Genomic DNA, 57,671 nt, shown 5'->3' on the forward strand with positions numbered 1-57,671 from the left:
GTAATAGAACCCTTTTCTACTGTTATATTATTTAAAGAAGGATCATATTGAAACGTAAATAACCAGCTTCCTTCTTGATCTTCTTTACTTATACACGTAGCTACTTGATCGACGTGCCCCTGTACTATATGACCATCAAAGCGACCATTTGCTTGTGTACATCGTTCTAGATTGACTATATCACCAACTGCTAAGTCCTTAAGATTGGTCTTTAACAGGGTCTCGTCTATAGCAGTGACTTTATGTATATTATTCTCTATCGCGACAACGGTTAAGCATATCCCATTATGCGCTACAGATTGATCTATTTTTAATTCAGAAGCGAAATCAGACGCTATATAATAATGAATATTTGATTGTTCTATCTCAATTTTATCAACACGTCCTAAAGTTTCAATAATCCCTGTAAACATAATATGATTGTTTTTTCAAAGATACAGATTCGTGCGTTAAATTATTTTGATTTTTTTTAAAAAAAAATTTGCCAAAGTGTTAAAAGTACACTATCTTTGTGTCATCATAATTTAGGTTTATAATTGGTTATAAAAGGTTTTCATTCTCCCCGTTTGAAAACCTTTTTTTGTTATATAATTTCACTGCCAATGAATTAAATTAAATTAATTGTTAATTTTTTTATTAAAAAATTTGGAAGTAAAGATAATAAAGTATTACCTTTGTTTAGGTTTAGGTTGATTGCCTCGCAAGAGGTTTAGTTTAAAGCCTGAGAAATCACCCGATTTACTCAGGCTTTTTCTTTTTAATCCTTTTTATTTACTATCTCATAGTATTTAAATTATGTTTCTTATAAATAATAAATTTTTATTATTTACTTGACTGTACTTAATTTAATTTTTATTATTTTTACTGGTACAGTAGCTGTAATGATCCTAATCATTATACTAAACTAGCAGCATTACCTATGATTTTGATTGTCGACGATAAGACTGAAAATATATTTTCTTTAACACATCTATTAGAATCTAAAGGATTTTTAGTTGATTCTGCTTTAGGAGGAGAAGAAGCGCTGAAAAAGGTGTTAAAGCAAAATTATGCCTTGATTATTCTTGATGTGCAAATGCCTTTGATGAATGGCTTTGAGGTTGCTGAGTCATTACGCGGTTTTAGTAAAACAAAGGATATACCTATTATTTTTCTCTCCGCTATTAATGTAGATAAAAATTATATTACTAAGGGGTATGCTTCAGGTGCTGTCGATTATTTAACTAAGCCTGTTGATCCAGATATTTTGATACTTAAAGTCAAGGTTTTCTATCGTTTATACGAGCAAAATTTACAGCTTATACAAACTGAATTAAGGCTAAAGAAAGAAATTGAAAGTCGCAAGCAAGCGCAAATAGAGCTTAAGGATCGTGTGAAAGATCTCCATACTATTTTAGAAAGCTTACCTCAAATAGCCTTTAAAGCGACTAGTAATGGTGTTATCACCTTTGTAAATAACCATTGGTACAAATACTCACAGGCAGCACACGATTTTCCACAACAATATCCGGGTTATATCCCAATTAGTGAAAAGTTTAATGAATGTATTAAAAGTCAAACTATTCTTGAATATGAGGTTAAAATTAAGAATTTAGCAACTGGCCTATATAGATTTCATCTTCTTAGAATAATCCCTGTCTTTGATAATAATATTTTGAAGAAATGGGTAGGTACTTTTACTGATATTGAAGACCAGAAACAAATCGAACAAAAGAAAGATGAATTTATGACTATAGCGAGTCATGAATTGAAGACACCATTGACCAGTATTAAAGGATATATACAGTTACTAGATAGGATATCTGAAACAATTGAGAATAAGAAAGTAGGTACATTTATAGATAAAACACAAGATCAAGTTCGCAAATTAGAAAGTTTAATATCAGATTTATTAGATATTTCAAGAATAAATAATGGCAAACTTCAAATTAACAAAAATTATTTTAATCTCGAAGAAGTCATAAATAATGTCATTTATACTATTGAGCAAACCCATACCGACAATAAAATAAATATAGTACGTGTTGGGGATATTTTTGAAGAAAATATTTATGGTGATGCCATTCGTATTGAGCAAGTATTAATTAATTTTTTGACAAATGCTATTAAATATTCACCCGGTAGTGATTTGATTTATGTAAAAACTAAGCTTGATTTGGATTGTGTTATTGTAGAAGTTGAAGATTTTGGTATTGGTATTTCTGAAGAAAACCAAAATTATGTTTTTAATAAATTTTATCGCGTTAAGGAATCTGCATTGAATTTTCAAGGTCTTGGAATCGGACTTTATATATGTTCTGAGATTATCCAAGAGCATAGAGGTAGTTATGGGGTCAAAAGTAAATTAGGTAAGGGTACCCAAATGTATTTTACACTACCCTTAAAATAGTATTTTATGGAAAAAGCAGCTACCAGGAAGATAAATCAAGGTATAACCATTTTATTGTTTGCCTTTATTTTAATATCTATAGGTTCCTATTGGAGTATTACAAATCAAGTAAATGCCCGTAAAAATGTAATTAATTCTCAATCCTTAATTTCTGCTGTAGAACATATATTACTTGATCTTCAGAACGCGGAATTAGGTCAAAGGGGATTTGACTTGACCAATAGTGATACGTATTTGACACCATTTGAATTGAGTGTTAAGTCTATTCCTTTGAACATTAAATCTGTGAGAGCCAATCTGGATTCTGCAAGTATTCAAATGGAACGCATAGATAGTATTGAACGAATCGCTAATATGAGGATTGCGGTGTTGCAAAAATTGGTGGAATCCACGCAAAAAATACAACCTTTAAATACACAACAAATTCAAGATGGCAATTTGTATATGGCTACTTGTAGAGGTATAATTGAAAGATTTGTAGCCTTTGAAAAGAATAAATTAGCGGAGGAATTGAATAATTTAGATGCCTCTTCTAGTCAAAGTTCTACTATAATCTTGTTTACGGGGCTGATATCCTTGTTGATAGCTTCAGGATTCTATATTTATATGCGTAAAGATATGCTTAATAGGGTGGAGCTAGAAATGGAGCTAAAGCATAAAGATCATATTATTACCAAAAGAATACAGGCTACTCAAGAAATCGCTAGTAAAATTGCCAATGGTGATTTGGCTGCCCGAATTACGGATGATAAATCTGACGAGCTTGGTAGTCTTACGATATCATTAAATGAAATGGCTTCTTCTTTAGAGAATGCATTTAATAAGGTTACTGAAAACGAATGGAAGCAATCTGGAATAGCATTGTTAAATGAGTCATTAAGTGGAAATAAATTACCTGAAGCTGTCTCTTCTGCAGCATTAAGCTCTTTGATTGAATATTGCGGCTGTACAAACGGTGCTTTTTATATCTATGATTCTGCTGTATTAAAAATGCATGCTTGTCATGGCTTCGAATTCTATATGGATCATAGTTATGAAATAGGGGAAGGGATTATTGGTCAAGCATATGTAGATCATAAGACGCGTGTATTTCAGGATTCTAAGTATGTCGCGAATTGTGCAAATGGACCTATTCGTATCAATCATGTGTTCATATTACCATTGATTAACGATAATGAATGTATTGGTGTTATAGAGTTAGGTTCATTTAATGGATTTAGTGAATTACATAAAATATTTTTAGAGGAATCAGGTTTTATTATTGCTTTGGAGTTAACATCTGCATTAAGTAGAATGAAAGTACAAGCTATCTTAGAAGAGATGCAAGCCCAATCTGAAGAGTTGCAAAGTCAACATTCTGAGTTGGAAAATCTAAATGCTATGTTAGAAGCTCATACGCAACAATTACAAGTTTCTGAAGAAGAATTGAGAATACAACAAGAGGAACTACTGCAAATAAATCAAGAATTAGAGGAACGTTCCAAGCAGTTGGAAGAAAAAAATGAAATAGTAGCATTTCGAAATATAGAAATACAGAAAAAAGCACAAGAATTAGAAACTACTACACGATATAAGTCTGAATTTATGGCCAATATGTCTCATGAGTTGAGGACTCCTTTGAACTCTATTCTTATATTGTCACGATTGTTGGTTGAAAATTTAGAGGGTAATTTAACGAATGAACAAATAGATTCCGCAAGAGTAATTGAAAGATCAGGAAGTAGTTTGTTGCATCTAATAGATGAAATATTAGACCTTTCAAAAATAGAGGCCGGTAAGATGAAGCTCGATTATCATTATGTAAGTCTTGATATTATTTTATCGAGCCTCTATGGGATGTTTAGACCCATAGTTGTGGAAAGTGGACTAAAATTATCGATTGAAGTAGATGAAAATGTACCTAAGTTTATTGAAATTGATCAGCTAAGATTAGAGCAGATATTGAGGAATTTTTTATCCAATGCCGTCAAATTTACTTCAGCAGGAGATATTAAGCTTAAAGTTAATTTAGATCATGAAAATCCTCATTTAATACATTTTGTGGTTGAAGATACTGGAATTGGTATTGAGAACAAAAATCTGAAATTGATTTTTGAATCTTTTCAACAAGCTGATGGTTCTACTAGCCGCAAATTTGGTGGTACAGGGTTAGGGTTGTCTATTAGCAGTGAAATTGCACGTCTTTTTGGTGGGGAGATAAAAGTAAAAAGTGAATTAAATGTAGGTAGTACATTTACATTAATTATTCCTGTCAATTATTCTAATAAGAGTGACGTAGTGAAAGTCTTAAAAGACGACAATTTGTTTCATGAAGAATTGGATCATTTACCGACACTTTTAATGCACAATATTCCTGACGAGATAAATGATGATAGGGATAATATTTCGGATAATGATAAAGTAATTCTGATTGTCGAAGATGATACTAACTTCGCTAAAGGGCTATTGAAGTTCGCGCATCAATTTGGCTATAAGGGAGTTGTCGTTGTAAGTGGCGACCTCTCTGTAATGGCTGCAGAGAAATATCATCCTTTAGTAATTTTGTTAGATATTAAATTGCCCAAAATGGATGGATGGCAGGTGATGGATGAACTTAAAGGGAATGAAAAAACACGCTATATTCCTGTACATATTATGTCAGCACATGATTTAAAAGCGGATCGCTTTCAAAATGTGCCTATAGATTTTATAAATAAATCTAAAGTATTAAAGCAGGTAGGTGTAATATTTGATAGAATCAATCAATCACTGAATGAAGGTCCTAGAAAGGTCTTGATAGTAGAAGAGAGCTGGAAACATGCATTGGCTCTATCATTTTTCTTAAGTAAGAATAATATTAATTGTGTGATAAAGCATAACGTCGATGACGGTGTTGATGCTTTGTTAAATTTAGATGTGGAGTGTGTTATTTTGGAGACAGATGCTATTACGGCAGCTAATTGTGATGTTTTTGAGTTTATTAAAAGCAACAAAGGCTTAGAGAGTTTATCTATTATTGTTTTTGCGGGTACTAATATATCTACTGAAGATGAATTGATACTAAAGCAATATGTAGATGCTGTTTTTATTAAGACGACGCATTCTTTTCAACGGGTGTTGGATGAAGTAGCTATGTTTTTACATTTAGTAGAGGAGAATAGAGGAGAAAATAGGCGTGAGATTAGAAAATTGGGCAGGTTAGAAGAGGTTCTTGACGGTAAAGTAGTTTTAATTGCTGATGATGATGTTCGAAATATTTTTTTTATTACGAACCTGCTTGAATCTTATAATATGACTGTTGTCTCCGCAATGGATGGTAAAGAGGCATTACAACAGTTACGAATCAATCCAAATATTTCTATTGTGCTGATGGATATGATGATGCCTGAGATGGATGGTTATGATAGTATTCGTGAGATTAGGAAAGATATTCTGTATTCTCGTTTACCAATCATTGCTGTAACTGCTAAGACTACTTCTGGTGATGCTAAAAAATGTATCGCAGCAGGAGCATCAGATTATATATCCAAGCCAGTTGATAAAGATCAATTGTTGTCATTATTACGTGTGTGGTTATATGAATAATAGAAAAGGCTATGTGTCAATGTCGTTGAATTCCTTTTAAAATCTCTCGGATAGAAATTTATTCAGCTGCCTGGATGTATAGTCTGGATTAGGTCTGCAAATCTTTTAATTGCGCTTGTTTATAGGTATACCATGATCCCCGAAATGCATAGTGATAATAGGATAACCGTAATAAGCTTCTTAAAGGATCTGTACTCAGGTACCAATAATACCAGTTCAATGCCTGGTCATTGGATTAAATGTTAACCAGTTGGAGCTAAAGGCTTTGAAATTAAAACTATAGAAATAAATTAATGGAAATGATAAATCTTTGGAGGTAGATGATAGATCTTGGTATAGTGAAGTCTGAAGAAGTAGAGTTGTTGATTAATGACATAATGCGTATATATGGCTATGATTTTTCTAATTATAATCGTGCTTCTCTTACGCGACGTATAAATAGATTGTGTTCAATAGATAGCTTTTCAAGCTTTGCTGTATTGCGCTATAGAATCAATAACGACAAGAATTATTTGCAACGGTTTATAGAAGAGATTATGGTGAATGTAACAGAGATGTTTCGTGACCCTCTATTCTATAAGACGTTGCGTACGGAGATATTACCTAAGTTGGCAAGCTATCCATTTATTAGAATATGGGTTGCGGGTTGTTCTACAGGAGAAGAACCCATCTCTCTGGCGATATTACTAAAAGAAGCTAATTTGTACGACAAATCATTGATATATGCTACAGATATTAATTCTTCTGTATTAGAAAAAGCATCTTCAGGAATTGTAGCTACAAGAAATATGCGTCAATATGCAGAAAACTATATAGCGAGCAGTGGGGTAGAAGATTTTTCGAAGTATTATAGAGTATTCTATGAAAAAGTTCAATTTGATAGGTCATTGTTGGAACGGATTATTTTCTCTACGCATAATCTAATTTCTGATGCTTCATTTAACGAATTTCAATTAATACTGTGTAGAAATGTACTTATATATTTTAATAAATCTTTACAAGATCGAGTTTTCACATTATTCGACCAAAGCCTTCAAACTTCAGGATATTTGTGCCTTGGTAGTAAAGAGAATATACGTTTTTCGGTTATTGAGAAGAGGTTTAAGCAAGTTGGGAGAGATAAGATATGGCAGAAATTATAAGTTGTTATTAAGACTTATTTTTTAGAACTCTGCATAATTGATATATAATATTTAGATTTGGATCTACTAAAGATCTTAACCTTTTTAACTTTCACGTTATGCTAAGGGATAAAATGATATTTTAAATTTATTGGAAAAAAAATTCTCAAGAAAACTATTAATTGCTGTTTTTTAATCTACATGTTGTATATTTAAGGTGTAAAAATTAACTATTCTTTTATTTTTATTGGGGGTGTAATCGTAGAATAGAATTTTTTTATCTATTAAAAAAGTAGAATGCTAAATTGAAGATTCGTTTTCTACAAAAGCTGATTTAATATGCTGTATAAGAAAAGTTTTTAAAGATGGGGTATTAAGACTAAAGCAAATTATTAATCAATTATTATAACAATAGTGAATATGTATAAAACAGTTCTCATTTTAGATGACGATAAAGCTATCTTAGATATTTTTACGTTAGTACTTGAGGCGTCTGGATATCTAGTGCATGTGTCGGAAACGTCTCATGATATTATTAATAAAGTCGAACTTACCAATCCTGATGTTATAATTATGGACAATTGGATTCCTGATATTGGAGGAATAGAAGCGACTAATCTGCTCAAGAAACACAAAAACTTTAAGCATATTCCTGTTATATATTGTTCGGCTAATAGTGATATCGCATATTTAGCTGAAAAGGCAGGAGCGCAGGCTTATTTATCAAAACCATTCGATTTGAATGATCTTGAAAATTTGGTTGCTAAAATGCTTGAGCCAATTAATGCTGTATGATTAAGCCAATTGAAATAATTAAAAATCGTTCCGATATAGGTGCTGGAACAAGAGGGGCAGATTTAGGAATAGATGCAATAGAAATTGCCGCAATAAATAAAGGAAGTGATTTTTTTATTCGCTATTCGCACAAGAATGTGAAAACACGCAATAATAGCGTATATAATCCTTTGGAACATCGCTTTGCAAAGCTAATTCCGCATATTTATATGCAGTGTAAGGAGGTAGCTAGTGTTGTCGAACATTGCCTAAATAATAATAGTTTCCCATTAGTTTTTTCGGGGGATCACTCTTCTGCAATTGGTACTATTACAGGCGTAAATGAAGCCTATAAAGATAGCAAATTAGGCGTCATTTGGATTGATGCACATGCAGATATACACTCTCCCTATACAACACCTTCAGGCAATATGCATGGCATGCCCTTGGCTGCGCTTATGCAATTAGATCATCTTCAATTTAGCATTAATGAGATAGATGATGAAACCAAAAAATATTGGCGTAAGTTGAAAACTTTAGGAGGAGATTATCAAAAGGTGCTCCCCGAACATTTAATATATTTTGGTGTTCGTGATACGGAAAAGGAAGAAGTTTCTATACTTGATGATTTAAGTATCAAGAATTATTCTGTAGAAGAATCAAGAGCATTGGGGATCTCAAATGTTGTAGCAGATGCGCTAGCGAAACTTCATGATTGTGATATTATTTATATATCTTTTGATGTAGACAGCATGGATAGTGAGCTTATTTCCAAAGGCACGGGTACTCCTGTACCTAAAGGTTTTTACCCTACTGAAATAAAACAACTCTTGGAAAAGTTTTTTGAATCTTCAAAAGTTGTTTGTTTAGAAATTGTCGAAGTTAATCCGTTGCTGGATAATAAAGGAAATAAAATGGCAGAAGTCACCTTTGATATTTTAGATGAAGTGATCAAAGGGATGTAGCTAATCTTTTGGCATGATCTTGTAAGTAGGATCTGTATCTATGTTAACTTCGATTACGCCTTTTGCATTTCCTAATAAATTCCTACAATCAGGGCTTAAATGTCTTAGTGTGATGGTTTTGTTATGTTGCGCATACCGTTCTGTTAGTTTGTGTAAGGTCTCGATAGCAGACATGTCCACGACACGGCTTTCATCAAAATCTATTACTACTTGTGCAGGGTCATTTTCAATATCAAATTTGTCCATAAAATTGCTCGTAGACCCAAAAAATAATGGACCATATATTTGGTAATGTTTGATGCCTTCATCATCAACAAACTTGCGGGCACGTATTCTTTTGGCATTGTCCCATGCAAATACTAAGGCTGATATAACAACACCTACCAATACTGCTAAGGCGAGGTTATGTAATAGTACTGTGATTGCAGCAACTAAAAAACCTACAATAATATCTGATTTAGGAAATTTGTTGATCGTACGAATACTAGCCCATTGAAAAGTTTTGATTGCTACAATCATCATTACCCCAACTAATGCAGCCATCGGTATTTGCTCGATAAATGGTGATGCGACCAAGATAACGAACAAGATTACGATTGATCCAATAAAAGCAGATAACTTCGTCTTTGCACCAGCATTCAAATTAACAAGGGTTTGGGCAACCATTGCACATCCGCCCATACCACCAAAAAAACCATTGCTAATATTTGCTACGCCTTGGGCTATTGATTCTTTATTCGAGCTACCTTTTGTGTTGGTGATTTCATCAACCATATTTAAGGTTAGCAGGGATTCTATCAATCCTACACCAGCCATAACTAGGGCATAAGGGAATATGATTTTTAACGTTTCTAAGGTAAAGGGAATTTCAGGAATGTGAAATGCTGGAAAACTCCCTTTTACCGATGCTATATCTTCCACTTTTTTGGTGTCTATATTGAAAAAATAGGCTACAGCAAATACGGCAATTATAGCAATTAAGGAAGAGGGGATAGCTTTACTTACTTTGGGAAATACCAATACAATCGCTATGGTTAACATTACTAATCCCGCCATAATATATAGTTCAGGACCTGACATCCACGTCGTAATTCCTGCTGTAGTAATCTTAAACTGCTCGACTTGAGCCATAAAAATGATGATCGCTAAGCCGTTCAGAAAACCATACATCACCGGTTGAGGAATCAATCGTACAAACTTCCCAAATTTAAAAATACCAACCATCAATTGGAGTATGCCGGCCACTATAACGGTTGCAAACAAATATTGAACACCATGTGATGCGATCAAGGCCATCAAAACTACAATAGTAGCCCCCGCACCGCCGGATACCATACCAGGTCGTCCTCCTAGTATAGAAGTTACTATACCCATGATAAAGGCAGCATATAATCCTGTAAGCGGGCTTAATCCAGCTAATATCGCAAAGGATAATGATTCAGGAATCATCGTCATTGCGACGGTAAGACCTGCAAGTATTTCATTTTTGTAATTTATATTTCTCCATGATTGGAGCGATGGTGACGACAGCATATGTATATTTAAACTAGGTCTGCAAAAGTAGATGTTTAAATAGATAAATTAAAATCTAAACTTGATCTACTTTTATTGAGGCAATTTAGATCTTTTAATGAGCAATTGTAAGAGTAATAATGCACTTAACGCAAATAGAATCCAAGATATAATAGAGATACCCCAAAATTGTGTTTGATTAATATTAGCTAGTAAACAAGCTCCAATAAAAGTCGTACAGATGATGGTTAAAAATCTATTTAAACTATTATTGCGCAGTTGATCTAGGCGAAATTGGTTGAAAGCCTTACTTTCTGCTTGAATCTGAAATTCCCCATCGCTCAAGCGATCACCAATTTTTGAAAGTGTTTGAGGACCTGTCTTAATAAAGCGTCTTATTTCCCACAATGTACTCAAACCATGCTCCCATAGTTTATCTATGGAGATTTGTTTCGCTGTTATTTTTTTGATATAAGGTTTTACTTTTTCAACCACATTGATCTGCGGGTTCAACTCTCTACCGATGCCTTCCATTAATACAATACCTTTTACTAAGAGGTAAACATGATCGGGCATGATGATGTTATTTTGGTTTAGAATATGTGAAAATCGCGTAAATAAAGCCTTGATGTCAATATCTTCGAGGTTTTGATTATCAATTATATGCATGAGTTCATCTATAGCTCTTTCTAAGACTTTCTCGTTTTCGATATCTATTTGTATCGCCATCTTTTTGATGGTCGATACTAATCTATTGGAATCTTTATGAATAAAATAAATAATAAAGTCTTCTAATCGCTCACGATCTTTTGGTAATACTTTGGCCATTGCTCCCATATCAATAAAAGATATTTTCCCTTGTGGAGTTACTAAAATATTACCTGGATGTGGATCTGCATGAAAAAAACCGTGTTCTAGTATCTGCTTTAAGAATAAGTTTAGGAGTTGATCTAGCGTTTTTTCGATATCTAAATTGTAGCGCTTCAATCCTTCAATATCATTGATCTTGACACCTTCAATAAAGGATATACAGATAATATTGTTGTTGGATAGCTGACGATAAGGCTTCATGAGTTGGACGGTGTGGTCCTCCGCAAAATTGCGCCTGAAGTGTTCTATATTGTTTAATTCATTGTTGAATGATAGTTCTTCTTGAAGGCTTACGGCAAAAGCTTCAAATACATAGATTAGATTAATCTCTTTGACAAGGTTATAATAATTTGTCAATAGGGTGATAAGGTCCCTTAACAACTCTAGGTCGGCATATACAATTTCTTGAATGTTAGACCGTTTTATTTTTAAGATTACATTGTTCCCATTGACGAGCTTCGCTTTGTAAACCTGCGCTATGGAAGCTGAAGCCATCGGAATTGGATCTATATCCAAGAAATATGCGGATGGTTCAATTCCTAATTCCTCTATCAAAACCTTGTTTATATCCAGTGGTTCTGGAGCGACATCATCTTGAAGTTTTTTAAATTCAGTGATTAACTCTTTTGGAAATAGATCCTCACGAGTAGATAGTGTTTGCCCAAATTTGATAAATGTTGGACCTGCTTCTTCTAAAGCACGACGTATACGCTGATAAAAGTCTTGATTGGGTGTAGGTGCATCTTGATTCTTACTTCTTTTAGTAGAGGAAAGTACTTTAGCTTGTAGATCTTCAAATCCATACTTGCTCAGTATGGATGTCAATTTACTAGCTCTTTTAAGCTTAGCGGTCTGTTTACCAAATGGATTTTGCATAATACCCGTCGACGTTATAAGTTAAAAATAAATATTTTAAAGTAATTAAACTTTATTTCTTCAGTTTTTATTTAGGTTTTTATAGTTCATATGCGTAGCCTAAATCATATTTTACAATTCTAGTTTAAATACATTGCCGTTTGATCCAGTAAGATATACCGTTTTATTATCAGTACTCTTTCCTAAAGTGTTAAAGCTTTCTTTAGAAATATTAGTCCAATTTTTACCCCCATCGTAGGAGATATCAGTGCCCGAAGTTCCAGTTGCAAATAATTTGTTTTTCGTAAGGTACATGACGTCTGAGCGATAGCCTAAAACAGGCGTTTCTGGTTTGGACCAATTTTTACCACCGTCATAGGTTAAGAGTACATTGTTTCGGTTATCTTGATCCAGCATGTAATTCCCGCCAACCGCTATTCCTGTTTTATCGTCTAGAAAATCTATAGCGAATATACCCGAACTATTATTCCCATACCAAATAGGACATTCATATTTGTCGATTTTTAACTTTTTCGGACTATAATAGAAAAATCCTGAAAATGCTCCTCCAGTACCTATTAGCACAAAATCTTTGAATGCTTGAATGTTGGATCCTGAGGCGGCAAAAGCTGCTTCACCTTCTTCTGCGTATAGCATAAAGTCGTTACTGACGTCGATCCATGATTTTCCTTTATCTGTAGATTTGAGCAATTGAAAGGAACCATCAATAGGATCTCCAACTATATATCCTGTATTGCCGTAGAAATCCATCGCGTCCAAAAATATCGATGAACGCTCATCTTTATATACTTCTTTCCATGTCTTGCCAGCATCTGTTGTGCGCAATATAACAGCTGGGCTTCCAGAACTCATTATAACAGCATCTTTTTTCGAAAAAATAGCTATATCTCTAAAATCGAATTTTTCATATCCTACCGGATTTACCCATGTCCAATCTATGCCTGCATTTGTACTATATCCTACGGTACCATTGCTACCTGATACCCATACCACATCGTTTTTGTAGGTGTCTAACCCCCTGAAGCTAGCCGGTATATTTGTAGTTAAAGGTATGAATGTTTGTGCTGGCGCAATAAGTGATGTGAATGCGAGTACTATTGTTGTAGCAAAATATTTAACCATCATAACTATGTCAATTCAGCTATTAATCTATCAAATTCTGATCTTAATAGTGCTAATTCTGTCTCTAATGTTTGTACACGTTCTTCTAGTACTGAAACTTGCGAAGTTGAATTTGAAGAGCCCTGTTCAACCTGATTTGCGTCATAAAGCTCTTCGTCAAAGGTGGAGAATAAATGAATATAACGTCCTTCTTTTTGGCCTGCTTTTTTTGGTAACAATTTAACGTAAGCCGGTTCTTCTGAAGCTAATTTATGCAATACCTCGTTGACTTCCTCGAGCGTCTCAAATTCATATAATCGTCCTGAATTGGAGTTTATTTCGCCACTTGTTAATGGTCCTCTTAAGAATAATAAACATAAAACTGCCAATTCAGCGGGGACTAATGGATATTTTATAGCAATATTGTGCTTATATTTGGCTACACGAGAACCTCCACCTACCACAGTAGATATTAATCCTTTTTTCTTCAGGCTATCTAATGTTTCTACAAGGATGGATTCGTCATAGTTTACCACAGGTTTTCTTGAAGATTTTTGATTACTTGCAGCTTGTAGGCTGTTAATTGTCATTGGGTAATATTCGGGTGTTGTTTTTGATTTCTCTAATAGAGCACCCAAAACGCGTATTTCTGTGGCCGACAATTGTGGCAAGCTTGTGTTTTCTTCCATTTTAACAGTTGTTATTCAATTTCTAAGTTAACAATTATTTAGTTCGTTGTATTTTTGTATTTCCTAAAATATATTATTTTGCTAAAAATTGCTTTTCATCCTGCGTATATATATCCGGTTCCTGAAAACCATCGTTTTCCGATGCTAAAATATGAATTGATACCCTCACAATTGCTATATGAGGGTATAATTACAAAAAACAGTCTTTTTGAGCCTAAAAAAGTAGATTTTCAAACTGCTTGTTTAGCACATGACACCGATTATGTACGCCATCTTTTTGACGCAACCATTAATCCTAAGATGCAGCGCCGAATTGGCTTCCCTTGGTCTCAGCAGCTAGTAGATCGGGAGCGATATTTGGTAGATGGGACTATTCAGTCTGCTTTATTTGCTAGGCAATATGGTATTTCATTTAATGTGGCTGGAGGTACGCATCATGCGGGATATGATTATGGGGAGGGTTTTTGTATGCTCAATGATCAAGCAATAGCTGCTACTTATCTTTTGGATCAAGGATTGGCAAAACGGATATTGATTATTGATCTTGATGTACATCAAGGTAATGGTACGGCTCATATCTTTCAAAATTCCAGAGCAGTTTTTACATTTTCAATGCATGGCGCGAAGAATTTTCCTTTTATCAAAGAAAAATCTCACGTTGATATTGAATTGGAAGATGGCTTGACAGATGATATTTATTTAAGCTTATTGGAATCCAATTTAAAAAACTTATTTGATACAGTAGATCCAGATTTTGTCTTTTATCAAGCTGGAGTTGATATCTTGGAAACCGACAAATTGGGCAAATTGAAGGTAACTCCACAGGGCTGTAAGGCGCGGGATTACCTCGTATTATCATCCTGCAGGCACTATAATATTCCTGTTCAAGTAAGTATGGGAGGGGGGTATTCTGTTCATATCAAGGATATTGTCAATGCGCATGTCGAAACGTATAAAGCGGCAGTAGATATTTATGAATTTTAAATTTTCCTGCCCTCAGCAATAATCTTTACTTTTGACTATTAAATTTATACTATGTTTTTTCATCAAGACGCTATTTTCGAAAATCTTTCTATTCATCATGTAGGTAATAAATCTAATGATGAGTTTTATATATTATCCGAACAACCTATTGAACTTCATAATGACGAGATCCTGCCAGATCTGTTGATGCAATATTTTATGAAGCCATTTGCCAAATTGACTGAAGTCAATCGTTTCTTTCATCCCAATGAAGAGCTTCAATTGAATGAGGTTTATCATTTTACTAAGAAATTTTTTGATGGTGATATCCCTTTTCACGAATATTCGCAACAAGTCGCTAAGCATCTATACGAAGTATCGGAGCATCCCAAGATCAAATCTGGTGAGCTGTATGTTGTTTCTTTAAAAAACGTGCAGATGGAAGGTGAAGACCATAATGCTGTAGGGATTTTTAAGTCAGAGAATAAAGAAGCCTACCTAAAAGTATATCCCCAACAAGGGGGCTTTGAGCTCAATTATGAGCAGGAAGCTATAAATATTAACAAGCTTGATAAAGGTGTTGTTATTGTAAATACGGAAGCTGAGGAAGGATTCAAGGTGCTTGTAGTTGATCAAACTAATCAGTCTGATGCCGTCTATTGGAAAGATAATTTTCTTCAATTAAAGTCTAGAAATGATAATTTTCAGCAGACAGGTAATTTGATGAAAGTATATAAAAATTTCGTTAACGAGAAGTTGGATGATATTTTTGAATTAGAAAAAGCCGATAAAATTGAGTTGCTCAATCGATCGATGAATTACTTTAAAACTAAGGAAACATTTGATAATACGGAATTTGAAGAAGAGGTGATAGGTAACCCCAAAGCAGCGAGTCTTTTTAATGAATTTAAAGATCAATTTGCCGAAGAATTTGATATGCCTTTTCAAGCAAATTTTGATATTGCTACACCTGCAGTAAAGAAAATGCAGTCTGCTTACAAATCCGTCATTAAGTTGGACAAGAATTTTCATATCTATATACACGGCAAGCGTGAGTACCTAGAGCAGGGATATGATGACGATAAGGGAATGAATTATTATAAGTTGTTTTATAAAAATGAAAGCGAGTAGAAATACACGTTTGTCGAGGATAAAATATTATTGGATAATCAGTGTTTGTCTGATTATCCAATTCCTTATCTTCCTTGTCAAGGATAACACCATTTGGGTCGAATATTACTATTCTAGAGCCGCCTATCCAATTATTGCTTACCTCAATAAGTTTTTGTTTTCTTGGATACCCTTTAGCATAGGGGATATTTTTTATGGCTTGATGGTACTGCTTTTTACTGTGTCGATCAGAAAGATAATAGGCTGTAGCTTTCGTCGAAAATGGAATTTAGTAGCACAACATATCCTGCATTTAGTTACCGTTATTCTATTGCTGTATACTTTCTTCTATGTAAATTGGGGATTGAATTATTATAGACAACCGATCGCGACTTCAATAGGCTTGGATTTAAAGAATACCACTAAGGAGGATTATTTACAGGTCTTAGAGAAATATATTCTGAAGGCCAATGCCTTGCGTCATGAATTGGATTTGGATAAGTATCCTAAAGATGGGGTAAAGCAAGATATGGAATATTTGATGCAACAAGACACGGTCTTTGCAGGTATTCTTAGTAAGACGCAAATCAAAATCAAACATCCTATATCTAGCGAATTGATTTCTTATTTTACGGTATCGGGGTATTTTAATCCTTTTACCTCCGAAGTACAAGTGAATAGCATTATCCCGAAACCTGGCTATCCTTTTGTCAATGTTCATGAATTAGCACATCAAATGGGAATTGGATTTGAAGATGATTGTAATTTTATAGCCTTTCGGAAATTAGTACATCACGATAATTTGTGGTACCGATATTCGGCCTATTACAATGCTATTCAAGCCTTACTACAGCCTATCTATGCTGACAAGCAATTAGTAGAAAAATATAGAAAATTAATGTCCCCAAAAGTGAAAAATGATCTCCAGCAAGAGTATGCGTTTTGGCGCTCATATACTGGATTTTTGGACCGAATATCTTCCATCTTCTATAATGGGTATCTTCAGCATAATAATCAGCCTGAGGGCTTAGAAAGATATAATATGATGGCAAGACTTATTGTTGCTTGGGACAAGCAACAATAAGTCTGTCTTTTTTTTAATACTTTTAGATTAAATCAAGAATATCATTGATCAATGGGTACGTATTTTCTTTAACTTTAGCGAGTTCTTTTTTACTTAACCATTCGGCCTCTGTGATATCTTCTTCGAGCTGTGGAGTCAATTTGGGATTTTTGTTGACACCCATATCATACCATTTAGTTTGCTTCAATACAAACTTACCGCGCATTTGATAGGTGTGATAGGTAGTGGCAATTTTTTTGCCCAAATAATCTATTTTAATGCCGCATTCTTCTTCTACTTCTCGAAGAGCAGCATCTTTCATTTTTTCTCCTTCTTCGACCTTTCCTTTTGGTAAATCCCATTTGCCTAGGCGGAAAATAAATAAATAATCACCATCGCTATTTTTGACTAATCCTCCGGCAGCATGGATGATTTTTATACCTGCGATAACCTGTTCAAAGATTTGATCAATATCGGGATGTACATACAGATAGGTATTTTTTTTATTTTTACTTGTATTGTTGAAAAGTTTTTCCAAGTCAATATCTTGTAATCCAATAGTTTGTACATTTTTCTTGATTAATGGAGCAAAATCTGCTAAAATAAGCAGGCTTTGGTTCATATAAATTTTATAAATTTGTGCCATGAATAATTTAAATGAGGTTGAACAAAAAGTTGCTGAATCCTTATTGCAAATTAAAGCAATAAAATTGCAACCTAAAAGTCCTTTTACTTGGGCTTCGGGTTGGAAGTCTCCAATTTATTGTGACAATCGTGTTACGTTGTCACATCCATCTATAAGAACGTACATCCGCCAAAATCTTGCACAGTTAATTCAAGAAGAATTTGGATCTGTAGATATGATCTCTGGTGTGGCTACAGCAGGTATCCCTCAAGGTGTGTTAGTTGCACAAGAATTGGGCTTGCCATTCTCTTACGTGAGAAGTAGTGCTAAAGATCATGGTCGTCAAAATTTAATCGAAGGTGAAGTAGTTTCGGGCCAAAGGGTCGTAGTAGTAGAAGATTTAGTATCAACTGGGAAAAGCTCTTTGCAAGCGGTAAAAGCACTTAGAGAGGCAGGATGTAATGTAGTAGGATTGATATCAATTTTTACGTATGGCTTAGATCAAGCTAAAGTGAATTTTGCGGAAGCAAAATGTCCTTTGTTTAGTCTTTGTGATTACAATGCACTAATTCAGGTTGCTGTAGATAAAAGTTATGTTTTGGAATCTGATATTGAACTATTAGAACAATGGCGTAAGGACCCAGCAAACTGGTCTGCACAATAATATATTATTAATTCAATATTTTCATTATGGCTGTTTTTCAAAATAATGTAATTGTAGATAAACCATTAGACCAAGTTTATCAATTCTTAGCAGACTTAAATAATCACGAGCAATTAATGCCGGATAATATTTATAATTGGTCTTCCACTACAGATGAGGCGAATTTTACCATTAAAAATATGGCAAAATTAGCGCTGAAAGTGAGTGAAAGAGTTGAAAATGTCGAGATTATTTGTACTCCTGTCGGAGAAACACCATTTGCAATTAAATTGTCTTGGAAAATTGAATCCATTGATGTAAATCAAACCAAAGCATCATTTGTTATTGATGCTGAATTGAATATGATGATGAAAATGGTCGCTTCAGGACCTCTTCAAAAGTTAGTAGATCACCAAGTGAATAAGCTTAAAGATATTTTAGGATAATATATTTATACATATATTGTTCTTTTAAGAGTCCAAAAGAGTCTGTTTATATTTTTATAAATAGACTCTTTTTTTATGTGCTATTTTCAATATATAGATTTCTAGTAAAGTCAGCTCCTATCATAGGTTAAGATTTTTTATTAGCCAGTTTTTACTTTATTTGTGTTTACTTATATACGCTATATTGTCCTTCCTTCACAGTCCTAAATAGAAAATAACTCCCTGTATTAACCCTTTTTGTTTCGACATTTCTTTCTTGTATTTTACAATATTTAGTAATGTAATTCTTTGTTTAGAGGAGTTTTTAATCTTAGTTAATTCTTCCAGTTGTTTGCGTATTCTTACTATTAATTAATACGTTTTTTTTGATTTCGTTATAGATTGCTATTTAAGTTATTTTTTAGTAGATATCGTCGATTAGGTTAACTATTATATAACCATATCTGTTGGTTTTTGTTGTTTTTAGATATATTATTTAACCTTAAGTTGTTTGATTGTTTATGTTTTATTAACTATAAAGTAATTGTGTATCGTTTATTTTAAGTAAAACTAAAATAGATGAAACCAATAATTAAAGTTAAGTTGAAAAGAAGTATTCTTTGTTTAGCAGCATTTATATGTATTGTACCATTAGAGTATGCACGGGCTAAGAATATGGATCATATGGTGCTGTTGATAAACACTAGACAGTCTATAATCAAAGGTGTTGTATATGACCAAGAGGGGCATGTTATTGCAAGCGCTACTATTCGCAATACCAGGACTCACCATAGTACCCAAACGGAGTTTGATGGATCTTTTTCTATAGTGGGGCAACCAGGGGATAGATTTAGTGTAACCTCGTTGGGTTTTAAACAACAATACCTACTTGTAAAAGAAGTTGATATTACCATCACATTGGTTCGAGATGCTTCTATGCTAGATGAAGTGGTAGTGACTGCGATAGGTATTAAACAGCAAAAGAAACAGATCGGTTATGCTACGCAAGAAGTAAAAACTGATATATTGAAGGAGTCTAAAACGATGAATATAGGTTCTGCATTGACAGGGCAAGTGTCTGGAATGATGGTAAATAACCCTACGGGGCTCTTTCAGGCTCCTTCATTTGAATTGCGTGGAAAAATCCCTTTGATTGTAGTAGATGGTATACCTACGGAGTCAGATTTCTATGATATGTCGAGTCAGAATATTGCGAATATAAATGTATTGAAGGGGACAGCCGCATCTTCCTTATATGGTTCTAGAGGTAGGAATGGTGCTATATTAATAACTACAAAATCTGCTAGCGAAGACAATTTGAGTCTGACAGTGGGCACTACAAATATGTTGTCCGCAGGATTTACCGTTTTTCCGGAGTCACAGATGGAATTTGGCTCTGGGTCCAATGGGGAGTATGAATTTTGGGATGGCGCTGACGGTGGTATATCTGATGGTGATATGGTTTGGGGGCCACGGATGAATACGGGAGTTAAGTTGCCGCAATGGAATAGCCCTATTCGAGATAGAGAAACTGATGTGGTTATCCCTTGGTGGGGGGATGTCAGAGGAACTATCTATAATGATAAATCACGTTATGAGCGTGTTCCTATTGATTGGGTTTCTTATGATAATCTGAAGGATTTTTTCAGTAAAGGTTTTATTACTGAAAATAACGCCACTTTATCTTATCGCTCGGATAAAGTTAGTGTATTTGGTAGCGGTAATTACGCTTTTCAAAAAGGGATGTCTCCCAACACACAATTAGTTAGTGCTGGATTCAATCTAAATACCTCCTATAGATTTTCTCCGGAGGTACAATTTGATGCAAATTTATCCTACAATAAGGTTAAATCTCCCAACTATCCACGCTATGGATATGGTCCTCGAAACTATATTTATACGCTTTTATTGTGGATGGGTAATGATGTGAATGGACAGGATTTAAAAGCTAATTTATATATTCCAGGTCAGGAGGGGTATCGTCAAGCAAACTATAATTACGCATGGTTCAATAACCCCTATTTTATGGCTAACGAGTTAAATCAAGGATATGACCAAGATATACTATATGGACAGACGGCACTTACATGGCGTATAACTCCAGATCTTACCTTAAAAGGGCGTATTGCAGTACGTCAGAAGAGTCTATTTGAAGATATAAGAATACCAAAATCATATATCGACTACGAAGAGTCTCGAAATGGGGATTATAAGATGTGGAATACTAAGCAGCTGAATTTCGATGCTGACGCTTTAGCAACCTATACCAAAGAATTTCATAATCTTTTTGGCCTAACAGTAAATGTAGGAACATCTACATTTCAGCGTGACTTTAACAGTTATAACCAGTCTACAGATGGTTTGATAGTACCTTTTATCTATAATTTAGGAAATACTCAAGGTCCGGTGAAGGCGGATAATAATAATGCGACTAAAGTAATTCGTAGTGCATATGGATCGGTGAATTTTAGCCTCTTTAAATCTACGTTTTTAAATTTTTCAGGTCGTAATGATTGGTCTTCAACGCTGTCTAAATTAAATCAATCTTTCTTTTATCCGTCAGTATCATTGAGTGTTATTGTGTCAGATTATTTAAATCTTCCCGCACAGATTGATTACCTCAAGCTGTATAGCTCCTGGGCTTCAGTATCTTCTGATTTGGATCCCTACAGCTTAGTGTCGACCTATAAAAAGGATCTTACCTATGGTGCTTTAGCTTCTGTCGCTTATCCAGCGGGTATTATTAACCCTAATATATTGCCACAACAGTCTAATTCTATAGAGGTAGGTACATCAGTAGCTTTTTTTAAGAATAGATTTAATGCCGAAGTTACATATTACAATGTGGTAGATAAAAACCAAATTATAGATCTTAGTATATCGCAATCTAGTGCCTTTGGTTCTCGTAAGGTAAATGGAAATGTATATCGTACTCAAGGCTTAGAGGTATCCATCAATACCAGCATGATACGTAAAGAAAATTTTTCGTGGCATTCATCCATTAATTGGTCGCGTTCGATACAACGATTAGAAGCTATATATAACAATGCTGAAAAATTTGGAAACCTAATTGTTGGCGATCGTGCTGACGCTTATTATGCAACGGTATGGGAAAAATCTGCTGATGGTAAAGTTATCTTAAATCCGAATACAGGAATGCCCATTTTAAATCCATTTCCGCAGAACCTAGGATATTTTCAGCCCGATTGGCAATTTGGATTTGCGAATAGATTTAATATAAACAATGTAATGGTCAATGTTGATATACATGGTTCGATAGGTGGGGTGCTCAATTCTACTACTATAGAGAAACTTTGGTGGGGTGGAAAGCACCCTTCGTCGGTTTTGTATCGCCAGGAACAGTATGATGCAGGGATGAATATATACGTTCCTGAAGGGGTGATAATAACAGGTGGCGAATTATTGAGGGATATCAATGGCAATATCGTCTCTGATACACGGACTTATATAGATAATACACAGGCTGTAGATTGGCAAGCATGGGCACAAAACTACCCCTATAGAGCACGCGTAACAGAAAGCGAAAGTAAGCTGTTTGCTAATGTATTTGATCGTTCCTTTGTCAAACTAAGGAGAGTATCTGTAGGTTATGATATCAATAAATTCTTTAAGTCTAAGCAAGTAAAAGCAATAAATGCTTCTCTATTTGGATATAATCTAGCGATTTGGAAGAAGATCCCTTATATAGATCCTGATTTTGGCGTAGGCAATGATGTTGATCTTCAAGATCCTTCTACACGTTATGTTGGGATATCGTTGGAATTCAAATTTTAATTTAAATAAACAAGTTATGATACTATCTAAATATATAAGTGTAGCTACAATAGCGGTTCTATTGCTATTTGTAGGGTGTAAAAAGTTAACAGATATCAATATAAATTCGAATGAATCTGAGGTTACTCATCCGCAGTCCTTGCTTCCAAAAATAGAATGGGAAGCCTTTCGTACCTGGAGAGGAACAGATCCTTTGTACGCGCTAAAGATGATTGTACGTACAGACGGGGAGCATGCTTACCAAATATATACTTGGCAACGTGGTACCTTCAGTCAGTATCAGCATTTGAGAAATATTACAAAAATGGAAGAAGAGGCAACAAAAATAGCTTCACAGGGCTACATTGCTTTAGCTAAGTTTTTTCGTGCTTATTATTTCTATAATCTTACGCTTACTTTTGGGGATATCCCATATACGGAAGCCGCAAAGGGAGAATCTTTGGGGATATTTAACCCCAAATATGACAGTCAAAAGGAAGTGTTCGTAGGTATTTTGCAGGAACTAGAGGAAGCTAGTGCTATTTTGAAAAGTAATGCAGATGATATTATTGGTGATATTATTTATGAAGGTTCCGTAAGTCGCTGGGATAAATTGGTGAATTCATTTCGTTTAAAAGTATTAATAACACTTGTTGATAGAACAAACGACTTTCCTTTTTCTATAGCTGAGGAATTTGCACGTATAGTAGCACAAGAGAATATTATTAACGCTATAAATGGTTCTGAAGATGGGCAGTTATTTTTTTTAAATCAAGAAGACAACCGTTACCCTGAATTTAATGCCAATAACTACAGTTCTAGCATGTATATGGATTCTACTTTTATTCAGCATTTCCAAGATCTTAGAGACCCACGTCTATTTGCGATAGCTAATCAAACTAGGGTTGGCAAAGAAGAAGGTAAAGCAGAAAATGATTTTTCTTCTTATGAAGGCGGTGATCCTATAGTTCCTTATACTTTGGTCAATCAAAAGGCCGTTAGAGGACAGCTTTCTAAGGTGCGTGAGCGTTATTATGAAGACCCTACAGCAGAGCCTCTTGTATTATTAGGGTACTCCGAATTGCAGTTTATTATTGCTGAAGCAATATGGAGAGGTTGGCTGGTAGGGGATATGAAGCAGCATTATGACAATGGTATTCGCTCTTCATTCCAATTTTATGAAAAATATGCCAAAAATATGTCTAATTATTTCACTGAAAATCAGGTTGTGCTGTATTTATCCCAAAATAATGTTAGCTTTAATTTAGCAAGTACATCTACTGATCAATTGGAGCGTATTATTATACAGAAATATCTACGTAGTTTTCATCAAGGGGGATTTAGTGCATATTTTGACCATCTACGTACGGGATACCCATCGTTGCGTAAGGCCAACAATGTGCAGGTTGCATATCGATGGATGTATCCTCTAGATGAATATAACAATAATACCGAACAGGTAGCTATAGCTATTCAATCTCAATTTGACGGAAATGATGCTATTCATATTAAACCTTGGTGGATAAATTAATGGATTCTAGAAGAGATTTTTTAAAAAAAGCCGCTTTATTAGCGGGAACTTCGGTTACGGTCAACAATTTGCCGGAGTCTATTCAAAAGGCATTAGCTATAGATGCTGATCCAGGTACTACCTATCTGGATGCCGAGCATATCGTGTTTTTGATGCAAGAGAATCGTTCTTTTGATCATTGCTTTGGTACACTCAAAGGGGTGCGCGGATTTAATGACCCGCGTGCTATGAAGCAACCTAATGGTTTGCCTGTCTGGGTACAAGGGAATAAGAAAGGACAATATTATGCGCCATTTCATTTGGATATTGTAAATAGCAAGTCTACATGGATGGGCTCTTTGCCACATGGCTGGCGTGATATGGTAGCGGCGCGCAATAATGGAAAAATGGACAATTGGCTGGAAGCCAAAAGTTCGGGAAATAAAGCATATAAAGATATCCCGCTAACGATGGGCTATTACAATCGTGCTGACATTCCATTTTATTATGCTTTTGCGGATGCATTTACGGTCTGTGATCAACACTTTTGTTCCTCTTTGACGGGTACGTCTGCTAATAGGTCTTATTTTTGGTCTGGTGCAGTACGTGAGCAACCTCGTGATCCAGAGTCCGTAGCCCATGTAGATAATGGTCAGATAAACTATAAAGATGTTAGTTGGAAGACGTTTCCTGAAAGATTGGAAGAAGAAGGCGTTTCATGGAAGGTCTATCAAAATGAATTGAGTATTCCTGTAGGTTTGTCGGATGAAGAAGAAGATTGGCTAGCTAATTTTACGGATAACAATTTAGAGTTCTATAAGCAGTATAATGTACGTTTTCATCCTAAGCATAGAGCCTGGATGCACAATCGCATAGCTGCTATTCGAATTAAACTGAAGGAGGAAAAGGAAGCTAATGAAATAGAAAAATTGAATAAAGAGCTCACGCGTTTATTGCTGGATATAGACAAGTACAGTGAAGCTAATTTTCAAAAGCTTTCGCCACATGAAAAAGCGATACATGAAAATGCTTTTGTGACCAATGTGGAAGATCCAAACTACCATAAGCTGGAAAAATTAAGCGGTACCCATGATGCTGAAGTAAATGTACCTGCTGGAGATATCTTTTATCAATTTCGTAAGGATGTAGATCGTGGAAAATTGCCTACCGTGTCTTGGTTGGTTGCACCATGTCGCTTCTCGGATCACCCTGGTAGCCCTTGGTATGGCGCATGGTATGTGTCCGAAGCATTAGATATCTTGACCAAGAATCCTGATATATGGAAGAAAACAATATTTGTACTCACCTATGATGAAAATGATGGTTATTTTGATCATATAGCGCCATTTGTTCCTCCATTGTCTAGCCGTGATGATGTAGGCCGAATATCAGGAAATATTGATACTGCAGATGAGTATGTGACAATGGAGCAAGAGCGAAAAAGAACTGGTAAGCCGGATGCTACACTAGATAGTCCTATCGGGCTCGGTTATAGGGTGCCTATGGTTGTAGCTTCGCCGTGGTCTAAAGGAGGATTTGTGAATTCTGAGGTATTTGACCTTACGTCAGGGATTCAGTTTATTGAGCATTTTCTGGAGAAGAAAAAAGGTATTCGTGTACGCGAAGACAATATTAGTGATTGGCGTCGCATGGTGACTGGGGACATGACTTCAATATTTAGAGCCGCTAATCATTTTCAGCGTGCACCTATTGATTTAGTAGATCGTGACGTGTATGTGTCGCGTATTTATGCTGCGAAAAGTAAAAATGTACCCAATAAGTATGTGGAGATTACCCAACAAGAGCTATCAGAAATTAAGAATAACTCACACTTTAAGCCTAATGTACCTCTACAAGAAAAAGGGTTCAAGCCTGCTTGTGCATTGCCCGTGGAGTTACAGCTCAATGTAGTCTGTAAAGGAAGCAACTTGTCCATGTTGGCACAGCTTGATAAACGTATAAAATCAGCATCTACGGAAGCGATTCCTTATTTTGTGATTGCCTATCATAGTTATGTGCAGGAGGAGCCAGGAAAGATTTGGAATTTTGCGATTGCTAAAGATGACGATTTGCGTTACGATTGGGATTTGAATGGTATGAAAGGGGATTTATTTTCTTTTGCGGTACATGGACCGAATGGTTTCTATCGCTCTTTTGATGGTAATAAAAACTATATCCCCTCTATTGAGGTCAAGTCTTTCAATCGTCTAGGGAAGACTTTTCTAAGTATCAAAGTGCATGCTTCTGATGGTCCATTGCAGATTGAAGATAAATCTTATGGTTTATTTCAGGCCCAAAAGTTAACTAAAGGCCTTGAAATAGATTGCTCAAAGAGCAAAGGCTGGTATGATGTCGAGGTGACGAATCCGAAGGATACATCATTACGTTTGCGCTATGCTGGACATATCGAAAATGGGAATATCAGTATCACTGATCCATTGATGGCAGGATAGCCTATTATGCTTTAGTTTTGAGGAACCTTCAAGGCAAATTATAAAAAAAAATCCTCCTACACTTTACAGTGCAGGAGGATTCCAAATATTACAATTTGTCCAACTTATTTCTTGTTTGCTTCACACCAGTTCTTAGCATTTACAAATGCTTCTAACCAAGGTGATACTTCGTCCTGACGGCCTGCAGGGTAGTTTGCCCAGTTCCATTGGAAGATAGAACGTTCGATATGTGGCATAGTCACCAAGTGACGACCTGTAGTATCGCACATCATCGCGGTATTGAAGTCCGAACCGTTAGGGTTGTGTGGGTATTGCTCGTAAGCATATTTTGCTACGATATTATAGCGTTCTTCCCCATAAGGCAATTTGAATTTACCTTCACCATGAGAGATCCAAACACCTAAAGTAGTACCTGCTAAAGTCTTTAACATGATAGAATCATTGTCTTGTACTTTTACAGAGATGAAGTTAGATTCGTGTTTGCCTGAAGTATTGTGCTGCATTTTACCGTGTACTTCGTGTTCGGGATTGATAAGATCTAATTCCATCCACAATTGACAACCATTACAAATACCTACAGACATTGTATCTGGACGAGCGAAGAATTTTTCTAATGCTGTTTTTGCTTTTTCATTGTATTTGAATGCTCCCGCCCAACCTTTAGCTGATCCTAATACATCAGAGTTAGAAAATCCACCAACAGCACCTACAAACTGAATATCTTCTAACGTCTCACGACCAGAGATCAAATCTGTCATATGCACATCTTTAACATCAAATCCCGCTAAGAATAATGCATTAGCCATTTCACGTTCTGAGTTAGAACCTTTTTCACGGATGATTGCTGCTTTAGGACGAGCCCCGTTGTTTACAGGTTTCTTTCCCGTGAATTGAGTAGGGAAGGTGAATGCTAATGGTTGATTTTTATAATTATTGTATCGCTCTTGAGCCATTCCATTCTTCGATTGTTTTTGATCCAATAAGAAGGATGTTTTGTACCATGTATCACGTGTGTCTGTTACATTGAACGCAAAGGTATCTGTGTTATTTTTGATGGTTACTTCTGTACCTTCGATAGCAGTACCAATCTTCACAGCTGCAATGCCAGCAGTAGCTAATGTCGCCTCAAATGTAACATCATCTTTCGCTTGCAATACTACAGCGATATTTTCATTAAATAATGCTTTTACAGTATCCACTTCACCTAGACCTGATAGGTCATAGTTTGCTGCTAAGTTCACATCAGCAAATGTCAATTCTAAAAGGGTTGTAATCAAACCACCTGAACCTACATCGTGACCTGCAGCTACTTGATCGGTATTGATCAAATCTTGGATCACGTTGAATGCTGTCTTGAAGTAAGCACCATCTTGGATTGTTGGCACTTCTTTACCAATCTTGTTCAAGATTTGAGCAAATGATGACCCGCCTAATTTGAACGTATCTTTTGATAAATTGATGTAATAGATAGAACCTGCATTTTTAGCTAAAACTGGCTCTACTACTTTGTTGATATTGATGCAGTTACCTGCTGCGGATATAATCAAAGTACCTGGAGCGATAACATTTTCACCATTAGGATACTTTTGTTTCATGGATAATGAATCTTTTCCTGTAGGAATATTGATTCCTAATTCTAAAGCGAAGTCTGAACAAGCTTTTACCGCTTTATATAGACGTGCATCTTCTCCTTCATTATTACATGCCCACATCCAGTTTGCGGATAATGATACACCCGCTAAACCATCCTTAATAGGAGCAAATACTAAATTAGATAATGCTTCAGCGATAGCTGTTCTACTAGCAGCTGCAGGATCTACGATAGCGGCTACTGGAGAGTGTCCTACTGTAGTAGCGATACCTTCTTTAGATTTGTAATCCAAAGCCATTACACCTACGTTGTTTAACGGTAGTTGAAGAGGGCCGGCACATTGTTGTTTGGCAACACGTCCACCCACACAACGGTCTACTTTGTTTGTCAACCAATCTTTAGAAGCTACAGCCTCTAATTGTAATACTTGCTTTAAGTAGGTCGGTACTTCTGTTACATTATATTCAACATCTGCGTAATTTCTTACTACAGTGATGTCGTTCATAATAGTTTTTGGAGAGGAGCCAAAGAAATCTTCTAAAGCATAATCCATTGGTTTAGCACCTGTAGTTTTCGATTGAAATGTAAAACGGTGATCACCCGTTACTTCACCAACAGTGTACATTGGTGAGCGTTCACGGTCTGCTACACGTTTCAAAATATCGATATCTTGCTCACCAATCACTAAGCCCATACGCTCTTGTGATTCGTTACCAATAATCTCCTTAGCAGATAATGTAGGGTCGCCAACAGGTAATGCATCTAAATCAATCAATCCACCTGTTTCTTCTACCAACTCGGAAAGACAGTTTAAGTGTCCACCAGCTCCGTGGTCGTGAATAGAAACAATAGGGTTGTGGTCAGACTCTACCATGCCACGGACTGCATTTGCTGCACGTTTTTGCATCTCTGGATTCGAACGTTGGATGGCATTTAATTCTATGCCTGAACCAAAAGCTCCCGTGTCAGCAGATGATACTGCAGCACCACCCATACCGATACGGTAGTTTTCGCCTCCTAATATTACTACTTTGTCGCCTGTTTTTGGCGTATGTTTTTTTGCTTGATCTAATTTACCATAGCCAACACCACCCGCTTGCATGATAACTTTATCAAAACCTAGTTTGCGCGCTTCTTCTTCATGCTCGAACGTCAGTACCGAACCCGTGATAAGTGGCTGTCCAAATTTGTTACCGAAATCAGATGCTCCATTAGAAGCTTTGATTAAGATATCCATTGGTGTTTGATATAACCAGTCACGCTCATCCATTGCTTTTTCCCATGGACGATTGTCTTCCAATCGGGAGTACGAAGTCATGTAGATGGCTGTTCCTGCTAAAGGAATAGATCCTTGACCACCAGCAAGACGGTCACGAATCTCACCACCAGATCCTGTAGCAGCACCAGAGAATGGCTCTACAGTAGTAGGGAAATTGTGTGTTTCTGCTTTCACGGATAATACAGAGTCAAACTCTTTCTCCGCGTAGTAATCAGGCTTATCTGCAGATAATGGTGCAAATTGTGTGACACGAGGACCTTTTACAAAGGCTACGTTATCTTTATAAGCTGAAACAATATCGTTAGGATTTGTTTCTGATGTTTTCTTAATTAATTTAAATAAAGATGTAGGTTGCTCTTCACCATCAATAATGAAAGTACCATTGAAGATTTTGTGACGGCAGTGCTCTGAGTTAGCTTGGGAAAAGGCAAATACTTCGGAGTCGGTCAATTTACGGCCCAATTTAGTGGCTAAATTGCGCAAGTAGTCTACTTCTTCGGGGTTTAATGCTAAACCTTCAGCTTTATTATAAGCATCGATGTCATCGATTTCCAAAATAGGCTCTGGAGCGATGTTTATACTGTACATATCCTGGGTCAATGCTTGATATTTCTGAGAGATCATGGGATCAAACGTGTTAAAATCAGCTTCTACAGGTTGGAATTCCTCGATACGAATAATACCTTCAATTCCCATATTTTGCGTAATCTCTACAGCATTCGTACTCCATGGAGTAATCATTGCTGCACGAGGGCCTACATAAAAATGGTCGAGGGTTTGATCGTCAAGTTTTTTGGCATTGCCAAATAACCAATTCAGTTTAGTAATGTCTTCTTGTGATAAAGAGTTTACACTTTGAACACCATATACAGTGTTCGATGGGTTCTCAAAGAAATGGATCATTATTGTATGTTAGTTTTGAACGTTCTTCAAATTAAAGTCCAAATTTAAGCATTATTTATGAATGATTGGTTATAAACTATGGATGTTGTTAGGAAATAAGAGTTATTAACACTGATTGTTTTTGTCGACAATATACAATATTGTATTGCTAAAGGATTCTTATTGCCCAATAGCTTCATACTGAATGTTTCTACGATCTGCTAATTGTGATATGGTTTGTGTTAATTCCCTAAATCTCTTACATTTGAAATACCAATTATAGTTATTTACAAGGTTTTTTCTGGAGAGGCTTCATTTAAGGCTAATTCAGCAGATCAATTGAAACAGATATGGATTCTAAAATACTTATTGAAATATATGCAAGATCCTATTCAGGGATTTTATGAATATAGAAGGACTAATTATCCAATTTCCCCTATTAATGCAGCAGCTTCGTTAAACGTAAATAAAAAGGAGGCTATTCCATTACGTTGGTTATAACCTGCTACTGAAGCGATACATAACCATGCGAATCTGATGGAAGCGCTAAGTCGTCAGTATAATGGTGAAGATGAGGTTAATAAATTGATGTGGTTGTTGAAATAGAAAATATAAGGGTAGCAATGTGTATAGCTAAACTTGTAAATTTTAATAATAATTAAGATGAGTAGATTTATATTTATAATACTTTTTGTTTCCCTGTTGTTTACAAGTTGTAGGACTTCACGCAATTGGAAGTTGGTATGGTCTGAAGAATTTAATTATACAGGATTGCCTGATGCTAAAGTGTGGAATTTTGATACGGCTGGTAATGCTTGGGCTTGGGGTAATAATGAACTTCAAAATTACACAGCTGAGTCATTACAAAATGCTAAAGTCGAACAGGGTAAATTAATTATTACAGCAAGAAAAGATTCTTCCAATGGCAAAGCATATACTTCAGCGCGTTTAACGACAAAAAATAAAATAAAATTGAAGTATGGAAGAATTGAAATTCGCGCAAAATTACCCCAAGGTAGAGGTTTGTGGCCCGCTATATGGATGTTGGGGGACAATATTGATACTGTAGGCTGGCCCATGTGTGGAGAAATTGATATCATGGAGTTTGTCGGCTATCAACCAGATTCTGTATATGCAACTATACATTCTGAAGCTTACAACCATATGAAGAATACACAAAAGATGAAATCGTTATTTATTAGACAACCACAACAGTTTAATACGTATGCCGTAGAATGGTCGAAGGATAAAATAGATTTCTATTGTAATAATATTTTGTACAATTCTATATTAAATGAACATAATACTGTGCGAGAATGGCCTTTTGACAATTCCTTTTTTTTATTGTTAAATATTGCAGTAGGTGGAAATTGGGGAGGGAAATATGGTATTGATAATAATTCCTTTCCTGCTATGATGGAAATAGACTATGTAAGATGGTGGAAGAAGGAATAGTTTCTATAAGTAGGTAAGGCTATAGTTTAGTTTCAGTTTACAAAAAAATAGTCGAAGTATATTTGCTTCGACTATTTTTTTGTGTACTAAATCATTCTCAATAGATTCTTGTTAATAAGTCTTGTAAATTATCCTCTTTAGATATTGATGTAATTTTAATTTAATATTATTTCGTTAAATGAATAAAAATATCTTATATTAGTATAGAACTTTAGGGGTGTCTATTATGAAATAGGCTGAGAAATTACCCTCAATACCTGATCTAGGTCATACTAGCGTAGGAAAAAGTAAAATGTCTTATCTGTGCTACCTGCACTTTTTAGTCATTCCTGAAGTTTTTAATACAACTTATTTAACTATTTAAAGGAATGGAAATAACTATTAATCATCAACTCACTTTTTTCGAAATTCTTCCAAGTTCACTTGAAGACATAGTATTACTATATACGCAAGGTAGTAGCTCAGGTATTGCAGCAGCATTAAATGACTTTGTTGTGCCCAAATCCAAATGGCCTACTACAGTATTAAGTGCAAATGATGAAATTCTTATCATCAAAGCTTTTCAGGGAGGCTAACATAGTACTAACATAGCAATAATTATGAGCACACAAAAAATTACGACAAGTCCTTTTCCAAATTCTAAGAAAGTATCTGTAAAAGGAGATATATATCCAATTGAAGTAGCCATGCGCGCAATTTCACTGAGTCCAACAAAATTCAGTAATGGTGATATTGAAATAAATCCACCAATCATTATTTATGATACATCAGGGCCTTATACAGATGCGGAGTCGGCTACTATAATTGATATACGTAGAGGTATTAAACGGTTGCGTGAATCATGGATTTTAGCTAGAAAGGATGTTTTGGTGTTAGATGGGATTACCTCCGAATATGGCAATGCTCGACTTAATAATGCTTCTCTTGCTGAATTGAGGTTTCAATATAGTCACCTTCCAAAAGTTGCTAAAGAAAATTGTAATGTAACGCAATTACATTATGCCCGAAAGGGAATCATTACGGCAGAGATGGAATATGTGGCTATCCGTGAGAACCAATGTTTGGAGCAGTTGCAATCTTCAACAAAGGGAATGGATCATCAACATCAAGGAGACAGTTATGGCGCCAATACCCCTAAAGGACTGATTACACCAGAATTTGTACGATCGGAAATTGCTGCAGGGCGTGCTATTATTCCCAATAATATAAATCATCCTGAAAGCGAACCTATGATAATTGGGCGAAATTTTCTCGTTAAGATAAATGCTAATATTGGGAATAGCGCTATTTCCTCCAGTATCGAAGAAGAAGTAGAAAAAGCAGTATGGGCATGTCGCTGGGGAGCAGATACAATAATGGATCTTTCTACAGGCAAAAATATACACGAAACTAGAGAATGGATCATTCGTAATTCGCCAGTTCCGATTGGAACTGTACCTATTTATCAGGCTTTAGAAAAGGTAAAAGGTATAGCGGAGGATTTAACGTGGGAAATTTTTCGCGATACTTTGGTGGAGCAGGCAGAACAAGGAGTTTCATATTTTACCATTCACGCAGGTGTATTATTGCGCTATATCCATCTCACAGCGAGCCGCGTCACTGGAATCGTTTCTAGAGGAGGTTCGATTATGGCCAAATGGTGCTTATATCATCACAAAGAAAGTTTCTTATATACACATTTTGAAGATATCTGCGAGATAATGAAACGTTATGATGTAGCTTTCTCTCTAGGGGACGGCTTGCGTCCAGGTTCTATTGCTGACGCTAATGATGCTGCGCAATTTGCGGAGTTGGAAACACTAGGGGAGCTAACGAAAATAGCGTGGAATCACGATGTGCAGGTGATGGTCGAAGGACCAGGCCATGTGCCTATGCACCTAATAAAAGAAAATATGGATAAGCAATTGAAGGAATGTGACGAAGCACCATTTTATACGTTAGGACCTTTGACAACGGACATTGCTCCGGGATATGATCATATCACCTCTGCCATTGGTGCAGCTATGATTGGATGGTATGGTTGTGCTATGCTTTGCTATGTAACACCTAAAGAACATTTGGGTTTACCAAATAAGAAAGATGTTAAGGATGGAGTTATCACCTATAAGTTGGCGGCACATGCTGCAGATCTTGCCAAAGGTCACCCTGGCGCACAATATAGAGATAATGTTTTAAGCAAAGCTCGATTTGAATTTAGATGGGAAGATCAATTTAATCTTTCTTTAGACCCAGATACAGCACGTGAATATCACGATGAGACATTGCCTGCTGACGCCGCAAAGGGTGCCCATTTTTGCTCTATGTGTGGTCCTAAATTTTGTTCGATGAAAATAACTCAAGAGATACGAGATATGGCTAATGAAGGGATGGATGAAATGTCTAAAGAGTTTGTGAATCACGGTAAAAAAATATATTTATGATCGTCGTTATAAGTCCTGATCGAAAATACGCTAATGAAGCTTATTGGATTAATATGATGTTGGATCAAGGTTTGGATTTATATCATATTAGAAAACCCTATGCTAGTATACTTGATGTATTAAAGATATATAAAGATATAGAATCTTGTTTTTTGAACCGTATAGTTTTTCATGCTAATGATATTAATGGATGTGCATTTGATGGTTTTAGGGTTCATATCAATACAAGACTACGAAATATAGCTTTATCTAACCCCGTATTATTGGATTATGTTGTTTCTACTTCTACACATAGTATTGAAGAATTCAATGGCTTAGCCGCACCTATAAACAACGCTTTTTTAGGGCCTTTTTATGATAGTATTTCAAAGTTCGGATATAAAGCATCCAAAACATTGATGTATGAATTGAAAGATAGAATTAATTACGATACCGGATTAATTGCTATAGGGGGGATTAATGATGTCAATATTGCAGAAATATACCCGCAAGTAGATGGTGTAGCTTTAATGGGGGCGATCTGGCAAGCTGATAACCCATTAACTAGTTTTTTAACATGCAAAAGAAAGATAGACCATTTGTCTTAATGATTGGTGGATTTGATACAAGTGCTGGTGCTGGGGTATTGGCAGATGTGAAAACAGCTGAGCAGATTGGAGTCCAAGCATTATCTGTATTAACAGCAAATACCATTCAGACTGAATATTTATTTTATGATTTGGAATGGTTGCCTATTGCTGGGGTTAGGAAAGCGATCGCAGTCTTGTTTCAATCGTATGATATCAAGTGCGTCAAAATAGGGGTAGTTCCTGATGTTTTATATCTTTCTAATATCGTTGATGAAGTCATTAAATACAATAGAAGCTGTAAAATAATTTGGGACACCGTTATATACAGCTCTTCTAATCAACTTTTTTTATGTGTTTCTAATGAGGATATGATTAAAGATTTATTGCCTTTTATCTACTTGTTAACGCCTAATTACATGGAATTCAAAGCGCTAGATTTATCTGGAGATATTGGGGTTTTTGTGTTCCTTAAAGGTGGACATCGGGAAGATAATATTGGACAAGATATTCTGTATGGAGGGTCGAAGGAAATAGTTTTTATGCCCTCGCAAATTGTAAAAGGAAACGGAAAACACGGTTCTGGTTGTGTTTTAGCAGCAGCAATTACATCCTATTTAGGGAAGGGATTTGATATAGAGACGGCTTGTTTGAAAGCTAAAAATTACGTAACGGTTTTTTTAAATAGTAATACTTCAATGTTAGGTTATCATAAATCATAAAATGGAAAAAATACAATATATTTCACAAGGTGCCACATTACTACAGCATAGAAATAATATTATAGGCGTTCTTGAAGCTGGTGGAAAATGGATTCAGCTCCGCTGTAAATGTGTTGACAAAGACGAGTTATTACTTTTTGCAATAGATATAAGATTAATCTGTGATCAGTATGATGCTGTTTTTATTATCAATGATTATGTCGATATCGTGGTAGCAGCAGATGCTGATGGGGTACATTTAGGATTGTTAGATGCGGATGTAACAGAAGCACGCAAAATTTTGGGATATAATAGGATTATTGGAGGAACGGCCAATAACATTGATGATGTAATGAATAATATCAAGGATGGATGTGATTATATTGGGCTAGGACCATTGCATTATACGGAAACAAAGAAAAATCTAAGTCCTATTTTAGGTATTGATGGAGTTCGGGATGTAATGGCACAATTGAAGCTTCAATCTCTCAAAAAAAAACCGATTTATGTTATAGGTGGAGTGGTAGAGAAGGATATACGGGATCTTTGTGAAGTTGGCGTTTATGGGGTTGCTTTGTCATCCAGTTTAACACTTTCTCCCGAATCCTTTATTTATTTTAATCAGTTAATTACTTCGTGATGTTAAAAATAGCAAACAAAGAATTTAAATCTCGACTAATCTTAGGTACGGGTAAGTTTGGGCGTTTGGAAGATATGTACAATGCAATAGCGGGATCGGAAGCAGAAATGGTGACTTTAGCATTAAAAAGAATAGATTTAAAAGGTACTAATGCATCTATAATTGATCATCTCTCGATAAGCTCTTTAAACTTATTACCCAATACATCAGGAGCACGTAATGCCCGTGAAGCTATTCTTGCTGCGCATATGGCACGTGAAGCTATGGAAACCAATTGGGTGAAATTGGAGATCCATCCTGACCCTCGGTATTTATTACCCGATGCAATTGAAACATTGATAGCGACGGAGCAACTTGTTAAAGATGGATTTGTGGTATTGCCCTATATTCATGCGGATCCCGTATTATGTAAGCGCTTAGAAGATGTTGGTACTGCTGCGGTGATGCCTTTAGGTTCTCCTATTGGTTCTAATCAAGGATTGATAACAATAGATTTTTTGGAAATTATTATAGAACAAAGTAAGGTTCCTGTGATTGTAGATGCTGGAATTGGAGCGCCCTCAGATGCTGTAAAAGCCATGGAAATTGGTGCTGATGCCGTTTTAGTGAATACCGCAATTGCAGTAGCCAAAGATCCGGTGCAAATGGCTATTGCATTTAGAGAAGCGGTCAAAGCTGGTCGATTAGCCTTTGAGAGTGGACTTGGTAGTAAGATGAAAGTAGCACAGCCTTCCAGTCCGTTGACCGGATTTTTAAACCTACCTTAAAAGAGTATATAGTATGGATATAAAAACATATTTAGCGAGATTTAATTGGGATGAGGTCAAGGAGCGTATATATGCTGTCAATACAGAAGATGTAAAAGTAGTCCTGTGTAAAAAGAAACTTAGTGTTGATGATTTTTTAGTTTTACTGTCGCCTGCCGCAGCATGTTTTTTGGAAGAAATGGCACTGATGTCGCAGCATATTACACAAAACCGATTTGGGAAAAATATTCAATTATTTATGCCTCTTTATTTGAGTAATGAATGTCAAAATATATGTACGTACTGTGGTTTTAGCCTTGATAACAAGATTAAGCGTAAAACATTGTCTCATGGCGAAATAGTCATTGAAGCGCTAACCTTGAAAAAGATGGGGATTGATCACGTTTTATTGGTTACTGGTGAAGCTAATTCTACTGTACATATTGATTATTTTTTAAAGGCCATTGCTCTATTAAAGTCTTATTTCAATACTATTTCTATAGAAGTACAACCTTTAGAAGAAGAGGAATACAAATTGCTCTATGAAGCTGGGGTTTATTCCGTGTTAGTTTACCAAGAAACTTATCATAGAGAAGTTTACAAAAAATACCATCTAAAAGGTAAAAAAACAAATTTTGATTATAGATTAGCAACATCAGATCGTATCGGTAGAGCTCGTATTCATAAGATTGGAGTGGGTGTTTTGTTAGGTTTAGAAGATTGGCGGGTGGATAGTTTTTATAATGCCCTTCATATTGATTATTTACAGAAAATGTACTGGCAGTCAAAGTATGCAGTTTCTTTCCCTCGATTGAGACCTGCAGAAGGTGAGTTTGTTCCTAATTTTATTCTTAGCGATAGTAATTTGTTGCAATTGATATGTGCTTATAGAATATGGAATCCAGAGTTGGATATTTCTATTTCTACGCGAGAAAGTGAACTATTTCGCAATCATGTGGTTTCGCTGGGTGCCACCACGATGAGTGCGGCTTCTAAAACTAATCCTGGTGGTTATGCTGTCGATCTACAATCTCTAGAGCAGTTTGAAATTAGTGATGAACGTTCTGTAGAAGATTTTGTGGCAATGATAACAGCAAAAGGGTATGAATGTGTGGTTAAAGATTGGGATACTATTTATAAAGGGGTAAAACAATGAAAGATAATACATTTGAACGCTATATAAGACAGATTGTGGTCGATAATGTTGGCGTGTCGGGGCAGCGTAAAATATTAGCTTCCAGGGTGCTAATTATTGGTGTTGGGGGGTTGGGATCAGCGGTACTACAGCAATTGGTAGGTGCTGGTGTCGGATTCATTACCATTATTGACCCTGATTTTGTAGAGCTACATAATCTCAATCGACAGACTATACATAGTGAAAAAACAATAGGATGGGCTAAGGTAAATAGTGCTAAACGCTATGTTGAGGATTATAATACGGGTATATCCTTGACATGTGTGCATGCAAAATTTGATGTTTCTAACGCCAGTAGCTTAATAGAAAATATGGATATCATCGTTGATTGTACTGATAATTTTCAAACGCGTTATCTCATCAACGATACCTGTGTAGACTTTAATAAACCCTTGGTTCACGGCAGTATATTAGGTTTTGAAGGGCAGGTTACTGTTTTTAACTATAAAGGGAGTGCTGATATGAGAGCGATTTTCCCAGAAGAACCTGTATCGATATTAGATTGTGATATGCTTGGTGTATTAGGTCCTTTACCTGGTATGATAGGGAATATAATGGCGATGGAAGTATTGAAGATTATTTTAGATCTGGATACCCTTCGGGGTAAATATTTAGTTTTAGATGCCTTAACATGGGATACATCAATATTAAAATATAGCCAATAGAGTACTGATTTTGTGTGTAAAGAGTGTTTTTTCTTATTATTAATGAGAAATGGAGATTGTATTTCCTGTTCAAAAACTTATCTTTGTGTCTAAAATCTCAAATAATGAATATTTCTTACAATTGGCTTAAGAATTACTTAAATATAGATAAAACACCAGATGAGCTTTCGTTGATCTTAACGGATGTTGGTTTGGAAGTTGAAGCAGTAGAGAAAGTGCAATCTATCCCTGGTGGATTAGAGGGTTTGGTAGTAGGTGAAGTACTTTCTGCGGAGCAGCACCCAAATGCAGATAAATTGCGAGTTACAAAAATTAATATTGGAGGTGAAACTCCCTTAGATATTGTATGTGGTGCACCAAATTGTCGCGCAGGATTGAAAGTGATTGTTGCAACTGTAGGTACTACATGTCATCCTTTGACAGGTGAGCCTTTCAAAATCACGAAGTCCAAAATTCGTGGTGAAGTCTCTGAAGGTATGCTTTGTGGTGAAGATGAGATTGGTTTAGGTTCTTCACATGCAGGTATTGTGGAGCTTCCTGAAGATGTACAAGTAGGCACATTGGTAAAAGATTTCTATCAAATTGAAGATGATTTTCGTTTTGAAATAGGCTTAACGCCAAATCGTGCAGATGCGGCTTCGCATTTAGGTGTAGCACGCGATATCGCTGCTTATTTCCGTAGTTCTTATACTTTACCATCCATCGAAGATTTTACTGAAACTGACGTTAAACAAACTGAGGTTGTAGTAGAAAATACAGCGGCTTGTCCACGTTATGCAGGCGTAAATATCTCTGGCGTAAAGGTAGGTCCATCACCAGATTGGTTGAAAGAAAAATTGAATACTATTGGCATTCGCTCTATTAATAATATTGTTGATGTTACAAATTTTATTTTACATGATTTAGGTCAACCTTTACATGCTTTTGATGCGGATAAAGTTGCAGGAAACAAGGTTGTGGTGCGTTTGGCTGCTGAAGGTGAGCTTTTCACTACTTTGGATGGCGTAGAGCGTAAGCTTTCAGCAGAAGATTTAGTGATTGCAGATGCCGATAAACCTATGTGTATTGCAGGAGTATTTGGCGGTGAATACTCGGGTGTATCTGATGGTACAACGAATATTTTCTTAGAATCCGCTTACTTTAATTCGGTATCGGTACGTAAAACAGCAAAAAGACATACCTTAAAAACAGATTCTTCATTCCGTTTTGAACGTGGTACAGATCCTAATATGCCTTTGTTTGCATTAAAACGTGCTTCTTTATTGATTCAAGAGGTAGCAGGTGGAACAGTGAGTTCAATGGTGACAGATATATATCCGAATCCAGTTTCTCCATTTGCTTTTGAAGTTTCTTATACGCGTGTACAACGCTTAATCGGTAAAGAGATTCCAGCAGAGGAGATTAAAGCTATTATCTTAGCTTTAGGAATTGCCATTGTAAAAGAAGATGGTGATATTATTGAAGTAGAAGTACCTGCTTACAAAGTAGACGTGACGCGTGAAGTTGACGTTATTGAAGAGGTATTACGTATATATGGGTATAATAATATTGAGTTAAAATCGCAGATTTTAGCTTCTCTAAATACACAAGAAAAACCAGATAAAGAAGTTGTTCTTAATCAAGTAGCTGATTTATTAATTGGTAATGGTTATAGAGAGATTCTTTCCAATTCGTTGACAAAAGGCGCTTATGTAGAAGATGAAGCTACAGCTGTTAAGTTATTAAATCCTTTGAGCTCTGATTTGGATACAATGCGTCAGAATATGGTATATTCTGTATTGACCGCAATTGAGTATAATCAAAAACGTAAATCTGGTGATTTTAAAGTTTTCGAATATGGTAAAACATATTTCTTAAAAGAAGAAGGTTACGAAGAAAAACAACGTTTTGCATTAGGTATTGCTGGTAAAATTACGGCGGAACAATGGAATACTACAGCTAATACAGTTAATTTTTACAACCTTAAAGCGGCTGTTGATACTATCATAAAACGTCTTAAAATAGATAATCTACAAATTGTAGAGACGACTAATCCACACTTGTCTTATGGGTTAGATTACCTGAAAGGACAAAAAGTAATAGTTTCTTTAGGTGCTGTTGCTTCAGAAGCATTGAAAAAAGTAGATGTAGATGGTCAGGTTTTCTTCGCAGAATTTGATTGGGATTTAGTTATAAAAACGATTCGTAAGAACTCCATTAAGTTCAAGGAAGTTTCTAAATTTCCTGCAGTACGTCGTGATTTGGCTCTATTGATAGATGATGCGGTTACTTTTGAGCAACTTAAAAATGTAGCCTTAAAAACAGATCGTAAACTATTGAAAAGTGTAAATATCTTTGACGTTTATAAAGGCGATAAATTACCAGAAGGTAAAAAGTCTTATGCACTGAGTTTTGTAATTCAAGACGAAGAAAAAACGTTAAATGATAAACAAATTGATACTATTATTCAAAAATTAATTATTAACTTTGAGAGAGAAACAGGCGCAGAAGTGCGTTAATTCTAAAACAAAATAATTTAATTGCGAAAAACAATATGGCTTCATTATCTACACAAATGGATATTATCGTTGAGAAAACGAAAAATTTAATTCAATTGTGTGAAACTTTGCAAGAAGAGAATGATTTGTTGAAGCTTGAACTACAATCAGTTCAAGTAGCATTTGATACAAGTACAGACAAGGTTCAGCAGCTGGAAGAGAAAATCAAAGCGATGGCTGTTGCCAAATCTTTTGAAGAAGGGGATATCGATAAGGAAGTTATAAATGAAAAAATACTTGACACAAAACAAAAAATTAACGATTTTGTGCGAGAAATAGATAGATGTATAAACTTATTGAAATAGTTTAATAAGTATTTAGAATTAGAAAATAAGTTTATAACGTTTTTAAGCTCAAAAATAATGGGAGAGATTTCCATAAAAATAAATATCGCGGATAGAGTTTATCCACTACGTGTAACAACGGAAGAGGAGGAAGTAATTCGTTACGCTGCGAAACTGATAAATGAAAAAATTAAAGAATTGCAAGATAATTATGCAGTTCGTGATAAACAGGATTTATTATCTATGTGTGTACTACAGTATGCTACAGGGATGATTAAAGCCGAAAGATTGGCACAAAACACTGATGTTGGGTTGGAGCAGTCTATTCATGAACTTGATACATTGTTGTCTGATTTCTTTAAAAAATAAATCGTTCTTTATAGAGCTTTAACAACGAATTTGCCGCAATTAAATTCGGGTTGTCACTATTTTAAACTTAACGCTTCAATATCAAGAGCACATAAAGATGAAGGCCATTTTGCTTTACGCCATCTAGGTCAAGATCAAAAGCTCAATTCATGATTATTCGAAGTTTAATAATACTTGATACTCGTTATATTTAATTGCGGTTTTTTTTTGAAAAACAATTTAAAATAAATTATATAAATAAACAATGGAGTTAGCAATCGCAATAATAATATCACTAATTATCGGTGTTGTGATTGGACGGTATTTACTTCAAATGCTGTTCAAAAAGCAAGAAAGAGAAGCAAGTGAAAAGGCAAATAATATAATCAAGGAGGCAGAAAAACAAGCAGAACATGCTAAGAAACAACGCCAACTTGAAGCGAAGGAGAAGTTTTTGCAACTTAAGTCAGAGCATGAGAAAGAAGTAAATCAGCGTAATAATGGAATTACTCAAAAAGAGAATTCTATACGTCAAAAAGAACAATCGCTAAGCCAAAAAATAGAAAATCTTAATCGTGAGAAACAAGATTTAGATAAGAAAAATCTAAAATTAGATCAACTTATTGAATTAAATGAGAAAAAAAGTGAAGAAGTAGAGTTGTTGAAAAATCAACACATTCAGCAATTAGAGGCTATGGCAGGAATGTCCGCAGATGAAGCTAAAGAACAATTAGTTTCTTCATTAAGAGAAGAAGCGCGTTCGCAAGCGATTATGCAGATTAAGGATATCGTGGACGAAGCCAAACTAACGGCGTCTAAAGAAGCTAAAAAAGTCGTAATTCAAACCATTCAACGTACCGCTACAGAATCTGCTATCGAAAATACGGTTTCTATTTTCAATATTGAGAATGATGAGATCAAAGGACGTATTATTGGTCGTGAAGGTCGTAATATTCGTGCTTTAGAGGCGGCAACAGGCGTAGAGATTATCGTTGATGATACTCCTGAAGCAATTATTCTTTCTGGATTTGATCCTGTTCGTCGTGAGATTGCCCGTTTATCATTGCACCGTTTGGTGACTGATGGTCGTATTCACCCTGCTCGTATTGAAGAGGTGGTTGCGAAAACACGTACACAGATTGAAGATGAGATTGTCGAAATTGGTGAACGTACTGTTATCGATTTAGGTATCCATGGTTTACACCCTGAATTAATTCGTATGGTAGGGCGTATGCGTTACCGTTCTTCTTATGGTCAAAATTTATTGCAGCACTCGCGTGAGGTAGCTAATTTTGCAGCAACAATGGCCGCAGAATTAGGTCTTAATGTGAAGCATGCCAAGCGTGCTGGTTTATTACATGATATTGGTAAAGTGCCTGATGATAACCCTGAATTGCCACACGCTATTTTGGGTATGCAATTAGCAGAGAAATATAAAGAACACCCTGATGTTTGTAATGCTATCGGTGCTCACCATGATGAAATAGAAATGACTTCGATGATATCTCCTGTTGTTCAAGCATGTGATGCCATATCTGGCGCACGTCCTGGTGCACGTCGTGAGGTTGTTGAAAGCTATATTAAGCGTTTGAAAGAGCTCGAAGAATTAGCATTGTCATATCCTGGTGTAGAAAAAACATTTGCTATTCAAGCAGGTCGTGAATTACGTGTGATCGTTGAAAGTGAGAAAGTTACCGATGCACAAGCTGATATTTTGGCGGCAGATATTTCAAATCGTATTCAAACAGAAATGACTTATCCAGGTCAGATTAAAGTTACGGTTATTAGAGAAACACGTTCTGTTTCTTACGCCAAGTAACTCCTTAATTCATATTGTCATAAAAAAGGGGCTTTCTTGTAGAAAGCCCCTTTTTTATGATAATATAAGTTTTAAAATTAGCCTTTATTTTTTAGCGATTTTATAAACTCTACCGCCGTCGGTAATCGTAAATAATTCTCCATTATTACCCTGTACAATATCGCGGAAACGTTGTCCTTCTTTTGCAAGTAAACGCTCTTCACCAACTACTTTATTATTCTCGTCAATTACTAAGCGTGCAATATGTGTACTACTTAGTCCTGCGATAAATAAATCATTCTTCCATTCTGGGACTACATCGCCGGTATAGAAAGTAATTCCGGAAGGTGATAAAACGGGATCCCAGTAATAAACTGGTTGCTCCATACCTTCTTGTTGTTGGATAGGAGGATTGCCAACCGCTTGACCAGAATACTCAATACCATACGTAATCGTTGGCCAGCCGTAGTTTTTTCCTGCTTCGATACGGTTTAATTCGTCTCCACCTCGAGGACCAAATTCTGTAGCCCAAAGGTCTCCTGTTTCGGGATGGAATGCAATTCCCTGTGGGTTACGGTGCCCGTATGAATAGATCTCTGGCAAAGCATTATTATCATTTTCAAAAGGATTACCAGCCACTGGTTTACCATCTGTGGTAATGCGTATTATCTTACCTATTGCTGATTTTAAATCTTGTGCTTGCGGACGTGTTTCTAAATCTGAACGCTCACCACTAGTAAGGATTAGATTTCCAGATTTATCAAATAATAAGCGACCTCCATAGTGAAGTTTACCGTTATATACAGGGCCGGCTTTGTAAATAATAGAAGAATTTTCTATTGTTTTTTCATCGTCTGCTAATCTGCCTTTCGCTACTGCAGTTTGGTTGCCACCTTCTTCAGGATGTGTAAAAGCCCAATAAACTATTCTGTTGCTTTTAAAATTTGGATCTAAAACGATGCCAAATGTTCCACCTTGTCCATTTGGGTCAACAGTCGGTAATCCGGTGATCGCATCAGAGATGTTACCTGAAGTATCAACTATTCTTAAGACGCCTTCCTTTTCGGTGATTAATAATCTGCCATCGGGAAGTACAGCTATGCCCCAAGGTGATTTTAAACCATCAGCAATTACAACGCCTTCGTAGGGAGTTGTAGTGGATACACCCTTAGCTCTTGTTTGACCATCAAATGCGGGTTTGTATAATGTATTTGCTTTTTGACTTTCTACAGGAGGTAATGTATCTTGTAGATTTTTCACGTCATTAGCCGCTGAATTGGCATTATCACATGAAATAGCCGCAAATGAAGATGAAATTAGTACATAGTACAGTAGATTTCTCATATTTTTTGAAATGTAGATTTAGATTCAATATTAAATATAAACAAATTATATTAATTAAATAGTAATGATGAATTGAAAATCCGCTATTTTAATATAAATGCTTCCTTGTGCATTACAATTTTTTGGTGAGTAGGAGTGTTTTCACTGCCTAGAACTTCAGTATGAAAAGGGGCAGGGATTAATACCTTGTACTCTCTTGCTTCTATCGGAATAAAAAATAGAGCGCCTTGAGTTTCTGATTTCTCATTTACTATCAATGTATGTTTTTGAACTGGAGTGCTTAGTTCATTTGCTTTCTTTAGCTTATCTATCAGTATTTGAATGTCCATATTATTCTAATTATGAAATAACCCAAAGATACGATGTCTATATTTTATATTCTTAGTTTTGTCTAACTAATAAACAGGAAGTACTAATTTATACTTCCTGTTTGTCCTTTAGTTTTAATAGGTAGGTTCGTTGGGATAACTATTGTTTCTGACACAACGGATGTTCATAGAGTTTTCCCAGGACATTGTTGAGAAGTTAGAAGTGAAGCTATTTGATGGTAATACACTTAGTAGATTTAGACCAAGTAAATTTATGGATGCTAGTGTGTTACTATTATATCTATAGGTATAATATGTAGGAAGAAGCACCGTATCATCTTTTGATATATCTTTCGATGTCCAATAGTATCCATTACCAACCAATCCATTACTTATATTTAAACCAAGTATTTCAAGTGCACTTACGCTAAGCACCTCTGTTAATGTAGGCCTATTAGTAATGGTCTTGTCATTAGCTCTATATCCAATAGCTGGTAAGAATAAATCATTCATTGTTGACAGGGTTTCATTAGTTAAATATGGGATGGAATAGGCGTTATTAGCGTTCGAACTAGCAGATTTAGCCCATTTAGCTAATAATTCAACTCTTGTTTCGGTATACACCTGAACTAAACCTATTATCAAATTTGCCTCTAAACCTGTTTTTAAATCATTTCTATTTACCAAATATATGTCAGTAAGCGGGCTCAAATTTTCGAAATCAATCTGACTTGGTAATTTCCATAGATTATTTGGATAAACTGATCTGCAGGGGTCGAAACCATTTGTTTGGCTTGTGCCATCTGGAGTAGTGGTATTAAATTTCCAAAGGTCCTTTTCATCTGATATATAGCCTTCGCTATCTTTGGAGATATCTCTTTGATGTGGACTCACCCTAAATCTATAGGCCCCAGTTATATTATTTGCACTATACCAAAGGTTTGATCGCGCCCATTCTGTTGTCGCCGTGCCCACTTTTATGGCAGATTCCACTAACATAGCATTGATGATGTACCGTCTGCCACGCGTGGAGGGTACGGATAGTGCTTCGTGTTTTAAATCTACGCTAGTGGCTGCAAATTCACGAAGTAAACCTGTGGGATGTTCGTTTTCGGGATCCATAACAATACTTAAGGGAGTGAAGTTTAATTTTAAGGCATCCTTAAGAGCACTTTCTGACGAAATTATAGAATAAAAAGTAGCACTTTTCTTGTCGTTAATTCCTGCTGTTATAGCTTTTAGATCAGTTCCATTAATTTTTATAGATTCAGGGGTTCCCTGGAATTCACCTGTTAAAATATTGAAATCAGCCGTTTTGAATAAATCTATATTCCCATTGGAAATACTAACCCTCGTATTATCATGGAATGTAGCAAACATCCCTCTAATATCAACATTAACGACATATTGGGTAGTGTATCGTTTGAAGGTAATGTTAAGGTAATTTTCACCGTATTGCATCGTTAGATTTCCTGTAGCGTATAATAAATCTTTATTCGCAATATCTGTTTTGTTTATAACATTATTTGTTATAGCAGGTACGGTTGCTTGATTGATGGAGTATGCGATCCATTTATAAGCAATTCCAGCATCCAGTTGAATATTTGGGGCATCGCCGACTTTGATTTCCTGATCAGCAGCTATTGTGTTATTACTAGTTCTATAGAATATTAAACGGTATTTAACCGTGTTTTCTAATTTTGAGGTATCCGTAGCGGCATATTTTTTTATAATAGTGGCTTCTTTTGTTACTTCATTACCATCTAGAGGCTCGGCTATGTGGATAGAGGTGATAGCATCAAAGCCAGCATATGAATGTATAGCAGTAGGTGTATTATTACTATTTTTTGTTGTTGAAGATTGTTTTGTAGTATAATCTACCTCTACATAATCTTCAATGCCCTTTAGTGAAATCTGTAAGTTGCTATTCTTTACTAACTCTTGTTGTTCTGTTTTGCAGGAGATTAATACAGAAATTATAAGGATAGGTAGATATCCATAAATTTTAGCCTTTTTAAGGATTATATTTTGTAGTCTCATAGTGTAGCTGATTTGTTTTTTATATATCTCCAAAACCCGTTATGGTAGTTTCATCTTCTATAAATTCTTCTACATTGGGCGTCAGTGAATCTTCTGTTAAATTTAGATTGCCTGATGATTCAGCTATCGAATATTCAGCTATTAATACAGTAATAGTGAATAGAGGGGGGGTGTAGTTGTTTCGTTTCATAAGTATAAGGTTACGATACAGTACTTAAAAAGGATTGGTATTATTTTATAATTTTTCTAGGTATATATATTAAAGTAAGGAAATAAAAACCACAATAACAACCAATAAAATTAATTAATTATTAATTTTATTATTAATCAATAAAATTATAGTTCTATTTCAATTTAAATCCTGTGATTTGTGTTATTATTTTTTACTTATTGCAAACTAATATTATGACTTAAATAGCTTTTCAATTATAGAAATTGCATATAAATTATCGTATAAACTTTGCTGTTGCGTATGTTACTTTTCTTTGAATAAGGTAGGATGTAATGTTGAGGGGTGAATAGCACTTCCTATTTGTAAATAGTAATGCCCTTGTCAGTCGGAGCAAAAAAAACAGCAGCAAATATTTATTTGCTGCTGTTTTTTTGTTTAGTAGAGTTTACGGATAACTTAATTATATTAGTTTGTATAATTTGGATCTCGAACACAGCGGATATTTAATCTTGCTCTCCAATTAGCTGTAGAATTAAAGTCCGTTGAATTGACGAAATTATTGTTTTGAATATTTTTAAAGTAACCATTAAAGCTCAAGACATTAAGTTGAAGTATTTCTAATAAATTAACGCCTAATACCGTTGCTCCATTTACTCCATATTCAAAGTAAGTAGGCTTTGTTACATTACTTGTAGAATACAATCCTTTAGATGTCCAATAAAAACCTCCGCCAGAGATTACAGGTAGAACTTTAACTAATTCACCTATTGAAAGTACTGATGATGCAATAGGTCGTTCATATATTGTTCCGTGTATATCTGTGCGGCCAACACCAGAAAACACTAAATTATCCATAGTAGATCTAGGGTCATTAGGTCTATATGGTTGACTATATCCTTTTCCTGGAGTTCTATTTTGGGTGTTACTTTTATAAACAGCCGACATTTCATAATATTTGGAGTTACCAATTAGTCCTAATACAACCGTCCACCAAGGTTCATCTCTATCTATTATATATAATGAGTCTGGATTATTAACTGTTAATGAGGTAAAGTCTTCGTCGCTAGCCATTTTCCATAAACCTTCGGGAAATACTTTATTACAAGGGTCAAAGCCTACTTCTTGCTCTGTGCCATTAGGTGTTGTAGTGCTGAACCTCCATAAGTCCTTTTCATCTTTTAAGAATCCGCTACTATTCTTACTTTGCATATCCCTAAAATGAGGACTTGGACGTAATCGATATTTGGAAATAGTATTGTTTTCATCATACCATAAATTTGACCGTGCCCATTTCGTATTACTTGTTCCTACTTGTACGGCAGATTCTATCAACATAGCATTTATTTTATATTTGCGACCCCTTGTTGATGTACCTGTTATTGCATTGTGTGTTAAATTAATAATAGCACTTGGGAAATTGCGTATAGTTCCGTTATCTTCCAACGCTAAATTTAATGGTAGAAAGTTTAATTTCAATTCATTCTCAAGAGTTATTTCAGATTCTATAACGGTATGAAATATAGCTTTCTTTTGGTTATTATCATTTAATATGTTATCAACTATTAGGTCGCTACCTTTGAGTGTGACAAGAGTTGCTGAACCTTCAAATTGACCAGTAAGAATATTAAAATCAGCTGTTTTAAAAAGATCTCCATTTGTGTTTGATAAACTAATTCTTGTATCCTCATCTATTGCAGCAAACATCCCTCTGGTGTCAACATTGACTTCGTATTGGGTGGTATAACGCTTCAGTGTAAGGTTTAGGAAGTTGTCCCCAGGCTGTATTGTTATAGTATTGCTAGCATATAACAAGTCTTTATTCGCAAGGTCATTTTTATTAATGATATTTTCAGTTATATCTGGGACATTTGCTGTATTGATAGAATAAGCAACCCATTTGTAAGTGACGCCGATATCCAATCGAATCCTTGGCGCATCACCGGCTTTGATAAGTTCATTGACAACAACAGAGTTGTCACTCGCCTTAAAGAATAGTAAACGATAACGGACAGTATCTTGCAATTTTGTAGTGTTGCTAGCTAATTTCGTTACTTCTGAAGATGCTTTTTTTGTAGATACAGCTGCTGTTGGTTCTTCAACTTCTATTGATGTAATAGCATCAAATCCTTCGTATGATTGTATTTCTACAGGTGTATTATTGTTACTTTTACGAGTAGCTGCTACTTTATCTATAGTTGTATAATCTTCTATACCTGCTAGTGATATTTTAATGTTGCCATCGCCGCTAATGATTTCCTTTGGATCATTTTTGCAAGAAGATAAAATAGTGATTATCAAAAGGCTAAGAATGCCCAAAATATTCCATTTTTTAGGATGGAAGCCTGGAGGTGTTAATTTCATATTGTTATAATTAATTGTAATCTATGAACTTATAAATCTCCAAAACCTTCTATTGTAGTGGTATCTTCGTAGAATTCCTCCACATTAGGAGTGAAAGAGTCTGTGTTAGTGCCGATATGAACGGATCCAGTTGCTATTGAGCACTCAGTTTGTACAGTTGTTAGTGTTAGTTTTGGTTGCTGGTAAGTGTTTTTTTTCACGGTATTCTAAATAGCTATATGTAATGTTAGTTTTTCGCTTTAAAGTCTATTAAAGATGTTCTTAGCGCCAAAATAAGATAATATAAGTTACAAAAACAAAACTTTTGTTTAAATAATACTCTCTTTCAATTAATTTTTACAAAAGTGATTGTCTTTCAGTTAATTGTGCTTTAGATTAATTTATTGCTTTATTTAGATTTGTGTTTTTATTTTCGATTATTTATTTCTAAATCATACATTTTTGTATAGCATGACTAAATATTTTCTATTCTAAAAACATTTAGTTATTGTTTTGCAATAAATTTAATTCACTCTTTTGATAGGTTTGAAACTATTTTTTTGTATTGAAGATTAATTTTAGGTTTCTTTTTGGTAAAAAATAGTATTCGGCAAAATCTGAAAAATTGCTTTTATAATTAGTGATAATTATTGGCAATATTTTATGGAGATTATTGTTTATTTTAAATTGCATAAAATAAGCTAATAATTATTAGAGAGAAAGCGTATTTTATTTTACAACAAAAGCAATGCTTTGTGGCATTGCTTTTACGGATTATATGATTTGAAATTTATTATTATCTTTCCTCGTGAAATACCCAAGTAGGTATATGAGAATGAAAGACAAACTCATTACTTAAGCTAGCGTTTATCAATCGATCAAAGAAATTTCTATTTCTTTTTACTACAGCAAGTATATCAATTTTGTTTTCTGCTAGAAATTTATTAACTGTATTTTCAACTGTTTCTTCCTTTTCCAAAAACACGAATTCTAAATTAGCATTATCGTATTCTTTTCCCCATTCTTCTGCTGCTATTAGTACATCCGCTATATAATCTGGGTTATTTAATACATTAACACAATATACATCAAAAGGTACTTTTTCCGAAATTCTAACTATTTCTTGTAAGGCAGGTTTGTCTTTGTCTCTAAACAAGGTGGTAAAAGCTACCTTATCTATAGGTTTAAATTTTGCTTTTGTCGGTATGGCTAATACGGGCTTTGTTACATTCTTAATGACGTTGACCGTATTGGTTCCTATGATTGCTTGCGAAATACCTGAAGCACCAATTGTTCCCATTACGATAGCATATATATCTTCATTAGCTATTGTTTTTTTTACCGAACTAACTAATGGACCTTCTTCAAAAAGGAAAACTACATTGTTGGGATCAAGGTTGTTTTCTGCCGCCAATTTACGTAAAACCGCGACATTTTTTTTGAAAGTATCGAATTTTGAAAGTTCTATTTCTTCGTAGATACTTTGTAATAATTCGGGCTGACCTCCATGTGTTGCTGATAGTACAGGTGACATATAAGAATACAAAACATAGATTTTTAAGTCCAGATGATTTGCTAAATGAAGACCGTATAAATAAGCATTATCCGCTGCTTCTGAAAAATCCGTTGGTATAAGTATGCTTTTCATAATCTTTTATTTTAAATTTATCTATAATTTATCTATAATTTATCAATTGAGCAAACATTGTGATGTATGTAATTATTTTTAATATTTTTTATTACTTAATAGGTTGTAGCATTTATGCGAATTGTGTCGTTTATAAAGAATACACAACTAAAAAAAAGCGTAGGTATTAGTATATATAATTTGTGAATAAAATACATAACTTACATCATTGAACTGCCTATAGGATTTCTGTGAGTATATTACCTAAATATTTTAAAAAGAAAGCTCCATTAACATTGAAGTTAGCATTGGAGGAATGTGTTTTGTTAAATTCAGAACGCAGTAAGTCTTTCCTATATAAAAGATTTTATGGATATCTTATGGCTGTATCTATTCGTTATGTAAAGGATGAAATGGAAGCTGAAGATGTGGTTAATGAATCATTTGTTAAGATATTCAATAAAATAAATGGTTTTTCTTTTGAGAATGATGAACTCATTATTGAGAAAACATTTAAAGCATGGATAGCACGAATAACAGTTAATACATCTATCGATAAATTACGTGTAAAAAAGGGAAATTATGCGTTAGATGATTTGACTGATGCTGATTTAAAATCACATGCTGTAATGATATCTACTAGTTTGGAGGAGAAAGATATCATGAATTTATTAAATAGCTTGACAGATGTCCAACGTTCAATATTCAATTTGTATGAGATTGAAGGTTATTCTCATGATGAGATAGGGAAAATGCTCCAAATTCCAGAAAGTACTTCGCGTACTTATCTTACAAGGGCCAAATCCAAATTGCGTCAATTGTATATGGAACAGTTTGAAATATTAGAAAAAATTAATCATTCTTAATATATAGTCGTAGAATGAAAAGAGATAAAGAATTAGTAGCAGATATTGTTGATCGTTTGAAATCAATAGAGAATTATCCCTATAGAGAAGGTGCTTGGGAGAATTTTAAGCAAAAGAAACCTATTTCTTCTACTGGAGGGATTAGCATTAACAAATATTTGGCTATGGCAGCAATGCTAATAGCAGGTTTAGTGATTTCATATTATAGTTATAATAATAAAGTAACTATACACAAAGATCTAGAGCAAAATAATAGTTTAATTGTTACGCAAGAAAATACTAAAGGTGCCCTATTGGAGGATGTTCCAGTTGGTAATATAGAAGCAGATAATTATGATACAATAATTCGTTCTTCAACACTTATTGGAGCAAGTGAGCAAAAAAATACTAATCTACCAGGATTAGATTATATAGATAATGATCTACAACTAAATGTAACGGTCGATCTCAGTCATATTCTTCCATTAAAGCCAACTTTGGGACAATTTAACCCTCCCGCAATTGTTGTGCAAGAAGACTTAGATAAAGTGCAGTTATCTAATGATTTGGCAGACCATCTGATATTAGCAAATAGTAGTTTGGCACAAACTATACTTTCAAATTCTAATCATGAAAAGTCTTTAAGTCCTAAGCGTTTCAAATTCTCCGAGAAGTTCGATTTAGGTTTATTTATTTCGCCGTTTACCAATTCTGAGAATCTTAGAGTAGGAGGTGGATTAGCATTGGCTTATAATATTAATAATAAAATTAGTATTCGTACTGGAGCATCTTATAATACGTATGAAGTAGGTCTTCTGAAAAATCCCCTTGCCGCAAGTAGCGTTGAACAAGTTGAGGTAGGTATGTTGAATTCTAATTTGCAATCGCCGGGTAGTGGTAATGATTTGTTATCTGTATCTAAATTGGCGATTCCAAATATAAACGCTGTGTCAGGTTTTGTTCAGTCTGTTGAAATTCCTCTTGAAGTGAAATATACATTGAATAATTCCTTTTATGCTGCAGCGGGAGTTTCTTACTCCACAATTGTGAGCCAAGAAAGAAATGCACAATATGTAGAGAATGTGAATTTAAATACCTTTAATGATGGTTTTCCAGCGAATGAACAGGAAGCTTCTAAAGTATTGAAGATGGTTACTAAAACAGTTAAATCTGCTGAGCAGAATGTCAATACCGCAGGTTATAATGGGTTTATAAACTTATCTATTGGCAAGAAAATGAAGGTGAATAGTAAATTTGGTGTGGCCATTGAACCTTATTATAAAATACCTGTAGGAGAATTTAGAAAAGCAGATATGAATTACAGTAATGGTGGTGTACGAATTATGACCAACTTCTAAAGTTGATCAATACGCACCCATCCCATTCCAGCTGCTATTGCTCCTTGTACTCCGGGGTCACCATCTTCGAATACTAAACATTTTGTTGGATCAACATTCAAATGTTTGGCCGCTAATAGAAAAGGCTGTGCTGAAGGTTTTCCTTTTTCGGTATCGCCCGCGCAAACTAGAGTTTCGTATTTATCGGCTACTCCGATCACGTCGAGTGTTATATTTAAGGTACTTCTACTTCCTCCAGAAACAATACCTATTCTTTTTAAACCAACATGATCGATTAATATTTGTCTCACATAGGAGATAGGTTGCGTAGCTTGAATAAAGCGTTCAATAAAAATGGCTGATTTGCGTTTAGAAAACAGTTCAATATCGAATTCCTTACCGTATCGAATTGTTATTTCCCGTGCTACGGCTACTGTTGGCCATCCGGCTGTCTCGTCGATTAGGTTGTCATCTAAGTCAATGCCATATTCTGTAGCTGTAGCTACATAAGCCGCTTTGTGTGCATGTATATTGTCTGCAAGTGTACCATCGACATCAAATAAAAGAGCTTCATAAGGAGCGGCGATTTGACTTAGCTTTTCGTATTTAGTTATTTCTTCGGTTGTCATCATATCCTACAAAAGTAATGAATCAAAAAAGGATGCAAAATCATTTGCATCCTTTTTTGATTATTTTGAATTTTTACGTCTTTGTTTTTCTTTGATGATAAGGCTCAATTCTCGGCCAGTTTGACCTGCTGCGGAAGAGTTTTCTTGAGCTCGTCTGAATAAGTAAGGCATTACTGCTTTTACAGGACCGTAAGGCATGTATTTGGCTACGTTGTAATTAGATGCTCCCAGATTAAATGATAAGTTATCTGACATACCTAACAACTGTGCGAAAAATACATTCTGATTATTCGGTGCTATATTGCGCTTCTGCATCTCTTGTGCCAATAAAAGACAGCTTTGATCGTTGTGCGTACCTGCCATTAGTCCTATTTTATCGATGTTATCCAAACAAAAGATGATGGCCTCATTGTAATCAGTATCTGAAGCTGCTTTGTTAGGTTGGATAGGCGAAGGATAACCCTTCTCCTTGGCACGTTCACGTTCTATCTCCATGTATGCACCACGTACGATTTTTGCACCAATATGGAAGCCTCGAATATTAGCATATGCTAAATCTGCTTTTAGAGATGCCAATTTATCGTGTCTATATAATTGATATGTATTATATACAATAGGTTTTTCGATATTGTATTTTTCCATCATGATACGTGCGATATCATCTATTGTGTCTTGAATCCATGAATGCTCTGCATCAATTAATACCGGAATACCAGCTTTATGACAGGCTTTACATATTCTATCACAACGATCCATCAAGCGTGCAAATTCTTCTTTTTCTTCTGTTGTTAATGTTTCTTTAGCATCTATTTTTGCTAATAAATCAAAACGACCAACACCAGTAGGCTTGAATACACAGAAGGAAATTAGTTTATTTAATGTCGCATACTTTACTGAAGCAAGTACTTCGTTGCAGCATGCATCAAAACTCTCTTCTGAATCTTCGCCTTCTACAGAATAGTCTAATATTGTAGTTACGTTTCCCTTGCCTAATTCTGCGATAGCATGATCACATCCTTGGATTGTTTCACCACCACAAAACTGTTTGTAGATTGTATTGCGGATTATCCCCTGAACAGGTAAACCTACGCTTAAGGCAAAATTTGTTATTGGCGTGCCAATTTTAATTAAGCTGCTAGACGCTACCATTTTAAACAACCAGTATGCTCTTTCAAGGTCTTTGTCGCTTTTATTGCGAAAAGCAATTTCTGTATTGTCAAAATTTAATGTTGTATTTTGAGATGCCATTCTTTATAAGATTACTAACCAAAAGTAATATTTATTAAATTTATTTTGTGCAAAATATCACAAACTGGACAGTATTAGTATATTTTTGGTGTATTTTTGTTTATGCAAACATTTACATTAGAAAAGGAATTTATCCCACTTATTCAATTGTTGAAAGCTCTAAATTGGGTAGAGCACGGGGGGATGGCTCAACGTATGGTTGATGAAGGTCTTGTAAAATACAATGGTGAAGTAGATTACCGCAAGCGTCTTAAAGTACGTAAAGGTGATATTGTTGAATTTGACGGAATGAAAGTTCAAGTGCAGTAAATTATTTATATTTACTGCAATTATAAAAATAGTATATGCAAGCCATTAATAGTTTAGGATATCAAGTGTATTTTGAAGAAGATTTAAACTCTTTAGAATCATTTATAGAAGAAAGAAATTACTCGCAGATTTTAGTATTAGTAGATATTAATACAAATGATAATTGCTTACCTGTATTGCAGGCGGCTATGCCTAATCTCAGCAATTATGATGTGATAGAGGTTGATCCAGGCGAAGAGAATAAAAATATTGATTTTTGTATCGGTGTATGGAAGACTATGCTTGATTTTGGTGCTGATCGTAAGGCTGTTATGATAAATCTGGGTGGAGGTGTCGTTACCGATATGGGAGGATTTGCCGCTTCTACTTATAAAAGAGGTATTGATTTTATACATATCCCTACCACATTATTAGCGCAAGTAGATGCTTCTGTTGGTGGTAAAACCGGAATTGACCTGGATAATGTGAAAAATATAATAGGTACTTTTACTCAACCACAGGCCGTATTTATCAGTACTAAGTTTTTAGCTACTTTGGATGAGAGGCAGATAGCGTCTGGTTTTGCTGAGGTAATAAAACATGGCCTTATACAAGATAAAAGTCTGTATGAATTATGTAAAACAGTAAACTTAGCCGATATCGACGCTGCTATTATTCATCGTTCTGTAGCTATTAAAAACAATGTTATTACGCAAGATCCAACGGAGCAAGGTTTACGAAAGATTCTGAACTTTGGACATACGATTGGTCATGCTGTGGAGGGCTACTCTTTATTTAACGATGAGAATTCTTTATTACACGGAGAGGCTATCGGTATAGGTATGATTTGTGAAGCATGGTTGTCACACAAATATTGTGGCCTTTCGGAAGAGGAGCTCGCCGATATTTGCAACACCTTTATGACCTTGTATTCTAAATATAATTACACAAAAGAGCAATATCCTGCATTTTTTGAATTGATGAAAAATGATAAGAAAAATGAAAGTAATAAAATAGGATTTGCTTTATTAAATTCAATCGGTGATTGTACATATAATATTTATGTGTCTGAAGAAGATATTGAGTCTGCGTTAGATTACTATCTATCTTTGAGTTAATTATATAATTATGAGAGCACTTTTTATTTTTTCAATGTTTTTATTGTTTACTAGTGACATCTGTTTGTCACAGCAAATGAAAAGTGTTCTCATATTTTCAAAAACTACGGGTTTCCGACATGAGAGTATATCTAAAGGGGTGCAAACGGTGTCCAGATTGCTTGATGAATCAGGGATAAATGCGACCCATACAGAGGATGCTTCCTATTTTTGTACTGATAGTCTTTCAAAATATGATGCTGTTTTATTCCTAAGTACGACAGGCGATATTTTGACTAAAGAACAGAAGGTAGCTTTTCAGGAGTTTATACAATCTGGTAAAGGTTATGTGGGTATACACGCTGCTTCGGACACGGAGTACAATTGGCCTTGGTATGGTCGGTTGGTAGGTGGTTATTTTTCAAGTCACCCTGCTGTCCAAGAGGCGACGATCAATGTCGTCGATAAGAATCATCCGTCAACAAAGCATCTGCAAAATATTTGGATTCACCGTGACGAATGGTATGATTTTAAAGATGTGAAGCCAGGTTTAAATATCTTGATGACATTGGATGAAAAATCCTACCAAGGTGGGAAGATGGGGAAATTTCATCCCATCGCTTGGTTTCAGGAATTTGACGGAGGTCGTTCCTTTTATACAGGTTTAGGGCATACTAATGAGTCATTTGATTCAGCAAATTTTCAAAAACATATTTTAGGCGGTATTTTTTACGTGCTTAAGTATAATTAAAAGTATCTTTTACTCTTCAAAACTATATATTGACGTGAATCAAAAAATTCGAATAGCTTCGGCAATTATATGTAATGCAAATAATGATTTATTGGTAGTACGAAAGCGAAA

49 protein-coding genes and 1 riboswitch (2 of these 50 cut by a window edge) are annotated in these 57,671 nt (G+C 35.1%); of the genes, 33 read left to right on the forward strand and 16 right to left on the reverse strand.

Translation table 11 applies throughout. The features are described 5' to 3' along the window. Positions 1-413, reverse strand: partial view of a riboflavin synthase gene (locus IP023_RS10460; RefSeq protein ID WP_241790225.1) — the 5' portion only. Its footprint begins 178 nt before the window's first position; 413 of the gene's 591 nt are visible here — the first part of the coding sequence; its start codon is at positions 411-413; its stop codon lies beyond the left edge, outside the window. 506 nt (positions 414-919) lie between these two features. On the opposite strand from IP023_RS10460, the gene IP023_RS10465 reads away from it, so the two are divergent. The 5 genes from IP023_RS10465 to rocF all read left to right on the forward strand — a co-directional run bounded on the left by IP023_RS10465 (position 920) and on the right by rocF (position 8,813). Beyond that, entirely contained in the window at positions 920-2,389 is a 1,470-nt protein-coding gene (locus tag IP023_RS10465; protein ID WP_241790226.1) for a hybrid sensor histidine kinase/response regulator, read from the forward strand. Positions 2,390-2,395: 6 nt separating this feature from the next. Further along, positions 2,396-5,953, forward strand: a complete 3,558-nt coding sequence (locus IP023_RS10470; protein WP_241790227.1) for a hybrid sensor histidine kinase/response regulator — start codon at positions 2,396-2,398, stop codon at positions 5,951-5,953. A gap of 320 nt (positions 5,954-6,273) precedes the next feature. Continuing rightward, positions 6,274-7,095 carry a CheR family methyltransferase gene (locus tag IP023_RS10475; RefSeq protein WP_241790228.1) on the forward strand — a complete coding sequence of 274 codons (822 nt, stop codon included), beginning with the start codon at positions 6,274-6,276 and terminating at the stop codon, positions 7,093-7,095. Positions 7,096-7,494: 399 nt separating this feature from the next. After that, entirely contained in the window at positions 7,495-7,869 is a 375-nt protein-coding gene (locus tag IP023_RS10480) for a response regulator (protein ID WP_241790229.1), read from the forward strand. After that, positions 7,866-8,813, forward strand: coding sequence for an arginase (gene rocF, locus IP023_RS10485; protein ID WP_241790230.1), 948 nt, complete (start codon positions 7,866-7,868; stop codon positions 8,811-8,813). The genes IP023_RS10480 and rocF overlap by 4 nt, the downstream gene beginning before the upstream one ends. Here the strand turns inward: rocF and IP023_RS10490 are convergent, their stop codons facing one another. From IP023_RS10490 to IP023_RS10505, 4 genes are all read right to left on the reverse strand, one after another. Beyond that, the gene (locus IP023_RS10490; RefSeq protein ID WP_241790231.1) at positions 8,814-10,346 is read right to left on the reverse strand and encodes a SulP family inorganic anion transporter; all 1,533 of its coding nucleotides are present in this window, start codon (positions 10,344-10,346) and stop codon (positions 8,814-8,816) included. A gap of 72 nt (positions 10,347-10,418) precedes the next feature. After that, complete coding sequence (locus IP023_RS10495) at positions 10,419-12,071, reverse strand: ABC1 kinase family protein (RefSeq protein WP_241790232.1); 1,653 nt, start codon at positions 12,069-12,071, stop codon at positions 10,419-10,421. Between the two features lie 111 nt (positions 12,072-12,182). Continuing rightward, complete coding sequence (locus IP023_RS10500; protein WP_241790233.1) at positions 12,183-13,196, reverse strand: YCF48-related protein; 1,014 nt, start codon at positions 13,194-13,196, stop codon at positions 12,183-12,185. Positions 13,197-13,198: 2 nt separating this feature from the next. Then, complete coding sequence (locus IP023_RS10505) at positions 13,199-13,861, reverse strand: YceH family protein (protein WP_241790234.1); 663 nt, start codon at positions 13,859-13,861, stop codon at positions 13,199-13,201. Positions 13,862-13,939: 78 nt separating this feature from the next. Here IP023_RS10505 and IP023_RS10510 point away from each other — a divergent pair, with 78 nt between their 5' ends. From IP023_RS10510 to IP023_RS10520, 3 genes are read left to right on the forward strand one after another with little or no spacing between them, the layout of a single operon-like run. Next, on the forward strand, positions 13,940-14,845 hold the full coding sequence (locus IP023_RS10510) for a histone deacetylase family protein (RefSeq protein ID WP_241790235.1): 906 nt from the start codon (positions 13,940-13,942) through the stop codon (positions 14,843-14,845). A gap of 51 nt (positions 14,846-14,896) precedes the next feature. Next, positions 14,897-15,955 (forward strand): nucleoid-associated protein, encoded by a 1,059-nt coding sequence (locus IP023_RS10515; protein WP_241790236.1) that lies wholly within the window; start codon positions 14,897-14,899, stop codon positions 15,953-15,955. Beyond that, complete coding sequence (locus tag IP023_RS10520) at positions 15,942-17,018, forward strand: DUF3810 domain-containing protein (RefSeq protein WP_241790237.1); 1,077 nt, start codon at positions 15,942-15,944, stop codon at positions 17,016-17,018. Before IP023_RS10515 ends, IP023_RS10520 begins: the two co-directional genes overlap by 14 nt. Positions 17,019-17,040: 22 nt before the next feature. On the opposite strand, the gene IP023_RS10525 is transcribed toward IP023_RS10520, so the two are convergent. Further along, complete coding sequence (locus IP023_RS10525) at positions 17,041-17,643, reverse strand: NUDIX hydrolase (protein ID WP_241790238.1); 603 nt, start codon at positions 17,641-17,643, stop codon at positions 17,041-17,043. Here IP023_RS10525 and pyrE point away from each other — a divergent pair. The 5 genes from pyrE to IP023_RS10550 all read left to right on the forward strand — a co-directional run bounded on the left by pyrE (position 17,642) and on the right by IP023_RS10550 (position 26,427). Further along, the gene (gene pyrE / locus IP023_RS10530) at positions 17,642-18,286 is read left to right on the forward strand and encodes an orotate phosphoribosyltransferase (protein WP_241790239.1); all 645 of its coding nucleotides are present in this window, start codon (positions 17,642-17,644) and stop codon (positions 18,284-18,286) included. The genes IP023_RS10525 and pyrE overlap by 2 nt on opposite strands. Before the next feature lie 26 nt (positions 18,287-18,312). Next, positions 18,313-18,711, forward strand: coding sequence for an SRPBCC family protein (locus IP023_RS10535; RefSeq protein WP_241790240.1), 399 nt, complete (start codon positions 18,313-18,315; stop codon positions 18,709-18,711). A gap of 558 nt (positions 18,712-19,269) precedes the next feature. Then, positions 19,270-22,485 carry a SusC/RagA family TonB-linked outer membrane protein gene (locus IP023_RS10540; RefSeq protein ID WP_241790241.1) on the forward strand — a complete coding sequence of 1,072 codons (3,216 nt, stop codon included), beginning with the start codon at positions 19,270-19,272 and terminating at the stop codon, positions 22,483-22,485. A 16-nt stretch (positions 22,486-22,501) separates the two neighbouring features. Further along, positions 22,502-23,995, forward strand: coding sequence for a SusD/RagB family nutrient-binding outer membrane lipoprotein (locus tag IP023_RS10545; protein ID WP_241790242.1), 1,494 nt, complete (start codon positions 22,502-22,504; stop codon positions 23,993-23,995). Next, positions 23,995-26,427 (forward strand): phosphocholine-specific phospholipase C, encoded by a 2,433-nt coding sequence (locus IP023_RS10550; protein WP_241790243.1) that lies wholly within the window; start codon positions 23,995-23,997, stop codon positions 26,425-26,427. Before IP023_RS10545 ends, IP023_RS10550 begins: the two co-directional genes overlap by 1 nt. A 104-nt stretch (positions 26,428-26,531) precedes the next feature. Here IP023_RS10550 and purL read toward each other — a convergent pair whose 3' ends face one another. Next, positions 26,532-30,200 carry a phosphoribosylformylglycinamidine synthase gene (purL, locus tag IP023_RS10555; RefSeq protein WP_241790244.1) on the reverse strand — a complete coding sequence of 1,223 codons (3,669 nt, stop codon included), beginning with the start codon at positions 30,198-30,200 and terminating at the stop codon, positions 26,532-26,534. 264 nt (positions 30,201-30,464) lie between these two features. Between purL and IP023_RS15945 the strand changes: the two genes are divergently transcribed. From IP023_RS15945 to rny, 14 genes are all read left to right on the forward strand, one after another. Next, positions 30,465-30,680, forward strand: a complete 216-nt coding sequence (locus IP023_RS15945) for a SusD/RagB family nutrient-binding outer membrane lipoprotein (protein WP_394801852.1) — start codon at positions 30,465-30,467, stop codon at positions 30,678-30,680. 162 nt (positions 30,681-30,842) lie between these two features. Further along, the gene (locus tag IP023_RS10565; RefSeq protein ID WP_241790246.1) at positions 30,843-31,634 is read left to right on the forward strand and encodes a glycoside hydrolase family 16 protein; all 792 of its coding nucleotides are present in this window, start codon (positions 30,843-30,845) and stop codon (positions 31,632-31,634) included. A 203-nt stretch (positions 31,635-31,837) separates the two neighbouring features. Then, a riboswitch (TPP riboswitch) is annotated at positions 31,838-31,935 on the forward strand. 67 nt (positions 31,936-32,002) lie between these two features. Beyond that, entirely contained in the window at positions 32,003-32,209 is a 207-nt protein-coding gene (gene thiS / locus IP023_RS10570; protein ID WP_241790247.1) for a sulfur carrier protein ThiS, read from the forward strand. Positions 32,210-32,233: 24 nt separating this feature from the next. Next, complete coding sequence (thiC, locus tag IP023_RS10575; protein WP_262914400.1) at positions 32,234-34,054, forward strand: phosphomethylpyrimidine synthase ThiC; 1,821 nt, start codon at positions 32,234-32,236, stop codon at positions 34,052-34,054. Further along, positions 34,051-34,641 (forward strand): thiamine phosphate synthase, encoded by a 591-nt coding sequence (locus IP023_RS10580; protein ID WP_241790248.1) that lies wholly within the window; start codon positions 34,051-34,053, stop codon positions 34,639-34,641. Before thiC ends, IP023_RS10580 begins: the two co-directional genes overlap by 4 nt. Then, a complete protein-coding gene (locus tag IP023_RS10585) occupies positions 34,611-35,342 on the forward strand; it encodes a hydroxymethylpyrimidine/phosphomethylpyrimidine kinase (RefSeq protein WP_241790249.1) in 732 nt (243 codons plus the stop codon). The genes IP023_RS10580 and IP023_RS10585 overlap by 31 nt, the downstream gene beginning before the upstream one ends. Position 35,343: 1 nt before the next feature. Next, positions 35,344-35,961 carry a thiamine phosphate synthase gene (locus tag IP023_RS10590; RefSeq protein ID WP_241790250.1) on the forward strand — a complete coding sequence of 206 codons (618 nt, stop codon included), beginning with the start codon at positions 35,344-35,346 and terminating at the stop codon, positions 35,959-35,961. Continuing rightward, on the forward strand, positions 35,961-36,728 hold the full coding sequence (locus IP023_RS10595) for a thiazole synthase (protein WP_241790251.1): 768 nt from the start codon (positions 35,961-35,963) through the stop codon (positions 36,726-36,728). The genes IP023_RS10590 and IP023_RS10595 overlap by 1 nt, the downstream gene beginning before the upstream one ends. 13 nt (positions 36,729-36,741) lie before the next feature. Continuing rightward, entirely contained in the window at positions 36,742-37,863 is a 1,122-nt protein-coding gene (gene thiH / locus IP023_RS10600; RefSeq protein WP_241790252.1) for a 2-iminoacetate synthase ThiH, read from the forward strand. After that, positions 37,860-38,567, forward strand: coding sequence for a HesA/MoeB/ThiF family protein (locus tag IP023_RS10605; protein WP_241790253.1), 708 nt, complete (start codon positions 37,860-37,862; stop codon positions 38,565-38,567). Before thiH ends, IP023_RS10605 begins: the two co-directional genes overlap by 4 nt. Before the next feature lie 104 nt (positions 38,568-38,671). Further along, positions 38,672-41,065 carry a phenylalanine--tRNA ligase subunit beta gene (gene pheT, locus IP023_RS10610; protein WP_241790254.1) on the forward strand — a complete coding sequence of 798 codons (2,394 nt, stop codon included), beginning with the start codon at positions 38,672-38,674 and terminating at the stop codon, positions 41,063-41,065. A 35-nt stretch (positions 41,066-41,100) separates the two neighbouring features. Then, complete coding sequence (locus IP023_RS10615; protein WP_241790255.1) at positions 41,101-41,409, forward strand: hypothetical protein; 309 nt, start codon at positions 41,101-41,103, stop codon at positions 41,407-41,409. A 57-nt stretch (positions 41,410-41,466) separates the two neighbouring features. Continuing rightward, positions 41,467-41,757 (forward strand): cell division protein ZapA, encoded by a 291-nt coding sequence (locus IP023_RS10620; RefSeq protein ID WP_241790256.1) that lies wholly within the window; start codon positions 41,467-41,469, stop codon positions 41,755-41,757. 244 nt (positions 41,758-42,001) lie between these two features. Then, positions 42,002-43,555: a ribonuclease Y gene (rny, locus tag IP023_RS10625; RefSeq protein ID WP_241790257.1), complete on the forward strand. Its 1,554-nt coding sequence runs from the start codon at positions 42,002-42,004 to the stop codon at positions 43,553-43,555. Between the two features lie 84 nt (positions 43,556-43,639). Here rny and IP023_RS10630 read toward each other — a convergent pair whose 3' ends face one another. The 7 genes from IP023_RS10630 to IP023_RS10660 form a co-directional block, all read right to left on the reverse strand. Beyond that, the gene (locus tag IP023_RS10630; protein WP_241790258.1) at positions 43,640-44,878 is read right to left on the reverse strand and encodes a PQQ-dependent sugar dehydrogenase; all 1,239 of its coding nucleotides are present in this window, start codon (positions 44,876-44,878) and stop codon (positions 43,640-43,642) included. Positions 44,879-44,961: 83 nt separating this feature from the next. Then, positions 44,962-45,207, reverse strand: coding sequence for a hypothetical protein (locus IP023_RS10635; protein ID WP_241790259.1), 246 nt, complete (start codon positions 45,205-45,207; stop codon positions 44,962-44,964). 114 nt (positions 45,208-45,321) lie between these two features. After that, complete coding sequence (locus tag IP023_RS10640; RefSeq protein ID WP_241790260.1) at positions 45,322-47,226, reverse strand: hypothetical protein; 1,905 nt, start codon at positions 47,224-47,226, stop codon at positions 45,322-45,324. A gap of 19 nt (positions 47,227-47,245) precedes the next feature. Next, positions 47,246-47,416 carry a hypothetical protein gene (locus IP023_RS10645; protein WP_241790261.1) on the reverse strand — a complete coding sequence of 57 codons (171 nt, stop codon included), beginning with the start codon at positions 47,414-47,416 and terminating at the stop codon, positions 47,246-47,248. Positions 47,417-47,863: 447 nt separating this feature from the next. Then, on the reverse strand, positions 47,864-49,759 hold the full coding sequence (locus IP023_RS10650) for a fimbrillin family protein (RefSeq protein ID WP_241790262.1): 1,896 nt from the start codon (positions 49,757-49,759) through the stop codon (positions 47,864-47,866). Positions 49,760-49,788: 29 nt separating this feature from the next. Continuing rightward, entirely contained in the window at positions 49,789-49,959 is a 171-nt protein-coding gene (locus IP023_RS10655; protein WP_241790263.1) for a hypothetical protein, read from the reverse strand. A gap of 575 nt (positions 49,960-50,534) precedes the next feature. Then, positions 50,535-51,386, reverse strand: a complete 852-nt coding sequence (locus IP023_RS10660) for a universal stress protein (RefSeq protein WP_241790264.1) — start codon at positions 51,384-51,386, stop codon at positions 50,535-50,537. Positions 51,387-51,616: 230 nt separating this feature from the next. Between IP023_RS10660 and IP023_RS10665 the strand changes: the two genes are divergently transcribed. Both IP023_RS10665 and IP023_RS10670 read left to right on the forward strand, forming a co-directional pair. Further along, a complete protein-coding gene (locus IP023_RS10665; RefSeq protein ID WP_394801851.1) occupies positions 51,617-52,231 on the forward strand; it encodes an RNA polymerase sigma factor in 615 nt (204 codons plus the stop codon). A gap of 14 nt (positions 52,232-52,245) precedes the next feature. Then, positions 52,246-53,568 (forward strand): hypothetical protein, encoded by a 1,323-nt coding sequence (locus IP023_RS10670; protein ID WP_241790266.1) that lies wholly within the window; start codon positions 52,246-52,248, stop codon positions 53,566-53,568. Here IP023_RS10670 and IP023_RS10675 read toward each other — a convergent pair. Beyond that, entirely contained in the window at positions 53,565-54,179 is a 615-nt protein-coding gene (locus IP023_RS10675; RefSeq protein WP_241790267.1) for an HAD family hydrolase, read from the reverse strand. The genes IP023_RS10670 and IP023_RS10675 overlap by 4 nt on opposite strands. A gap of 57 nt (positions 54,180-54,236) precedes the next feature. Beyond that, positions 54,237-55,424, reverse strand: a complete 1,188-nt coding sequence (locus tag IP023_RS10680; protein ID WP_241790268.1) for a proline dehydrogenase family protein — start codon at positions 55,422-55,424, stop codon at positions 54,237-54,239. 102 nt (positions 55,425-55,526) lie between these two features. Between IP023_RS10680 and IP023_RS10685 the strand changes: the two genes are divergently transcribed. The 4 genes from IP023_RS10685 to IP023_RS10700 all read left to right on the forward strand — a co-directional run. Further along, positions 55,527-55,733, forward strand: a complete 207-nt coding sequence (locus IP023_RS10685) for an RNA-binding S4 domain-containing protein (protein WP_241790269.1) — start codon at positions 55,527-55,529, stop codon at positions 55,731-55,733. A gap of 35 nt (positions 55,734-55,768) precedes the next feature. Continuing rightward, a complete protein-coding gene (gene aroB / locus IP023_RS10690; RefSeq protein WP_241790270.1) occupies positions 55,769-56,830 on the forward strand; it encodes a 3-dehydroquinate synthase in 1,062 nt (353 codons plus the stop codon). Between the two features lie 76 nt (positions 56,831-56,906). Next, positions 56,907-57,560 carry a ThuA domain-containing protein gene (locus IP023_RS10695; protein WP_241790271.1) on the forward strand — a complete coding sequence of 218 codons (654 nt, stop codon included), beginning with the start codon at positions 56,907-56,909 and terminating at the stop codon, positions 57,558-57,560. 34 nt (positions 57,561-57,594) lie between these two features. Next, positions 57,595-57,671 carry the 5' portion of an NUDIX hydrolase gene (locus tag IP023_RS10700; protein ID WP_241790272.1) on the forward strand. 337 nt of this gene lie beyond the right edge of the window, so only the first 77 of its 414 coding nucleotides appear in the window; it begins with the start codon at positions 57,595-57,597; the stop codon falls past the right edge of the window.

Origin of the sequence: Sphingobacterium rhinopitheci (genome assembly GCF_022627575.1) — a bacterium.
GTDB classification, from domain to species: domain Bacteria; phylum Bacteroidota; class Bacteroidia; order Sphingobacteriales; family Sphingobacteriaceae; genus Sphingobacterium; species Sphingobacterium rhinopitheci.

Excerpts from the sequence above, each read along its gene's own strand:
- IP023_RS10465 (WP_241790226.1), top strand. The coding sequence starts at position 920 with ATGATTTTGATTGTCGACGATAAGACTGAAAATATATTTTCTTTAACA.
- IP023_RS10470 (WP_241790227.1), top strand. The coding sequence starts at position 2,396 with ATGGAAAAAGCAGCTACCAGGAAGATAAATCAAGGTATAACCATTTTA.
- IP023_RS10475 (WP_241790228.1), top strand. The coding sequence starts at position 6,274 with ATGATAGATCTTGGTATAGTGAAGTCTGAAGAAGTAGAGTTGTTGATT.
- IP023_RS10480 (WP_241790229.1), top strand. The coding sequence starts at position 7,495 with ATGTATAAAACAGTTCTCATTTTAGATGACGATAAAGCTATCTTAGAT.
- rocF (WP_241790230.1), top strand. The coding sequence starts at position 7,866 with ATGATTAAGCCAATTGAAATAATTAAAAATCGTTCCGATATAGGTGCT.
- IP023_RS10490 (WP_241790231.1), bottom strand. The coding sequence starts at position 10,346 with ATGCTGTCGTCACCATCGCTCCAATCATGGAGAAATATAAATTACAAA.
- IP023_RS10495 (WP_241790232.1), bottom strand. The coding sequence starts at position 12,071 with ATGCAAAATCCATTTGGTAAACAGACCGCTAAGCTTAAAAGAGCTAGT.
- IP023_RS10500 (WP_241790233.1), bottom strand. The coding sequence starts at position 13,196 with ATGATGGTTAAATATTTTGCTACAACAATAGTACTCGCATTCACATCA.
- IP023_RS10505 (WP_241790234.1), bottom strand. The coding sequence starts at position 13,861 with ATGGAAGAAAACACAAGCTTGCCACAATTGTCGGCCACAGAAATACGC.
- IP023_RS10515 (WP_241790236.1), top strand. The coding sequence starts at position 14,897 with ATGTTTTTTCATCAAGACGCTATTTTCGAAAATCTTTCTATTCATCAT.
- IP023_RS10520 (WP_241790237.1), top strand. The coding sequence starts at position 15,942 with ATGAAAGCGAGTAGAAATACACGTTTGTCGAGGATAAAATATTATTGG.
- pyrE (WP_241790239.1), top strand. The coding sequence starts at position 17,642 with ATGAATAATTTAAATGAGGTTGAACAAAAAGTTGCTGAATCCTTATTG.
- IP023_RS10525 (WP_241790238.1), bottom strand. The coding sequence starts at position 17,643 with ATGGCACAAATTTATAAAATTTATATGAACCAAAGCCTGCTTATTTTA.
- IP023_RS10535 (WP_241790240.1), top strand. The coding sequence starts at position 18,313 with ATGGCTGTTTTTCAAAATAATGTAATTGTAGATAAACCATTAGACCAA.
- IP023_RS10540 (WP_241790241.1), top strand. The coding sequence starts at position 19,270 with ATGAAACCAATAATTAAAGTTAAGTTGAAAAGAAGTATTCTTTGTTTA.
- IP023_RS10545 (WP_241790242.1), top strand. The coding sequence starts at position 22,502 with ATGATACTATCTAAATATATAAGTGTAGCTACAATAGCGGTTCTATTG.
- IP023_RS10550 (WP_241790243.1), top strand. The coding sequence starts at position 23,995 with ATGGATTCTAGAAGAGATTTTTTAAAAAAAGCCGCTTTATTAGCGGGA.
- purL (WP_241790244.1), bottom strand. The coding sequence starts at position 30,200 with ATGATCCATTTCTTTGAGAACCCATCGAACACTGTATATGGTGTTCAA.
- IP023_RS10565 (WP_241790246.1), top strand. The coding sequence starts at position 30,843 with ATGAGTAGATTTATATTTATAATACTTTTTGTTTCCCTGTTGTTTACA.
- thiS (WP_241790247.1), top strand. The coding sequence starts at position 32,003 with ATGGAAATAACTATTAATCATCAACTCACTTTTTTCGAAATTCTTCCA.
- thiC (WP_262914400.1), top strand. The coding sequence starts at position 32,234 with ATGAGCACACAAAAAATTACGACAAGTCCTTTTCCAAATTCTAAGAAA.
- IP023_RS10580 (WP_241790248.1), top strand. The coding sequence starts at position 34,051 with ATGATCGTCGTTATAAGTCCTGATCGAAAATACGCTAATGAAGCTTAT.
- IP023_RS10585 (WP_241790249.1), top strand. The coding sequence starts at position 34,611 with ATGCAAAAGAAAGATAGACCATTTGTCTTAATGATTGGTGGATTTGAT.
- IP023_RS10590 (WP_241790250.1), top strand. The coding sequence starts at position 35,344 with ATGGAAAAAATACAATATATTTCACAAGGTGCCACATTACTACAGCAT.
- IP023_RS10595 (WP_241790251.1), top strand. The coding sequence starts at position 35,961 with ATGTTAAAAATAGCAAACAAAGAATTTAAATCTCGACTAATCTTAGGT.
- thiH (WP_241790252.1), top strand. The coding sequence starts at position 36,742 with ATGGATATAAAAACATATTTAGCGAGATTTAATTGGGATGAGGTCAAG.
- IP023_RS10605 (WP_241790253.1), top strand. The coding sequence starts at position 37,860 with ATGAAAGATAATACATTTGAACGCTATATAAGACAGATTGTGGTCGAT.
- pheT (WP_241790254.1), top strand. The coding sequence starts at position 38,672 with ATGAATATTTCTTACAATTGGCTTAAGAATTACTTAAATATAGATAAA.
- IP023_RS10615 (WP_241790255.1), top strand. The coding sequence starts at position 41,101 with ATGGCTTCATTATCTACACAAATGGATATTATCGTTGAGAAAACGAAA.
- IP023_RS10620 (WP_241790256.1), top strand. The coding sequence starts at position 41,467 with ATGGGAGAGATTTCCATAAAAATAAATATCGCGGATAGAGTTTATCCA.
- rny (WP_241790257.1), top strand. The coding sequence starts at position 42,002 with ATGGAGTTAGCAATCGCAATAATAATATCACTAATTATCGGTGTTGTG.
- IP023_RS10630 (WP_241790258.1), bottom strand. The coding sequence starts at position 44,878 with ATGAGAAATCTACTGTACTATGTACTAATTTCATCTTCATTTGCGGCT.
- IP023_RS10635 (WP_241790259.1), bottom strand. The coding sequence starts at position 45,207 with ATGGACATTCAAATACTGATAGATAAGCTAAAGAAAGCAAATGAACTA.
- IP023_RS10640 (WP_241790260.1), bottom strand. The coding sequence starts at position 47,226 with ATGAGACTACAAAATATAATCCTTAAAAAGGCTAAAATTTATGGATAT.
- IP023_RS10645 (WP_241790261.1), bottom strand. The coding sequence starts at position 47,416 with ATGAAACGAAACAACTACACCCCCCCTCTATTCACTATTACTGTATTA.
- IP023_RS10650 (WP_241790262.1), bottom strand. The coding sequence starts at position 49,759 with ATGAAATTAACACCTCCAGGCTTCCATCCTAAAAAATGGAATATTTTG.
- IP023_RS10660 (WP_241790264.1), bottom strand. The coding sequence starts at position 51,386 with ATGAAAAGCATACTTATACCAACGGATTTTTCAGAAGCAGCGGATAAT.
- IP023_RS10670 (WP_241790266.1), top strand. The coding sequence starts at position 52,246 with ATGAAAAGAGATAAAGAATTAGTAGCAGATATTGTTGATCGTTTGAAA.
- IP023_RS10675 (WP_241790267.1), bottom strand. The coding sequence starts at position 54,179 with ATGATGACAACCGAAGAAATAACTAAATACGAAAAGCTAAGTCAAATC.
- IP023_RS10680 (WP_241790268.1), bottom strand. The coding sequence starts at position 55,424 with ATGGCATCTCAAAATACAACATTAAATTTTGACAATACAGAAATTGCT.
- IP023_RS10685 (WP_241790269.1), top strand. The coding sequence starts at position 55,527 with ATGCAAACATTTACATTAGAAAAGGAATTTATCCCACTTATTCAATTG.
- aroB (WP_241790270.1), top strand. The coding sequence starts at position 55,769 with ATGCAAGCCATTAATAGTTTAGGATATCAAGTGTATTTTGAAGAAGAT.
- IP023_RS10695 (WP_241790271.1), top strand. The coding sequence starts at position 56,907 with ATGAAAAGTGTTCTCATATTTTCAAAAACTACGGGTTTCCGACATGAG.